General features: G+C 60.2%; 56 protein-coding genes. 27 read left to right on the top strand and 29 right to left on the bottom strand.

From position 1 onward, the window contains the following. Positions 1–178 precede the first annotated feature (178 nt). The 3 genes from parC to H7A86_RS20765 form a co-directional block, all read right to left on the bottom strand. Positions 179–499, bottom strand: a complete 321-nt coding sequence (gene parC, locus H7A86_RS20775; protein ID WP_033481941.1) for a ParC family partition-associated protein — start codon at positions 497–499, stop codon at positions 179–181. A gap of 116 nt (positions 500–615) precedes the next feature. Beyond that, a complete protein-coding gene (locus H7A86_RS20770; protein WP_119132497.1) occupies positions 616–921 on the bottom strand; it encodes a type II toxin-antitoxin system RelE/ParE family toxin in 306 nt (101 codons plus the stop codon). 3 nt (positions 922–924) lie between these two features. Then, positions 925–1,392 (bottom strand): hypothetical protein, encoded by a 468-nt coding sequence (locus H7A86_RS20765; RefSeq protein WP_119132525.1) that lies wholly within the window; start codon positions 1,390–1,392, stop codon positions 925–927. A gap of 206 nt (positions 1,393–1,598) precedes the next feature. On the opposite strand from H7A86_RS20765, the gene H7A86_RS20760 reads away from it, so the two are divergent. Next, on the top strand, positions 1,599–1,919 hold the full coding sequence (locus H7A86_RS20760) for a hypothetical protein (RefSeq protein WP_005924088.1): 321 nt from the start codon (positions 1,599–1,601) through the stop codon (positions 1,917–1,919). Positions 1,920–1,976: 57 nt separating this feature from the next. Beyond that, the gene (locus tag H7A86_RS20755; protein ID WP_046935928.1) at positions 1,977–2,312 is read left to right on the top strand and encodes a hypothetical protein; all 336 of its coding nucleotides are present in this window, start codon (positions 1,977–1,979) and stop codon (positions 2,310–2,312) included. 245 nt (positions 2,313–2,557) lie between these two features. Here the strand turns inward: H7A86_RS20755 and H7A86_RS20750 are convergent, their stop codons facing one another. The 4 genes from H7A86_RS20750 to H7A86_RS20735 all read right to left on the bottom strand — a co-directional run bounded on the left by H7A86_RS20750 (position 2,558) and on the right by H7A86_RS20735 (position 4,688). Continuing rightward, positions 2,558–3,208 carry a recombinase family protein gene (locus H7A86_RS20750; protein WP_119132498.1) on the bottom strand — a complete coding sequence of 217 codons (651 nt, stop codon included), beginning with the start codon at positions 3,206–3,208 and terminating at the stop codon, positions 2,558–2,560. Between the two features lie 545 nt (positions 3,209–3,753). Beyond that, complete coding sequence (locus H7A86_RS20745; protein ID WP_119132499.1) at positions 3,754–4,062, bottom strand: TrbM/KikA/MpfK family conjugal transfer protein; 309 nt, start codon at positions 4,060–4,062, stop codon at positions 3,754–3,756. A gap of 12 nt (positions 4,063–4,074) precedes the next feature. Beyond that, on the bottom strand, positions 4,075–4,440 hold the full coding sequence (locus H7A86_RS20740) for a hypothetical protein (protein ID WP_147421370.1): 366 nt from the start codon (positions 4,438–4,440) through the stop codon (positions 4,075–4,077). Between the two features lie 2 nt (positions 4,441–4,442). After that, a complete protein-coding gene (locus H7A86_RS20735; RefSeq protein ID WP_220453017.1) occupies positions 4,443–4,688 on the bottom strand; it encodes an H-NS histone family protein in 246 nt (81 codons plus the stop codon). A 72-nt stretch (positions 4,689–4,760) separates the two neighbouring features. Between H7A86_RS20735 and H7A86_RS21305 the strand changes: the two genes are divergently transcribed. The 15 genes from H7A86_RS21305 (at position 4,761) to H7A86_RS20665 (ending at position 16,879) form a co-directional block, all read left to right on the top strand. Next, a complete protein-coding gene (locus H7A86_RS21305) occupies positions 4,761–5,579 on the top strand; it encodes a lytic transglycosylase domain-containing protein (protein ID WP_119132501.1) in 819 nt (272 codons plus the stop codon). A gap of 240 nt (positions 5,580–5,819) precedes the next feature. Continuing rightward, positions 5,820–6,110: a TrbC/VirB2 family protein gene (locus tag H7A86_RS20725; RefSeq protein ID WP_119132502.1), complete on the top strand. Its 291-nt coding sequence runs from the start codon at positions 5,820–5,822 to the stop codon at positions 6,108–6,110. Positions 6,111–6,131: 21 nt separating this feature from the next. After that, positions 6,132–6,449: a VirB3 family type IV secretion system protein gene (locus tag H7A86_RS20720; protein WP_119132503.1), complete on the top strand. Its 318-nt coding sequence runs from the start codon at positions 6,132–6,134 to the stop codon at positions 6,447–6,449. A gap of 216 nt (positions 6,450–6,665) precedes the next feature. Beyond that, positions 6,666–9,071, top strand: coding sequence for a VirB4 family type IV secretion/conjugal transfer ATPase (locus tag H7A86_RS20715; RefSeq protein WP_338063651.1), 2,406 nt, complete (start codon positions 6,666–6,668; stop codon positions 9,069–9,071). A gap of 91 nt (positions 9,072–9,162) precedes the next feature. Continuing rightward, positions 9,163–9,870, top strand: coding sequence for a TrbJ/VirB5 family protein (locus tag H7A86_RS20710; protein WP_119132505.1), 708 nt, complete (start codon positions 9,163–9,165; stop codon positions 9,868–9,870). Positions 9,871–9,874: 4 nt separating this feature from the next. Then, positions 9,875–10,234, top strand: coding sequence for an EexN family lipoprotein (locus H7A86_RS20705; RefSeq protein WP_119132506.1), 360 nt, complete (start codon positions 9,875–9,877; stop codon positions 10,232–10,234). A 40-nt stretch (positions 10,235–10,274) separates the two neighbouring features. Continuing rightward, positions 10,275–11,330 (top strand): TrbL/VirB6 family protein, encoded by a 1,056-nt coding sequence (locus H7A86_RS20700; protein ID WP_119132507.1) that lies wholly within the window; start codon positions 10,275–10,277, stop codon positions 11,328–11,330. 101 nt (positions 11,331–11,431) lie between these two features. Next, the gene (locus H7A86_RS21300; protein ID WP_425509764.1) at positions 11,432–11,617 is read left to right on the top strand and encodes a TrwH protein; all 186 of its coding nucleotides are present in this window, start codon (positions 11,432–11,434) and stop codon (positions 11,615–11,617) included. A gap of 2 nt (positions 11,618–11,619) precedes the next feature. Next, on the top strand, positions 11,620–12,402 hold the full coding sequence (locus tag H7A86_RS20695) for a VirB8 family type IV secretion system protein (RefSeq protein ID WP_119132508.1): 783 nt from the start codon (positions 11,620–11,622) through the stop codon (positions 12,400–12,402). 1 nt (position 12,403) lies between these two features. Further along, positions 12,404–13,303, top strand: a complete 900-nt coding sequence (locus H7A86_RS20690; protein ID WP_119132509.1) for a TrbG/VirB9 family P-type conjugative transfer protein — start codon at positions 12,404–12,406, stop codon at positions 13,301–13,303. Next, positions 13,300–14,436, top strand: coding sequence for a type IV secretion system protein VirB10 (gene virB10, locus H7A86_RS20685; RefSeq protein ID WP_119132510.1), 1,137 nt, complete (start codon positions 13,300–13,302; stop codon positions 14,434–14,436). Before H7A86_RS20690 ends, virB10 begins: the two co-directional genes overlap by 4 nt. After that, positions 14,426–15,451 carry a P-type DNA transfer ATPase VirB11 gene (gene virB11 / locus H7A86_RS20680; protein ID WP_119132511.1) on the top strand — a complete coding sequence of 342 codons (1,026 nt, stop codon included), beginning with the start codon at positions 14,426–14,428 and terminating at the stop codon, positions 15,449–15,451. The genes virB10 and virB11 overlap by 11 nt, the downstream gene beginning before the upstream one ends. Further along, the gene (locus tag H7A86_RS20675) at positions 15,414–15,989 is read left to right on the top strand and encodes a phospholipase D family nuclease (protein ID WP_119132512.1); all 576 of its coding nucleotides are present in this window, start codon (positions 15,414–15,416) and stop codon (positions 15,987–15,989) included. Before virB11 ends, H7A86_RS20675 begins: the two co-directional genes overlap by 38 nt. A gap of 49 nt (positions 15,990–16,038) precedes the next feature. Then, the gene (locus tag H7A86_RS20670) at positions 16,039–16,356 is read left to right on the top strand and encodes a hypothetical protein (RefSeq protein ID WP_119132513.1); all 318 of its coding nucleotides are present in this window, start codon (positions 16,039–16,041) and stop codon (positions 16,354–16,356) included. A 304-nt stretch (positions 16,357–16,660) separates the two neighbouring features. Then, the gene (locus tag H7A86_RS20665; protein ID WP_147421371.1) at positions 16,661–16,879 is read left to right on the top strand and encodes a hypothetical protein; all 219 of its coding nucleotides are present in this window, start codon (positions 16,661–16,663) and stop codon (positions 16,877–16,879) included. Here H7A86_RS20665 and mobF read toward each other — a convergent pair. The 3 genes from mobF to H7A86_RS20650 are packed head-to-tail and all read right to left on the bottom strand — an operon-like array spanning position 16,876 to position 21,632. Then, positions 16,876–19,746, bottom strand: a complete 2,871-nt coding sequence (gene mobF, locus H7A86_RS20660) for a MobF family relaxase (RefSeq protein WP_119132515.1) — start codon at positions 19,744–19,746, stop codon at positions 16,876–16,878. The two genes, H7A86_RS20665 and mobF, sit on opposite strands and share 4 nt — an antisense overlap. After that, the gene (locus H7A86_RS20655) at positions 19,743–21,290 is read right to left on the bottom strand and encodes a type IV secretion system DNA-binding domain-containing protein (protein WP_119132516.1); all 1,548 of its coding nucleotides are present in this window, start codon (positions 21,288–21,290) and stop codon (positions 19,743–19,745) included. The genes mobF and H7A86_RS20655 overlap by 4 nt, the downstream gene beginning before the upstream one ends. Positions 21,291–21,293: 3 nt before the next feature. After that, entirely contained in the window at positions 21,294–21,632 is a 339-nt protein-coding gene (locus tag H7A86_RS20650) for a plasmid mobilization protein (protein ID WP_074059028.1), read from the bottom strand. Positions 21,633–22,016: 384 nt separating this feature from the next. On the opposite strand from H7A86_RS20650, the gene H7A86_RS20645 reads away from it, so the two are divergent. The 3 genes from H7A86_RS20645 to H7A86_RS20635 are packed head-to-tail and all read left to right on the top strand — an operon-like array spanning position 22,017 to position 23,563. Continuing rightward, complete coding sequence (locus H7A86_RS20645; RefSeq protein WP_119132517.1) at positions 22,017–22,463, top strand: hypothetical protein; 447 nt, start codon at positions 22,017–22,019, stop codon at positions 22,461–22,463. Positions 22,464–22,472: 9 nt separating this feature from the next. Beyond that, positions 22,473–23,168, top strand: coding sequence for a StbB family protein (gene stbB / locus H7A86_RS20640; protein WP_042841497.1), 696 nt, complete (start codon positions 22,473–22,475; stop codon positions 23,166–23,168). 47 nt (positions 23,169–23,215) lie between these two features. Continuing rightward, positions 23,216–23,563 (top strand): hypothetical protein, encoded by a 348-nt coding sequence (locus tag H7A86_RS20635; RefSeq protein ID WP_104564636.1) that lies wholly within the window; start codon positions 23,216–23,218, stop codon positions 23,561–23,563. Positions 23,564–23,607: 44 nt separating this feature from the next. Here H7A86_RS20635 and H7A86_RS20630 read toward each other — a convergent pair whose 3' ends face one another. The 12 genes from H7A86_RS20630 to H7A86_RS20575 form a co-directional block, all read right to left on the bottom strand. Beyond that, positions 23,608–23,922: a hypothetical protein gene (locus tag H7A86_RS20630; RefSeq protein ID WP_104564637.1), complete on the bottom strand. Its 315-nt coding sequence runs from the start codon at positions 23,920–23,922 to the stop codon at positions 23,608–23,610. 60 nt (positions 23,923–23,982) lie between these two features. Continuing rightward, positions 23,983–24,417 (bottom strand): antirestriction protein, encoded by a 435-nt coding sequence (locus tag H7A86_RS20625; protein ID WP_180708186.1) that lies wholly within the window; start codon positions 24,415–24,417, stop codon positions 23,983–23,985. 14 nt (positions 24,418–24,431) lie between these two features. Then, positions 24,432–24,881: a hypothetical protein gene (locus H7A86_RS20620; protein WP_147421372.1), complete on the bottom strand. Its 450-nt coding sequence runs from the start codon at positions 24,879–24,881 to the stop codon at positions 24,432–24,434. A gap of 713 nt (positions 24,882–25,594) precedes the next feature. Beyond that, on the bottom strand, positions 25,595–25,963 hold the full coding sequence (locus H7A86_RS20615; RefSeq protein WP_232099358.1) for a hypothetical protein: 369 nt from the start codon (positions 25,961–25,963) through the stop codon (positions 25,595–25,597). A gap of 75 nt (positions 25,964–26,038) precedes the next feature. Next, positions 26,039–26,968 (bottom strand): Fic/DOC family protein, encoded by a 930-nt coding sequence (locus H7A86_RS20610; protein ID WP_119132521.1) that lies wholly within the window; start codon positions 26,966–26,968, stop codon positions 26,039–26,041. A 2-nt stretch (positions 26,969–26,970) separates the two neighbouring features. Beyond that, a complete protein-coding gene (locus tag H7A86_RS20605) occupies positions 26,971–27,378 on the bottom strand; it encodes a hypothetical protein (RefSeq protein ID WP_119132522.1) in 408 nt (135 codons plus the stop codon). Between the two features lie 20 nt (positions 27,379–27,398). Beyond that, complete coding sequence (locus tag H7A86_RS20600) at positions 27,399–27,587, bottom strand: antitoxin VbhA family protein (RefSeq protein ID WP_104564664.1); 189 nt, start codon at positions 27,585–27,587, stop codon at positions 27,399–27,401. Beyond that, complete coding sequence (locus H7A86_RS20595; protein WP_074059037.1) at positions 27,580–27,891, bottom strand: TrfB-related DNA-binding protein; 312 nt, start codon at positions 27,889–27,891, stop codon at positions 27,580–27,582. Before H7A86_RS20595 ends, H7A86_RS20600 begins: the two co-directional genes overlap by 8 nt. A 124-nt stretch (positions 27,892–28,015) precedes the next feature. Next, positions 28,016–28,258, bottom strand: a complete 243-nt coding sequence (locus H7A86_RS20590; protein WP_039582826.1) for a hypothetical protein — start codon at positions 28,256–28,258, stop codon at positions 28,016–28,018. Positions 28,259–28,262: 4 nt separating this feature from the next. Then, positions 28,263–28,484, bottom strand: a complete 222-nt coding sequence (locus tag H7A86_RS20585; RefSeq protein ID WP_119132523.1) for a DUF2688 domain-containing protein — start codon at positions 28,482–28,484, stop codon at positions 28,263–28,265. Further along, on the bottom strand, positions 28,481–29,104 hold the full coding sequence (locus H7A86_RS20580) for a hypothetical protein (RefSeq protein WP_119132524.1): 624 nt from the start codon (positions 29,102–29,104) through the stop codon (positions 28,481–28,483). The genes H7A86_RS20585 and H7A86_RS20580 overlap by 4 nt, the downstream gene beginning before the upstream one ends. 52 nt (positions 29,105–29,156) lie before the next feature. Beyond that, a complete protein-coding gene (locus tag H7A86_RS20575; RefSeq protein ID WP_042841407.1) occupies positions 29,157–29,981 on the bottom strand; it encodes a DUF932 domain-containing protein in 825 nt (274 codons plus the stop codon). Between the two features lie 1,444 nt (positions 29,982–31,425). Between H7A86_RS20575 and H7A86_RS20570 the strand changes: the two genes are divergently transcribed. Continuing rightward, complete coding sequence (locus tag H7A86_RS20570) at positions 31,426–31,638, top strand: hypothetical protein (RefSeq protein WP_147421364.1); 213 nt, start codon at positions 31,426–31,428, stop codon at positions 31,636–31,638. Positions 31,639–31,747: 109 nt separating this feature from the next. On the opposite strand, the gene H7A86_RS20565 is transcribed toward H7A86_RS20570, so the two are convergent. Genes H7A86_RS20565 through H7A86_RS20555 form a run of 3 tightly spaced genes read right to left on the bottom strand, consistent with a single transcriptional unit; the run spans position 31,748 to position 34,923 of the window. Beyond that, a complete protein-coding gene (locus H7A86_RS20565) occupies positions 31,748–32,569 on the bottom strand; it encodes an N-6 DNA methylase (protein WP_119132482.1) in 822 nt (273 codons plus the stop codon). Further along, positions 32,559–32,816, bottom strand: a complete 258-nt coding sequence (locus H7A86_RS20560; RefSeq protein WP_147421365.1) for a hypothetical protein — start codon at positions 32,814–32,816, stop codon at positions 32,559–32,561. Before H7A86_RS20560 ends, H7A86_RS20565 begins: the two co-directional genes overlap by 11 nt. A gap of 58 nt (positions 32,817–32,874) precedes the next feature. Next, the gene (locus tag H7A86_RS20555) at positions 32,875–34,923 is read right to left on the bottom strand and encodes a ParB/RepB/Spo0J family partition protein (protein WP_119132480.1); all 2,049 of its coding nucleotides are present in this window, start codon (positions 34,921–34,923) and stop codon (positions 32,875–32,877) included. Positions 34,924–36,120: 1,197 nt separating this feature from the next. On the opposite strand from H7A86_RS20555, the gene H7A86_RS20550 reads away from it, so the two are divergent. The 6 genes from H7A86_RS20550 (at position 36,121) to H7A86_RS20525 (ending at position 41,476) form a co-directional block, all read left to right on the top strand. Then, positions 36,121–37,335, top strand: coding sequence for a S1 family peptidase (locus H7A86_RS20550; protein WP_180708185.1), 1,215 nt, complete (start codon positions 36,121–36,123; stop codon positions 37,333–37,335). 108 nt (positions 37,336–37,443) lie between these two features. Further along, entirely contained in the window at positions 37,444–37,911 is a 468-nt protein-coding gene (locus tag H7A86_RS20545; protein WP_147421367.1) for a hypothetical protein, read from the top strand. 189 nt (positions 37,912–38,100) lie between these two features. Continuing rightward, entirely contained in the window at positions 38,101–39,066 is a 966-nt protein-coding gene (locus H7A86_RS20540; protein WP_147421368.1) for a hypothetical protein, read from the top strand. An 11-nt stretch (positions 39,067–39,077) separates the two neighbouring features. After that, on the top strand, positions 39,078–40,175 hold the full coding sequence (locus H7A86_RS20535; RefSeq protein ID WP_147421369.1) for a thioredoxin domain-containing protein: 1,098 nt from the start codon (positions 39,078–39,080) through the stop codon (positions 40,173–40,175). A 73-nt stretch (positions 40,176–40,248) separates the two neighbouring features. Next, the gene (locus H7A86_RS20530; protein WP_180708184.1) at positions 40,249–40,767 is read left to right on the top strand and encodes a DarT ssDNA thymidine ADP-ribosyltransferase family protein; all 519 of its coding nucleotides are present in this window, start codon (positions 40,249–40,251) and stop codon (positions 40,765–40,767) included. Beyond that, positions 40,760–41,476, top strand: a complete 717-nt coding sequence (locus H7A86_RS20525; RefSeq protein ID WP_119132491.1) for a DarT1-associated NADAR antitoxin family protein — start codon at positions 40,760–40,762, stop codon at positions 41,474–41,476. The genes H7A86_RS20530 and H7A86_RS20525 overlap by 8 nt, the downstream gene beginning before the upstream one ends. Positions 41,477–41,678: 202 nt before the next feature. On the opposite strand, the gene H7A86_RS20520 is transcribed toward H7A86_RS20525, so the two are convergent. The 4 genes from H7A86_RS20520 to H7A86_RS20505 all read right to left on the bottom strand — a co-directional run bounded on the left by H7A86_RS20520 (position 41,679) and on the right by H7A86_RS20505 (position 45,241). Then, positions 41,679–42,248, bottom strand: coding sequence for a restriction endonuclease (locus H7A86_RS20520; RefSeq protein ID WP_119132493.1), 570 nt, complete (start codon positions 42,246–42,248; stop codon positions 41,679–41,681). Positions 42,249–42,260: 12 nt separating this feature from the next. Next, positions 42,261–42,902 (bottom strand): DNA-binding protein, encoded by a 642-nt coding sequence (locus tag H7A86_RS20515; protein WP_119132494.1) that lies wholly within the window; start codon positions 42,900–42,902, stop codon positions 42,261–42,263. Between the two features lie 310 nt (positions 42,903–43,212). Then, positions 43,213–43,485, bottom strand: coding sequence for a hypothetical protein (locus H7A86_RS20510; RefSeq protein WP_180708187.1), 273 nt, complete (start codon positions 43,483–43,485; stop codon positions 43,213–43,215). A 262-nt stretch (positions 43,486–43,747) separates the two neighbouring features. Beyond that, the gene (locus H7A86_RS20505) at positions 43,748–45,241 is read right to left on the bottom strand and encodes a replication protein (RefSeq protein WP_119132496.1); all 1,494 of its coding nucleotides are present in this window, start codon (positions 45,239–45,241) and stop codon (positions 43,748–43,750) included.

Here is a 45,241-nt window from a genome sequence, read left to right as displayed (position 1 = left end):
ACCTCTCCGATCGGTGCACGAATTTCGCGCACACGCCCTTGCTTTCCGGAGAGGGGAGCCTTACAATACGAGGTACCAAACGCTCGTATCGGTTAGGGTTCTTCCTTCCGAAATGATTTGGCCAAAGCCCCGCGCCAACGGGGCTTTCGCTTTTTTAGCGTTCTCGATCCAACGCCAATCAGATCGAGGCAGCTGCGATTAAACCTTCACAGTTATGTCCTCTGTGCTTCATCCACTTCGGTTGAGTGCGCGGTGTCCAGCCCACTGTATTCGCAGCGAATTTCGAGATACCACGCTCCAGCAACAACGCAGCAGCGCCGTCGAAGCTTTGGAAGTACCTGACGCCCCGGTTGCGAGCCAGGCCAACCACACGCCTGTCCTCGCCAAGATCGACGATCACCACCAGACCTTCTCCGTCCTCGGCCGCACGAATTTCCGCGCCGCGCACTAGGTGGGCGTCGGCGGCTTCCTGCAGGGCTTTAGGCTCGATAGCGATCACGGGCGAATCTCTACATTGCTGAATCTGAGCCGGATCATGCCCCATGCGACGGGTCCGTGCAAGTTATTCAATTTCTCGCAAGGCCGCAGGTGGCGCTGCAGTCGGTGCCTTTCCCCTCACGGTATCTGCTGCGCGGCATGCTTCACGCGCAGGATTTCAACGACGCCGGCGCTGGCCAGCACGCGGTAAAGAACGATGTAATTCTGATGCACGACTAGCTCGCGCACGCCTGCAGGCATGCCAGGTCGACCAGGCCGACCGAGCTCCGGGTACTGCTCAAGCACAACAGTTTTGTCGTAGATCTCGGCCGCGAATTCGTAAGCACGCCCAGGATTGTCCTGGGCGATGTAGTCGATTACGGCGTCTAAATCCTCAAGCGCGAACTGCGTCCATTCGACAGCATGGGCAATTTTCTTGCCCATGCGTCAGGTACGCTTCTTGGGCGACGCCTGCACGCTAGGCTGACCCAGCGTGGCCATCTTGCGATTGAGACGTTCCCGCACGTCCGCCTGCGATACACGCGGCCGGTTATCGTCGATTGCCGCTTGCGTCTCCTTCGCGAGCCAGTCGGTGTATGCAGCAGCCTGATGGGCCTTCCGCATGTGCTCGGCGCGGCCGCGATTGCCGGCGCTCTCATCCTTGCTATCAGGATTCCAATCGGCTGCATCGAAAGTGCCGCTCGTGATGCCAATGTCGCGCAGCACGTTGAATGCAGAGGCCGGGTTGCCGAAACGGCGCGGCTCCACGCTGCGGGCCTTGGCCAAGACCGCCTGTGCACCGCTGCGAGTGGCAATCTGGACCAGGAAGGCACCGCCCGAGCCTTTCAAGGTGACGCCGGCGACGCCGCCGGCAACATTGGCAGCGCGCAGCTGCTCGATCGTCATGCTCTGCATGATGCGCTCCTCGTGCACGTTTATCATCTAGAAGCACTGTGCACGTTTTCTAGGAGGCATGCAAACGTTTATCTAAGATCCCGCAATCACCGCTTGGTCGGTCTTGCCAATCCTCGCTCTGAAGTCGCGCTCGGCTTGCACAAGTCCCTGCGCCTCGGCTCACAATGCGAGCGTCCGGGCAATAGGCCTATGTCAGAGAGGCATCAATGAGCGAAATTTTGCTGCGAATTGTTGAGGGAGCCAGCGTCGCGCTCTACCGGCACGACGCAAGCAGCGGCGCCGAACTACTGCCGTCGCGCAGAGATCTATTCGATTACGAAGGAGGATACGCCTGGGGCTACGGTGGCACTGGCCCACTAAACCTTAGCCATGCCATTGCCGGCAGGATCTTCCTCAACGATATCAAGGATGCCAGTGAGCTCAGCCGCCGCGCCAGAATTATCCTTGACAAGGTGATCATCCAGCTCGATGGCGATACCGAGCACGACATCTCTCTCGCATCAATCAAGGAGCTGTTCTGTGACTGAAAGCGGGCAGCCTGCGGCCCTCCCGCCATAGGGGCCAACCACCTCAAGGACTTTCATATGCCAATTGGAACCGTCGCCCATAGCCACTTGCCTTACTGCCTTCAAAAGACGAAAGATGGAAAATGGCTTGCGCTAAATCGTAACTACAAGCCGCTTGGCACAGTAGGCAAAGATGAGTGGTTCGACTACGACAGCCATCCGTCGAGACAGTCGATACCTGCAGCTACGATCAGCGCGTTGAAGCGTCGCGCCAGCAGCATCATTGAAGATAAGCCGGACGATCCCGGGCTTTTCTTCTTCTATGACGATCGAACGATGCCAACGGATGGTGCCGCAAACTGGAAGCGTTATTGCGAGACACTTCTGATTTGGGCCAATGCGAGCGCTAAGTAAGAGCGTCGACAGGGAGCTGCCTACACCATCTGAGCGACACTAGCCATTGATGTCCAGGCCAACGCCGCTGGCGACGCATCGCTGATCAGGGGTGTAGGGGCAGAGCCCCTACGGATAACGCCTCACCGGCGCCGGCATCGTCGTGGCCCTAGTCCAACCTGGCCTACCGGTGAGTTCACGGCGGACCCTGCGCCATCCCCAACTGGCGATCCTGCCTTACTTCTCGGCAAGTCCTGCTGCAGCAGTCAACTCCCGTGTCCTTGCGCGCAGTGAGCGGCCCACACACGCTTGACGGTAGTGACGCTCGCGCCTGCCAGGCGTGCAGTGTTGGCGATGGTCTCTCCACGGCCGCGCAATGCGACGATGCGAGCATGTACGGCCGCATCGGCCGGGCGGCCACGGTACTTGTCTCTGGCCTTCGCCAGTTCAATGCCCTGCCGCTGACGCTCGCGGCGGTCCTCGTAGTCGTCGCGAGCGATCTGCAGGGCGATGCGCAACAACATGTCCTGCATAGATTCGAGCACGACCTTTGCCACACCTTTCGCCTCGGCCGCCACTTCGGAGAAATCGACGACGCCCGGAACGGCGAGGCGCGCACCCTTCGCGCGGATAGACGCCACCAGGCGCTCGGCTTCGACTAGTGGCAAGCGGCTGATCCGATCGATCTTCTCTGCAATGACCACTTCGCCCGATTGCAGATCCTCGATCATGCGCAGCAACTCAGGGCGATCGGCGCGCGCACCAGAAGCCTTCTCCCGATAGACGCCGGCGACGTAGAAGCCGGCGGCCTTGGCCTCTTGGACGATCGCGGCCTGTCGAGTGAGGTCCTGGCCATCAGTGCTGACGCGCTGGTAAATCCGAGCAACCTTGAAGGGTTCTGCAGGAGAGCGCGCCATCAAATGCCACTCGCCAGACCGGCGAAGGTAGGAATCACGTCGGACATGGCGGCCTCCGTTGTGGACTTTTTGGGTATACCTAAACGTACCATTAATTTTAGGGATGGTCCAATATTTTTTTGTGGACTTAAACGGACCACCTAAAATGGGCCAGCCTAAATGGACCATTCAATGTTTGAGCGGGGAAAAAAAGGCCCCGCCGAAGCGGGGCAAAAAGCGCGGGGCAGGCGCCATCAGTTCGTGCGATGGGGCAACCATTCGAGGGGCGTCCGTTGGCCGTCTTTGTAGACCATCGTGCCGGTCCCACAGATTCGTCCTGCCACGACAGCGCCTTCGCTGTAGGGTTGCCCATTGAGATAGCAGGCGGGCGGCGGGGGCGTCTCGGGCTTGCCTTTACGTTCCAAGTCGGCGACCTGGCTGGTGAGCTGGGTTACATCAAGGCGCAGCTGCGTCACCTCTGGATCCCGGGCTGGCTGAAGAGCGCAGCCCGCAAGTTGTGCCATACAAAGAACAGCCATCAACCGTGCTGCATTCATAAATCTCCCTTATCGACGTGTGCCGCCGAACGCTGAAATGATTGTGTCGATCTGTGACTGGTTTTGCTCGGCACCTGGACATTGCTCCAAGAAGCTCTTGCGTGCATCGCTGGTCGCGTTCTTACGGAAGCTGCCACGCTTGAACACGTTGATGCCGAAAAAATCACTGACCGCGTTGTCGCAGCCTCCGGATGTTCCACCCGAGACGGCCATGCCGGCCATACACATCAAAGACTGACACGGGTCTTTTGCTTGGGCGACGGACATGCTTGATGCACCAGAGAACACAAGGACAGAAAACAGCAGGGTGCGTTTCATGGCTTGCTCCTTTTAGTGATGATGAAACCGACTTAGGGCGCCGGTCAGGCCCTGGATCGTTGCATGGATCAAGAACAGCACCAGCGCGATCGCCCCGATGGCCAAGACGATCTTCGCCTCGTGCTGTGGGCTGACCGCAGCGACCACGCAGCTCCCGATCAACGCCACGATCGACAGCTGGGCGGCCCATCGTACAGGTCGCCGCAACAATGCAAGTATTGCTAACATTGCGCCTGCGACCAAATCAGATGCTGTTCGTCCGATGAAGCGCAGCAGTCGCTTCCCGGTTACAGTCGTGCTCGTTGCGGTGCCTGTCGGCCCAGGCCCTGGCGCTGGCCTACGTCGGCGATGCTGATCAAGCTTGACGATGTTTCCCATGGTCACTCCTCAACAGGAATTTCAAATTCCGACAGGTCGCGTCCGCTTTGCAAATAGTCCCTCAACCAGTCAGGCCGCTTCCCTCTGCCAACCCAGGTATTGAAGGGATTGTTGGGGTCACGATAGCGCGGCTTGCCCCGTGGGGCCTTTTCCGCATCCAGGGGCACGAACTCCAAACCAGCACGTTTGTGCTGGTTCCCCTTGCCCTCTTTTTTGGGGTATCCATCCCCTCCCGCTTCACTTGACACGAGAATTTTCCTTTATACTATCTACATTAGTCATTGAAATTGCAATTCCGAAGACAAACGGGGTGCTGTTGTATGACCAACATTCAAAGCAGGCTCATCCTTCTCGCCGTAGCGATCCTCACTATGTCAGCGGGTTCGGCTGCTGCGTCAGGGCAAACCACGGCACCATTGTCCGGTTCCGTGCTTGCTCTCGCTAGGCAGTGTGCAACTGACGTTCATCCCCTGACGATGGCATATCTCGTGGCTGTCGAATCCTCAAACAATCGGTTCGCAATCGGCGTCAATCGAGGCTACCGGCTACCACGCCAACCAGCCTCTTTCGAAGAAGCGGCCGCAACAGTCCGTTGGCTGGAGGAGCGAAATTACAACTTCGATGTCGGCTGGGGCCAAGTGAACTCGAGCAACTTCAAGTCGCTAGGGGTCACTGGCGAAGGATTGCTCGACGGTTGCACGAATTTGCGGGCGTCGGCACAGGTGCTTTCAAATTGCTACAGAACTGCGGCTAGGGATGCTGGCGCCGGCCAGCAAGCGCTACAGCGCGCCCTGAGTTGCTACAACACTGGCTCTCAGACGCGCGGGTTCGGAAACGGCTATGTCGGCCGACTGTTGGCGACAGCAACCCGACTGCAGGTACCTGCATTACAAGGCAAGCCCGCAAGCCAGCGCTCCAATAGCTCAGCTGCAGCTGAGCTTCCAGATGAGGCCGAGACCGCAGAGCGGCCGGCCAAAAAAACAGAAGGAACTCCGGACGCGTTTGCCCAAGAAGCTGGTGGCGCATTCGCGGACTCCGCTCAGGGCGCTTTGCACCCACCGTCGCAACAAGACCCACAGGAGACCCAAGATGCGGGTGTTTCTAATTCTTCAACGCCAGCTGGAGGATCTATTCAATAAAAACGCAGTGACCAAGACGTCGATTCAACGAATGGAATCAAAACAGTGGATTCCGCTGTTTGAGGTGATCGGAACAAACGGCTCTTTCACATGCTCACTTCGACTTCAAGCGTCAGAAAACGTCCGGACGTGGGCCAATCTGACCCTGCTAGCCGAATGGCTGCGAGAGCGGTTCGGAGTCGAAAGCTGCGATCTCCTCCTGAGTGATAGTTCCCCCCCATTTTCGGAGAAAACAGATCCATGAGCATACTTACGAAGTCCATCAAGCCCGCTGCAGCCTTTAGCTTTCTCACGATGCTGTCGACGGCGGCACAAGCACAAGGTGTCGATACCGGTTCATCATCGATGGGTGCCATTCAGACATGGCTGATGACGTGGATCCCAATCGCAGCAACTGTCCTCATCATCATCTGCGCTCTCGCCTGGATCGGCCACATCCTGCGCGCCGACTGGGCAATTCGTGTCGTTATCGGATTGATCGTGATCGGCTCGTCTTCCTACTTGGTGGGCTTGTTCGGCCTAGGCTCCTAATCTCAAGAGCGAGGCACTGCGATGGCTACCGGGCATAGCGGCCGATTTCCCCTGTTCAAAGGCGCGACGCGTCTTCCAACGTTTGTAGGCGTACCGCGCACCGTATTCCTCGCAACGTTCATGACCTGCGCGACCCTCTTCCTGACGATCCACATGTGGGCCGTGGCGCTATTTGGTCTTGCTTGGTTCGTCGAGTTCTGCGTCGCCAAACACGATGACCGGATATTTCGCGTCATCTCATTGGCGATCAAGACCAAGGGTTTCAATCTGATCAATTCGCCATTCACCAAGAAATGGGGAGGCTCCAGCTACTCCCCCGTTGACTATGAGGGTCGCTAAATGGCTGTAGAAGCGAGGGATATCAAAAACGACAAGTCACTACAGTTCCGAAAGGAACCGTCAGCAACGAAGTACATCCCGTACTCCTATCACGTAACCGACCACGTGATCAGCACGGCGGCTGGAGAGTACCTAAGCGTCTTCAAGGTTCGGGGCAGGACGCACAGTTGCGCCTCGAACGCCGACCTTGTGAACTGGCATCGCGATCTAAACCAGATGCTCAAGTCGATCGGCAATGAGCATGTAAAGTTCTGGACTCACTTGCATCATCGCCGGGTCCACAACTATCCGAAGTCAGATTTCCCCAGCAGCTTTGCACGCATGTTCGATGAGAACTACGGCCAGTCATTCGCCAATGTCCCGCTGATGGTCAACGACCTATATCTGACCGTACTTTACAACCCGGTGGGCGACACCACACAGAAGCTGCTGGCCAAATTCGAGCGTCCGACCGCGGACGACCTGCGCGAACTACAGGCTGATGCGCTTGCATCCCTAGAAGAAATTACCGACCAGCTCATGGGCTCAATGCGCCCCTATGGCATCGAGCGCCTGGGCATCTACTACCGCGACGAACACGGAGCGATTGTTGGCCAGGACGATCCCGATCTAACCGACGTGGACGACACCGACGATGGAGACTTGCTTGCCGACGTCGGGGTCGAACCGATCAAGACAGAAGTGCCCGAAGCGAAGCACCAATATGCGTTTTCGACCGCCTTGGAGTGGTTGGGGTTTCTGGTCAACGGTACTTGGGAGCCTGTCCCGGTCTGCAGAGATCGCATCCGCACATACCTGATGCACACTCGTCCGATCAGCTCGTTCTGGGGTGACGTGCTGCAGCTGCGGAATAGTGACCGGGTGTTCTATACAGCCGGTATCGAGGTGAGGGACTACGACGAGAGCACAGAACCCGGGCAGCTCAACACGCTTATGGAAGCCGATTTCGAGTTCGTGATGACACAGAGCTTCTGCTGCATGTCGATGCAGGCAGCCCGCACCTTCCTGACGAACCAGCAAAAGTCGATGCTGGAAACGCGCGATCCGAGCCAGACACAGATTCAGGGCATCACGGCGGCGCGCGATGACGTGGTGTCACGTCGTTTCATCATGGGATGGCACCACGCTACGGTGCACGTCTACGGGGATTCAGCCAAAGAGGTCCAGCAAAGTGCCCGCAAGGCGCGCGTGCTTATGAACCAATGCGCCTTGGTGACATCTCCTGTGGGCTTGGCTTCGGAAGCGGCTTACTACGCGATGCTGCCCGGCAACCAGGCGTTCATCCCGCGACCAGCACCGATCAACAGCTGGAATTTCATTTGCTTTGCATCCTTCCACAATTTCATGACCGGCAAGCCGAAGGGCAACCCGTGGGGTGATCCCGTCATGCTGTTCAAGACGGTGGCAGGTACACCGCTTTTCTTCAACTTCCATATGACTCCAGAGGACGAAGACTCAACCGGAAAGCGCCCGCCGGGTAGCACCCTCGTTCTTGGCCGCATTGGCTCCGGCAAGACCACCGTATTGGATGCGTTATTGACGGAGGCCACAAAATTCAGGCCGCGCATGTTCATCTGGGACAAAGACCAGGGCATGTATCCGATGGTGAAATCCTTGGGCGGTCGCTACACCACCTTGCGCGAGAGCGAGCCATCTGGCTTTCAGCCGCTGCAGATGCAGCCCAGCAAGCGAAACATCGCCTTCGTCAAGCGCTTGATCCGGGTGCTTGCCGAAACCTCCTTAGGCGGTGCAATCGACCACGGCGACCTTGAGGCCGCTTCAGCGGCCGTTGAGGCCGTCATGGGTGTGGACAGCTTGATTCCGATGGAGCTGCGCAACATGACCACATTGGTGCAACAGCTGCCCAACCCTTACCAGACCGGTACAGCGGATCGACCAACGTTAGCGGCGCTGCTCAAACCTTGGACGCGCGATGGCGAGCATGGTTGGTTGTTTGATAACGATCATGATCTTGTGGATGTGACGACACACGACATCAACGCGTTCGACATCACCGAATTCATCGTCGGCAAGGATCAGCCGCAGCCGCCGGCGCGCACGCCGATGCTGTTGTATTTGCTATACCGGGTGCGGGAGTCCATCGACGGAACGCGCCGCTGCATCCAGGTCTTCGACGAATTTGCCCAGTATCTGGATGACCCGACGATGGATCTGGAGGTCAAGCGCGGCGTCAAAACGGACCGCAAGAAAGACTGCCTCTACATCTTCTCAACACAGGAGCCGAACGACGCGTTGGAAAGCCGGATTGGCAAGACGATCATGCAGGCCGTTGTAACGAAGATCTTGCTCGAGAACCCGGATGCTGACCCAGACGATTACATCAAGGGCCTGAAGCTGACGCCATCGGAGTACCAGGCGCTTGTAACGATCCCGGAAAATTCACGGCAGTTCTTGGTCAAGCAGGGATCGCAATCGACGCTTGCACAGATGAAGCTGGTGGGCATGGATCGCGAAATCAGCGTGCTTTCCGGCACGCCAGATAACGCAGAACGGCTGCGCCGCATCATCGAAAAAGAGGGAACGGACGATCCGGATATCTGGCTTCCGAAATACTGGGATGCCGTGCTGGGGGCCAAGGCTTTGGCAGCGAAGCGCGAATGATGTGTTCAAGCCTGGTTGCCCGATTGGCTCCAGGCTCTCTCGTCTCTGCCCTGAGCGGAGACATTCACGACAGCAGCACAGGAGAAGCAACATGAAAATGCAGCTACTGGCGGGCGCCTTGGCCGTCGCTTTGACCACTCCCGCAGCCTACGCTCAAGTCATCGTAGAAGACCCGGGCGTGCTGGCCAACACAATCCAACAGATCAGCTACATGACACAGCAGCTGGCTGAAGCGAAATCCCAAGTCGAACAACTCAGACAGCAATATGCCGCGTTGACCGGCAATTCCGGCATGGGCGCCCTGATGCCCAATAGCGCCAGCACGTTGCGTGAGAACCTGCCAGAAGACTGGACCAAGGTCTATTCCGACGCGATGAACAGCTCATCCAGCATCACCGGTTCGGCTCAGCAGCTGCTTGGCCAGTTCGATAGCCAAATCTCGAACATGGGTCGCGGCGACGCGCTGACTTTCATCCGCAAGCAGATGCGGGAGAAGGGTGCCTACGACCGCGTGATGGCAGAAAATGCCTATAACAACCAGATGCGGGAGTTGCAGGACATTGAGGCGTTGACGCGCCAAATCGATCGCACCACATCGATGAAGCAGATTGCCGACCTGCAAGCCCGTATCCAAACATCAAACGGCGCGATCCAAGGCGAGCAAGCCAAGCTGCAGCTCATGAGCATGCTCCAGCAATCCCAAGACCGCATCCTCCAGTCGCAGCAAGAAAAGGCTGTTCGTCGCTACACCATCGGCGAGGAAGGCGAGTCTTTCACTGCGCCTCGCCTGAGCAACTAATCTCATGAACAGAGCACTCCTTCTGGTGATCCTGCTGCCCCTTGCCGCTTGCCAGCAATCTGACCGCACGAAGTCTTGGTACCTAGAGCACACGGCGGAGCGCGAAGCACGAGTGGTGGAATGTAAAGACGATGCGGCCCTGGCAGCTACGGCCGATTGCCAGAACGCCTTGGCCGCAAAGGCGCAAGCGGAAACTTTCGGGACCGGTTCGCAGCGGTCTATCGATGTGACGCCCGATCGCGCGAGGAACACGTCGGCAGGCGAGCGAAGTTCGCCTGCCGAAATGAACCCCGACTACAGCATTGACGTCACCCCAAAGCGGCCGCGCCCCTCCAACGGCGAGGCCGAAGGCAAAACGCAATAACGAGCAGCTCGCTACTTCCCCGCTGGGCAGGTGATTGACTATGGCATTCGACGCGACAACCCAGATTTTCGACTACATGGACCGGGTGACCAACGAATTCGTTGCGTCGAACCTACAGACGATCATTACGACCGTGACACCGATTGTTGCCCTGGGCCTCGTCATGTCCCTTTTGGTCGAAGGGGTCTTCATCATGGCGCGGCCCAATGGTGAACCGCTTAGTCATCTGGTTCAGAAGTTCGTTTCTTGGGCAATCATCATCAGCGTTGCCAGCGCCGGCGGTTGGTATCAGACCGACCTGGCCAACGTTGCCATGCGTACTCCCGATGAATTTGCCAGCGTTCTCATGGTCGACGGTCAGCAAGCAGGTCAACAAAACGAGATTGCCGGTGTCATCGACAGGGCACTCGATCGGGGACTGACCGCATCGCAACGGGCGTTCGACAATGCGAGCGTTTGGACCGGGCCTGGTCTGGCTAGCTTTGCTCTGGCTGTAACAGTGCTTTTGTGCACGGTCTTGATGTGCGGGCTCGGAGCTGGCTTCATCCTCATGGCTAAGTTCCTCCTCGGCATCACGGTTTGTTTCGGACCGATCTTTATTTTTTGCCTCCTGTTCCAGAGCACCCGCAGCCTCTTCACCCAGTGGGTCGGCACGATCATCAATTACGGCTTGGTGACGATCTTGCTATCGGCGGTCTTCGGTCTGTTCATGGCCTTCTATGAAAAAGCGATTGAAGCTGCATCAGCGGTCAATCCAGATGCCCCCCTGCTTGTTCCTATCGTCACCTGCGGCCTGATCACCGTCGTGACCTGGTTCGTCCTGAAGCAGGTTCCGGATATGGCAGCACGTTGGGGTAATGGGATATCCGCGGGTATCCAAGGTTGGCGCGGGGGCAGCGGCTCTGCCAGTGGCGGGGGCGGGGGCGGGGGCAGCAACGCCGCAACAGCTGCCGGAGCAACAATAGGAACAGCCACTGGAGGACCGGTGGGAACGGCTGCCGGTGCAGCTGCAGGTTCGGCCGCAGATGCAGTTGGGAACGAAGCTGGGCAAATGGGCGGAGCGATGACGGGCATGGCCCGCGGATCACGCCGCTGACTTCGTTTCCACCCCTATGGAAGAGGGTCCATATGTCATCGAAATTGCGATTTTGATGATATATTTTAGGTCCACCCCGTGAGTACAGGAGAAATTTCGTGATGCATTCTCGGTTAGCGGTAGCAGCAACTCTTGTCGTGATGAGCGGTCTGGTCGGGGGCTGCAGCACAGCTCCGAAACCACCGCCGGAGCCAAATATGTCGAAGCTCATTCCAGTCAATAAGACGGTGCCAAGTGAGCTATCAAACCCCGCGTCTTCATCGGAAGCTGTCAAAGGGGGGCGCTGACCATGGGCAGACTGAGCGGTAAAAAAGAAGCGCCTGACCAGGGGGGAGCCAATGGCTCTCACGACAGGAAGGGAACAGCTGTAACGCGTGACAAGATCGACCAGTACCGCGAGGAGCGCCGTGGTTTGGAAGTCGATATTCTCGATGAAATTCTTCTGTCGCGGAAAAGGGCTTGGCAGATTGCCGCTGGTGCATGCGTACTGACACTGGCGTCGTATGGCTTGAGTGGGTTCCTCGTCTATCGCTACAGCCAACCGCTCCCCCAGCACATTCTGCAGCGGGACGCGAAAACGGGTGCGGTTGAGTCGCTGTCGCTGACGCAAGATGCCAAGACCTATGACGAAGTCACAGACTCCTACTGGGTGTCGCAGTTCATCCAACACTACGAAAGCTACGACTTTAATTCAGCCCAGCTGGACTACGACGCAGTAGGGCTAATGGCGTCGCCAGCCGTGGCCGAGCAATACGTGGCGCGCTACAAGTGGGGCACTTCCGATGCCATCGACAAGCGGCTGGGCGACAGCGAAAACGTCCGTGTCCATATCAATTCAGTGATTCTGAACACCCAAGATGCCGAAACAGGCATTGCGACGGTTCGCTTCACAACGACTAGAAAAGTGCGCCAGCGGCCGAACGCTGAGGCGCCTGAATATTGGATCGCGGTCGTTTCCTACAAGTACGAAAAGTCGCTGATGACATCCAGTCAGCGGAACATCAATCCTCTTGGTTTGCGCATCATGAGCTACCGCGTGAACCCGGAAGCAGCCAACAACGTGGGAGGGTGAGATGGATCGCAAAGCATTGTGCATCACCCTGTTGGCCGCCACCCTTGCCGGCCCTGTCGCCGCTGTCGAAACTCCGCGCAGCTCGCCTTACGACTACCGCATCAAGTCCGTCGTCTATAACCCGCAAGACACGGTGATCGTGGATGCGGTGGTTGGGCTGGCTACGCACATCACCGTCTCGCCGGGTGAGCGTTACGTCACGCATGTCTTTGGCGACAGTGACGCCTGGTCCTTCGCCCATGTGGAAAACCACTTCTTCATCAAACCAAAAGAAGCCCACGGCGACACCAATCTGACCATCGTTACCGACAAGCGGACCTATCACATCCTGCTGCGATACATCGGCGACTATCAAGCGCGCGGCGAAAATGGCCGGCAGGAAACCCGCTTCATTCGTACGCCGTGGTCGATGCGGCAAGCGACGTTGGAACTGACCTTCACCTACCCCTTCGAAGAGGCGCAAAAGGCGAACACAGCGCGCCAACAGGCACGTGTGCAATCGGCACTTGCTGCTCCGGAGTTTGCGCCTGGTCGTCGGAATTTCAGTTATCAAATGTCCGATGAGCCGTCCGCTCGCTCAATTGCGCCCATCAATGTGTGGGACGACTATCGTTTTACCTACTTCAAATTCCCGGCCAATGCAGAACTGCCAACCATCTTTGTCATCGGCGCGGATGGGAAGGAAAGCACAGTGAACGTGCGGACGATCGGGCGTGAGCGGAACATCATCCAAGCGCAAATGGTCGCCCGTGAGTGGCGCATTCGGTACGGCAAGAAGATGGTGATCGGCCTGGTCAATAGCGGGTTCGATCCTAATCAAGGAGCCAATACGAGCGGAACGGCCGCACCCAATGTGGAGCGCGTTGAAAAGGTGGAGAGCAAAGACGGAGGTGCATTATGAGCCGCGACGTCAATGTGGACGAAGCCCTGCAGGGCGGATTTGATGATGGCCGAGGCGGTTTCAATCGGGGGCCGAAGAAAAGCATCCCAGGCATTCGCGCCTTCATTGCTTTCATGTGTTTTCTTGCTTTGGCTGCGGTGGGCTGGATCGTCTATACGCAAATCAAACGCGGCTCTAATCCTGCCGATGATCGCAAGGAGACAACCCAGCGAGCGAACACGCTGCCAACCTATACGATCACCGATGCGCCGGCCCGGCCAGTCACGCAGCCGCAGCCTGATGGAACAGCCATTACGCCAACGCCGGCAGGCTCTGTTGCTCCAGCCCGTCGAGGGCAAGCCCAGAAGGAACTCACGCCGGAAGAACAGGCTACCTTGCGTCGTTTGAAGGGCGATCTTGCCGGCGGTGCAGCGGGCCGTGCAGCTCCCAGTGCCACTGCCGAGCAAGGCGCAAGCACCGGCGATCGCGCGCGACCCAGCGAAGATTCGACGGCGCTTGCCAGCCGATTGACACCTGCAAGGATCGACAGCGCCCGCGCTCGCCGACTGTCGAACCCAAGCCTGACGGTTCCTGCAGGGCAGATGATCGCATGCGGGACCAAGACGGAGCTCGATACCACGCAGGCTGGCATGGTGTCGTGCCAAGTGTCGCGCGATGTGTACTCGGCCGATGGAAGCGTTCGTCTGATAGACAAGGGGGCACATGTCGACGGTCAGATCACCTCGGGCATCAAGGCTGGCCAGAAGCGCGTCTTTGTTCTTTGGACGCGTGTTCGCAATCCGGACAACGTGCTGGTGTCCCTCGACAGCCCCGGTACGAATGCACTTGGCAGCACAGGCATTCCAGGGCAGGTCGATACACATTTCTGGGAACGGTTTGGCGGCGCGATGTTCATTTCCGTGTTTACCGATGTCGGCGACGCCCTGGTCAATGCCGCCAGCAATGCATCGACCAACGTCAACCTCGACAGCACGTCAAACACATCCGACCAGCTCGCACGCGAAGCTCTAGAGGCAACGATCAACATTCCACCGACCCTCTATGCTCAACAGGGCGAGGCAGTATCGATCTACGTGGCACGAGACCTGGATTTCAGCGACGTTTACGATCTGCGGCTTGGCTATGGTCGCTGAGGTTCCCGGATCGAAGCGCACGATCGACCGTGATGCATCGGTATGGCTGACGCTGGGTCCGCTCAAGACGTACCTCGATGACCCGGAGGTTTTCGAGGTGCGCGTCAACAGGTTTGGCCAGGTTGTCTGCGATACCGCACGTGGGCGGGTCTTCCATGACAGGCCGGAAGTGACGGCGGGCTATCTGGAAAGACTGACCAATACGCTGTTGAACTACAACGGCTTGGGTCGCATGCCGATCAACAATGTGCTTCTGCCCGATGGATCGCGCGGCATCATTTGCTGGCCGCCTGCCGTCTTGGAGGGAACCGTCCTGATTGCGATCCGTAAGCATCTGGCGGTGAATAAGTCGCTCGAAGATCTCAGGGAGGAAGGGAGGTTCAATGGCTGGAAGCTGCGATCCCAAGCGGATGTGACCAGGCTGGAAGCTTTCGAGGAAGAGCTTCTGCAGCTTCTTGCCGCCGGCGACCTCGTATCCTTTTTCCGCTTGGCTGTACGCAGCAAACGCAACATTGCCGTCTCGGGCAAAACCGGCTCCGGCAAGTCCACCTTTACCAGAACGCTGCTCATGGAGGTGCCTGCCGAAGAGCGGGTTTTATTGATGGAAGACGTGCACGAAGTCGCATCCGATCGGCAGCATGAAATCGGGTACATGATGTATGGCTCCCAAGAGGGCCGCGTATCCGTGTCCGAATGCCTCAAAGCCTGCATGCGGCTGTCGCCCGACAGAATTTTCATGACCGAGCTGCGCGACGACGCGGCATGGGATTACCTGGCTGGCGCCAACACTGGCCATCCAGGTGGCATCTTCTCTACCCATGCCGACAACGCCGTTACCACACCGAGCCGCATCGCCACGCTGGTCAAGGCATCGGAGGTCGGCCGGCTCCTCGACTACGAAGTCATCATGAAGACGATTCACACGACGCTAGACGTGATCGTCTACATGGAAAACCGACAGATCATCGAAGTGCTCTATGACCCTCATTTCAAGAAACAACAACTGGCCGGCTGAGCGCCAATCTTATGTTTGCCGGTTCGTGCTGGTCGTCCTGCTGGCCCTGCAAGTGGCACCTGCGGCAGCAGCCGAAGCATCCGCGCAGGTCGGATTCTCGCCAGAGGGCACCGGTCAAAGCCTTGTCCTAGATGTGATCAAGACCGCGCGCAGTGAATTGCGGGTCATGGCCTATTCGTTCACAGCACCCGATATCGCGCAGGCCTTGATTGCCGCCAAGAAGCGCGGCGTCGACGTGCGGGTAGTGGTCGACGCCGACCAGAGCCGGCAAAGAAGCCAGGTTGCGGCGCTTAACACCTTGGCGCTCGCCGGCGTTTCGGTGCGGCTCAACGGTCGCTACCAGATCATGCACGACAAGGTGATCGTTGCCGATCGCAGGACCGTCCAGACGGGATCGTTCAATTACACGCGATCTGCCGAAAAAGCCAACAGCGAGAATGTCATCGTGCTCTGGGACGTGCCCGGCTACGCCGGCGAATTCCTGCAGCACTGGCAATCGCGATGGGACCAGGCTGCACCCTATCAACCTCCGTATTGACGAAGCATCCAAAGCGCACAGCTCGAGCAGCAATAATTGGAGATGCAACATGGCACCGAACGTTCCTGATCCTAGAGATGACCTGGCCCGCGAACATGGCCAGGTCATCGCCGTATCTGAGGTGGACGGCACGACCGCCTATAGCGTCCTGCAATCGGGCCATGTCGGACCCGCCGCAATGCGGTACAAGGGCTCCTCCGGCGTACATTGGGCAGTTTTTCCGTCGGCCGACGAGGCTGTCGCGGCTGCTCGCATGGCGAACCGTTACGATGTTGGTGGTTTTCATAGTGTGACGGTGCTGCCGCACGAAGATGCTCCCGACGACGCAGAACACTTCGACTCTGCTGAAGACTGGCTCATGAGCTGAGCTTCCCTTGTGGGAAACACCGTTTAAAACGCGCTGAGCGCTTGTCTGCAGCCCACGGCCGGGTACCCCCGCCGTGGGCTGCCTGCTTCCGGGCGGCAGAGCGCCCCACGGAGACTGTATTGGCTTATCATTCGCCCGCGCCGGCACAATCCGGCGCCGGGCGTGAGACCCCGACACGAAACGCAGCCTATGGCGGCTGTGCGCGGGCAGGCGTAAGTCTGACCGGCTGTTTCGTGTCCGGGTCTCACCCCGCGCGCAGTTGCCACCCTGCGCACGACGTGGTGGCACCCGCAAGGACTACGCCATGTCTGTCGATGCCCATTCTGAAAATGTGGATGCGATCGATCGCATCCACGATATCGCCCACCGCGCCGGCTCTCTCATCACGCTCCTAATCGCGTTTTACTGCCAAACCAAGCGAGACAGTGAGCTGTCCGATAGCGCCCTAGTCGGAGTCATGACCCAACTGCAGGACGATCTGGTGCGAATCGAGGCACTGGCGAAGGCCGCCGACTCCAGCTAACGGCCGACGCCTATTTGGTGGTCGCTTGGACCAGAACGCGTCTTCAGCGTCCGATCGACTGCGTGTCCAGCAAGCTTTTTTATTTCGAGCGCGGCCGTCTTGAGACTGTCACGGCTAATGGCCTTGGCCAACTTGCCGGAGTCGTCGGTGTAGATGATCGCCTCGTTGCGTGCCCGCGAGACGCCGACGTAGTAGACATCCTTAGTGGTGGTGCGTGATTTCGTTTCGATATTGATCAACACCGTGCCGCAGGTTAGTCCCTGCGAGCTATGGACGGTGGAGGCATAGGCTAGACCGACGAACATCGGCGTCCTTGCGTCGAATATGATCCGGCGGCCGTCCTGTCCCTCCAGCTCGATCTCCTGCTTGCCGACGCGATGAACGACGAAACGATCACCGTTAGCAAGATCGAGGTCGGCATTGTTGCGGGTGACCTTCACCTGGTCGCCCACCGCCAATTCCGTGTTCTCCACGCTGTAAACACTGAGCTTGGGGCAACGTATCGGTGAGAACTGGATCTGCTGGCCAGCCTCGTCGCGCACCGTCAGGCGATTGCCCGGGCCAGTGTCGATCACCGTGTAGTATTCGCCGCGCTGCAGCCCATTGGCGTAGCTTCGCTCTGGCACGATCACGCTACCTTTCTCGTAGTAGCGACTGTGCTGACGCTCGGCTTGGGTCGTGTCCAGGCGATTGAGTAACTTGTACTCCTCCCCCTGCCCTTTCATGCCTAGAGCTTCCCGAACACCTTCATTCAGCGCCTTCCGGCTGTCATTAGTGCCCGTGATGATGAGGGTTTGATCGCGTTCGTGCTTGGGCAGCTCGGCGTAGTGCTTGACGATCCTGCTGTAGCGCAGATCCGATTCCTTCTCCGTCAGGACTTGGCGGATATTAGCCACGGATTTTGTTGACTGTCCCTCGGCAGCCAATTTGACGGCTTCCAAAAGTTGGGGATCTTGTTGCCGGCGAATCTCGACCAGGCGTGCAGTCTCCATGCCGGCTTTCTGCAGCTGGTCGAATGGTTTGCCAGCCTCGATCGCCTTGGTTTGGGCAATGTCGCCAAGAAAGACGGCGCGGGCGCCGTGCGCTTCGATCGTTCGCATGATTTCGAGCATCTGACGCGCTGGAATAACGCCCGCTTCGTCAACGAAGACAACGCTGTTTGCATCGATCTTCTTGTCCTTAGCGCGCAGGAATGCTTGCACCGTGCTGCTTTCCAGGCCGGCCTCTTCCAGGGCCTTTTTCTGCGACCCGTAGGGCGCCATAGTGATGACGTGAAAACCGTTGGCCTCGAGAAGATCTCTGGCGGCCTTGGTCATGTGGGTCTTGCCAGTGCCGGCATATCCCTGGACGCCTATGAAGCGGTTTGTGCTTTCCACAATGTGCTGCACTGCGCGGCGCTGCTCGTCGTTCAGCGATTTGTCGGCCAGGAAAGAAAGCGAGATTTCGGGCGAAATCCGGCTTTGCATCACGCCACGATTGCGTTGTTCCGTCTGCAGGATGTCCCGTTCTCGCTTCTGCGCGATGTGGGTCGTGAAGCGCGGCTCCTGTTTCTCAAGACGCCCGCTACGCACCCCCATGTCGACCAGCCGGATTGCCTCGGCTCTCGACTTGCCATTGGCTTCCAGGGTGGCGACCCACTCTTGGCGAGAGAGCGCCGGCCGGTCTTCTGCGCCGCCTTTCTTCTTGTCGGCGGGATTCATGGAGACATAGACAGGCAGATCACGAATGAGATGCCCGGACCGAGCAGCCCGATCAAGCGCGGCCCGAACGTCATCGGTCGTCAATCGCCCGAAACCGTGTGTCAACGCTACCTCCACGAGCTCGGACTGTTTCACGATGGCGTTGCGCTCTGTCAGCGATTTGATCGCGAACTGGACGGCCTTGTCGGCATGGTGCTCAAGTGGCTTTTCGATTTCCTTCGGTGGTAGCCGCTTGGCGCGATCGTCGACGCCATCCCGGCCGGCACCCTCCCACTGCCGACTGTGAAAGTCGATGGCCAGATCGCCGGCGCGCTTCTGCCATTCTTGCCGGACGGCCTCGCGGTCGACCTCGACCTTGCGCTGGCGGGTGGACAGCGCGGCCTGGTTCTTCTCGGCATGTGTGGCGGTGTCGCGGTTGAGGCCTTTGGCAGCCAAGGCCGCTTCGATCTGCTGGCTGCGGGCGCTGAACTCGCGGATCTGGTGTTCGGTGAAGTGCGCCAGGTCGAAGGTGCCGTTGCGATCGTAGCGAAGCGTGAAGCCGGCTTTTTCCAGCTCGCGGGCCAGCTCCGATTTGTAGACGTTGCCCAAGTGGCGCAGCGATTTGACGATGCCGTCGCTGGTGAGTGCGCGCCACTGGCCATCGGCCCGCTGGGTCAGATTCAGCACGACGGCATGGGTGTGCAGGTCAGGATCGAGCGCACGGGAGGTTTCGTGGCGAAACTTCGCTACCACCAGTTTTCCTGTATGTTCGACGCTGGTTTTTTTGTTGTTCGTCGACCTGGCCATCGCCAAATGTTCGGCCTCGCGCACAGCCGCGGCGACGGCACGCTCATGTGCCTCGACGATACGGCGGTCCCCGTGGACCAAAGCCTGCAGGGATACACCCTTTGGGGCGCTGAACGTCAGGTCGTAGGCCAGTCGCTCCTTGCGGGCAGCTTCGGCGGTCGGGGGAATGCGACGCGTGCGAGTGTGCTCATCGATGCGGCCATCCAGGAGCTCGCCGAACCGTTTGCGGTCGACTTCACCCTCCAGCCCGAGGGCGGCCGCTCCCTCGCCCTGCCATTGCATCGCCGTGCCGTCCTTGGCGTAGTAGTCATCGGCGCCGTCGGCATAGTAGGACACGACTTTGCCGACCGACTGGCGCGTGATGACGGTGATATCGATCATGAGAACACCCGGTCAGTGCGCAGGATCCCCGGCACGGGTTCGGCGCGTGTGTAGGTGACCGGCTCCGTCTTGTACTTGGCCACCGGCAGATTGCCTGGAAAGGCAAGAAAGCCCTCGAGGTTGGGCAAGGCCATGATCTCGGCGACCGATACGACCCGCTCGGTCTTGACCTCCTCATTCTCGCTGCGCGTGCCCATCTGTCCCCAGCGCCGGCTGGTGCCCTGCTTGCGTCGCATGACTTCGTGCTCGCCGAGCGCCTTGGATAGCCGGTCTGCGGTCTTTTCGCCCATGCGTCCGACAGCCATCGCCACGGTGGTGCGGTGGTTGCTAAGCAAGGTCTCGGCCAGCTCGTCGCCGTAGATCCGGACCAGCTGCGTATAGGACTGGTAGCCCGTGACGACGCTGAGGCCTTTCTTGCGCCCCTTCGTCAAGGCATCACCGAGCGTGGGCAACCGATCGAGCGATTCCAGCTCGTCAAGGAACGTCCAGATGCGTCGGCTGTGATCTACCGGCATTCCCAGGACCGACGTAAAAATCGTATCTACCCAGCACGAGATCATGGGATGCAGCGCCTCGCGCATGTTCTCGTCCCAGGTGATGAACAGGTTGCCGCCATTGGGGTCGGCGAGCCAATCGCGCAGGGAGAACGGACCGTCGGGCATTTTCAGATGAGGCGACAGCTTATTGGACAGGACGAACCGAACGCTGCTGGTCGCGCGCGTGTTGCCGGTGAACAGGGCTTGGGCAGCCGTCCCCTTCACGAAGGCCTCCAGCTCCTCAACGGGACGCTGGTTGGTCCAACCGAACACGTCTCGCATGGTCGGCTGGCGGCTGGTGTTGAACAGCTTGCGGGCGACCTCGCGAAACAGCATGCGGCCATAGTCGTTCCATTCCTCCGACTCGCTGCTGTCGGACGGCTGGATGATCGACTTGGCATAGCGCTCGAAGTCGTAGTCGTCCTGCATCTCGTTGAAGAAGTTCCACCCCTCGGTGCGACTGTCGTAGGGGTTGAGGATCTTGTCTTTTCCAGGCCGGTAGAACGCGGATAAGAACTCTCCGTCAGGGTCGGTGACGACCATACGGTCGCCGCGCTGCAGGAGGCCGAACATCATTTCTTTGAAGATGGTCGACTTGCCGGTACCGGTCGCCCCGCCGATCGAGAAATGGGTGTTCTCGGCATCAACAGGAACCGGAACGGCCGCGATTGTGATCTGCGGCAGCTTACGGTCGGTGGTTTCACGGGCCAGATGTTTTGCGCTGGTCAGCTTGGTACCGCGATAGAACTTGTCGAAGTGCGCGCCGGCGAAGACTGTTCGGTTGAGACGCACGATCAGCACGGCGATCACGATACCCAAGACGACCCCAACCAGCAGGGCGCTCCATAACGGCCACAACTCGAACGTGTTTTTGAACAAGTAGGACAGGCGTTGCCGCACGTCTTGGGGAGTGAAGCCGTAGACAGCTTTGGCGGTGATGAACCAGGCCGCGGCCGGGGTGAAAAGCAAGGCTGCAAATACGGCTTGGGCCTTCTGCTTGTCGTCCATCTCTTATCCTCGATTGACTGAATCGGAACTCCACACTTCCAAACCAAGGCGCTCCACCTCGGCCTGCGCTTGGCGCTGGGTATCGGGTTTGACGGTGAGCCGCATCATCAGCAGTAGCTCGGCCAGAATGGCGAGCTCTGCCCGGCTCATACCGCCTGCGCCTGTGCCGTCACCTACGCCATGCTCGAGGCGATCGGCGATTACCTGCAGGAGTTCGCGGCTGTCGTCAGCGCCCAAAAGTCGCGCTTTTGAGTAGTCGGTGACATTGACGCCAGCATTGCTAGCTCGCTGCTCTATCTCGATCTTCTCGCGTTCGCTGCATCGAAAGGTAATGGACGCCACAATTCCCGCCTTCGTTTTACGGTTGTCTTACACCGGAACCTAGCAAAATCAGGGAAAAATTCAAGATTCGTAAGACGAGTGTCTTACGTTTTTTGCTTGCTGACTTGAAAAACCGTAGGTTTTTCAATGCTTTAGCAGCGCGAAGCGTTGCGTATGGTGTATAGCCATCGGTTAAGGGGAAGGCACCGGAAATGCTGATATCTGAACGCGTTAAGGGACGCCAGGGACCCAAAAAGCGTCCGAACGCTGCCTAGTACGCAAAGCGTGCTAGGCCAAAGGACACGAATCGGACAGAGTGCGGACGGTTATAGCCTGAGCGTGGTTGACAATGGGAACGATGTAGGACAAAGTTAGGACACTTTGCAAGGTCAACAACGGAGGGTGATGGATGTGGATGTCAATAAGCTGAAACAGTCGATCACTGAACTCACTGGCGGCACAAAAGCAGCAAAGCTGCGCCGTGTGATGCCAGAGATCGAGGAGAAGCTAGACCAGGGCGTCCGACACGAGGAAATCGTCGCGGCGCTGCATGCGGGTGGGCTAGACGTCACGTTGGAAACCTTCCGCAAGACCCTCTACAGGTATCGCGCGCAACGGGCGGGCGGAACCAAGGAGACCCCTCCAAAGGCGGTCAGGGCCACCACGGCGGACGGCAATCCGCTGGCTCGGACGAATGCGCCCACGGAGGATTTAACGGCCGACGACGCGGCAGACGATGCCCCGACATCAACGAGCTTTGACGACGCGCTCGACCGTCGCAAGCGCGACCAGGTGGGGGAGTCATACCTGACGCGCCGGAAGCCAATCATCGGCAAGAAACGCACTACCTAGGAGCGAATAATGAAGATTGCAGTGATCAATTTTTCCGGCAACACCGGCAAGTCCACAGTGTCAAAGCACCTGCTGTATCCCCGTCTCAAGGACGCGGAATACATCGCGGTGGAGTCGATCAACGCTGACGAAGGCGAAGGCGATAGCGTGCGCGGCAAGCAATTCGGTGCCCTGCAGGAGCAGCTGCTGGTGATCGACTCGGCCGTCATCGATGTTGGCTCGTCCAACGTCGAGGATTTCGTCAAGCTCATGCGCCAGTACCGTGGGTCGCATGAAGATATGGACCTGTTTGTAATTCCGGCCGTCAAGGAAGCAAAGCAGATCAAGGACACGATCGCCACGATCCAGGCCCTGGCCGCGATGGGCGTGCCGGCGAAGAAGATCCGCGTGGTATTCAACAAGCTAGAGGCGGACGATACGGTCGAAGACGCCTTCTATCCCTTGATCGCGTTCCATCAGGACACGAAGTCCTTCACCCTGCGCCCTGCGGCGGCAATCCAGTATTCCGAGCTGTTCCAGCGTCTGCGCGCCTTGAACGTGACGATCGGCGAACTCGTCTCTGACACAACGGACTACAAGGCCCTCCTGCGCGAGGCCAAGACGCCGGAAGACAAGCAGGCAATCGCGGCCAAGATTTCGGCCAAGCGCCTGGCGGCGTCAGCTCAGGAAAATCTGGATAGCGTGTTCGCTGTTTTGACCAAATAGCCAAGGGGGCATCAATGGCCGGACCGACTACACATCGGGAAGCCCTCATGGCGGAGCTGCTGGGGGATGTCCAAGGCATCCTAGATCGGGTCGAGGCCCTGCAGGCCGCCATCCCCAAGACCGTCAAAGAGGCAAAGACAGAGCTGCAGGCGGCCGTCAAAGAGGGCAACGTGCACATCAACGAAGCGTGCGTGCGGCTTTCCCGGGTCATTGATCAGCAGACCAAGGAGGCCGTCAAAGCCACACAAGCCGCCGCTGGTGAAGCTAGCTCGGCCGCACGGGAGCTACGATTGGCACGTGGACGATTGACCGCCCTGCTGACCGTGTTCGCCCTGGTGGGCGGAGGCGTTGGCGGAGCGGCGGTCTACCTGGCCATGCGGATGGCAGGCGGATAGCAAAAGGGGCGGCTTGGCCGCCCCTTTTTCGCTTTTGCGCAGGCTTACGTTACGAGTCCGAACCGTTCGGCTACGCTCGGCCCAGCTGGGGTAGAGGCTTCAGAGGCCATTGCGGTGACCATCTCGACACTCACGTCCTCGATCGCGTACCCCTCGGCCACGGCCCCCTCGTAGAGGCTGGCCAACGTCGGGAACTCTTCGAGACAGCAGCCGATCCATAACGCGTGATCTTCGCCCGCCGATGCTGGGAAGCCTTGGGCGAAATAGGTGCGAAGCATACGGTCATAACCGATGGTGCCCGCCGGGTCGGCGCGATGTTCATCGGCCAAGCTTCGGATGGTCGCGGTATATCTGCTCATTGTTGGATCCTCTTGAGGACACAGTGAAGGCAGGCAGTCCCCTGCCCTCCGCCAGAATTTTTACCCGATGTGTTCGATGACCTGGTAAAGCATGTGAGCTTCGTTGTGCATCGTCGCGAACGCGCCCAGATGATGGTAGCGCTCGATCATTCCATTTATGTCGGCCTGGTTGGCCAGAATCGTCGAATAATCGTTCAAGGCAAACATCGTCGCGACGATGCCCGCCGCGTCGGCGGACAACACGGCGAAAACGTCGCTCTTAGGAACTTTGAGGCATAGCGGCACACCCCATGACGGGGCCATGTAAAAGCCACCGTTCGACAACGAATAGAAGTGCCACTGGCAACCGCGAACAGCTGGAGAGAGAAAATCCAGCCACTTGTAAACCCTCCGTTCGCGGCTATGCCTGATTGAAAGATCTTTGCCGAAATGTGCTTCTAGAAATGAAGTGCGATCGATATCGGCAACACGCGTAGCAGCAATCTGCGGGGGCATCGTTTTCACCCCCATTACGAAAAACTCAGTGGCCGGCCTTGGGCCAGAGCGATCAGGTCGTCACGCGTCATCCATTCCGCCTTGGCCGGACCGGATATGGCTGTCATCGGCTCCGGCCCTACCGCCGGCTCTTCAGAACCGACTTCCTGCCCGAAGCCCGGAAAATCATCATCCGGCTCATCGGGCTCGTTAACCCACTCCGGGTAGCTCGGGCCGCCCTCTAGCTCATAGGGATAGGGCGGGCGGTCGTCGTCTTCCTCGAACTCGTCGTCTTCCTCGTTGCTGTCCCGATAACCGCAGTGAGCGCAAGACTCACGCCAGTACACATTGACCGCACCACCCTCAACAGCCTCCCAGTCACTCCGGTGCGCAGTGCGCTGGCACTTCGGGCACTCGATTTCGTAACCATCCTCATCCAACTCCATCCCACCCGGCTCGACGCAACCTCCGTAAACAATCGTCATGGTCATCTCCTGCAAGATTTGAGGAAGATCCCGACACGGTTGCCGCCGTAGCTCGGGATATCGGAAATAAATTGGATAAAAATACCCTTCCGATAGGACAAGAATAGGACAAATAAGAAGCGATGTCAATAGATGTCAATACTTGTTGTGTTGCATTCAGCCTCAGCTCCCTCCCCTCCCCGGCCCTCGACAAGGCAAACGGGGTGTAGGGGCAGCGCCCCTACGGATAACGCTCCACACGCGCTGGCAGTGCGTCGGCGCCATAGCCAGTGATGATCCTTGGTGTCACCGCATCACCGCGTCAGCCACCCACTGATAACCGCGTTTCGGCTTTTCGGTGGACGCCGCCAGGCGGCCGCCGTGAGGCTCACGCGGCCGTCCACGCCTGATCCACAGCCAGCGCGCAGCGCTGCCCGTCGCCGTCGGGGATAGCTCCACCTATCCCCAGGCGTCGGGGAAGCTGTGCGGTCAGGGGTGGGCGGGCCTGCCGATTGCAGGTCGTCCCCGTCTTGTCCACGGGGCGCGGCCCAAGGCCGGCTGCGCCGGGCGGTTCCGCCCGCCTGGCGCAGCACGCACGGTGGGCAAGAGGTGGGCGAGCTGCCCCGCCTCGCGCCGGCTCTGCCGGCGTGCGGCGGTCATGCACGCTGGCCAGCGCCAGCTGGCCGCCGATCGGGGCAATCCCCTGCCCCGTCGACGGCACCTAGTCGAGAAAATCAGTAGCTACGAAACGTGAGATAGGCGGCGACAAGGATGAACGCAATTGCGATGACCTTGCCGACTTGCAGGGCGAATAGCAGCTTGTTCTGAAGCTTGACATGCGCCTCGTTCGCTTCCGCCTTCTCGGCAGCTGTCGCAGGCTTCTTGGCGACTTCCGCCCTTTTGGCAAAGCGATATGCCGCGAGGCCGACGAAAATCATAAGCACGGCGACAGGCAGTGAGAGCGTCAGGAAGAGCTGATTTTCTAGAAACGCTGGGCCGGCGAAAAGCACGGCAAACACGAGCACGCCAATCCCCAAACCCGCCACAGCTGCCGCAGCGCGACGTAGGCTGCGCGTGCCGTCATACGTGGTTGTCTCCGTCATGTCCTGACCTCTATTTGTTGTGTTGGGATTGTCACTGTACGGGGGCGTGATCGCAGTTGCTGCGACTGCCCTGTTCTACCGACCGAAGTCTCGGCCGAAGTCGCTGCCCTTATCCGGGCTGGCTTTTTCCTTGGCTGGTCCGTCATGCGCCTTGGCAGGCATGACCAGCGCGACGTCACCTTGCGGATATCGAATCTCGACGGCCTGGCCGCGCTGGGCCTCAAGGTCGCCCACAACACGGTAGCGATTGTGCAAGACCAGTTCGCCCGGCAGGTCCGCGCGCTCTTGCACCACATAGCGCTCGGTCGCCCCCAGCACGCGCCCGGTGTAGGTCTGCCCGAGCTCGGCATAGCCAACGCTGGCGCCAGCGCCGGCGAGCGAGCGGCCAAGTTCCACCGCGCGTGCGTGGTCGCGATCGGTGAGGTTGTCGCGGATCAGCTGGGAAAGCCGGTCAGGTGTGCTGTGATAAGCCTCGATCGAGGCGCGGGTCATGTCGTCCCGGCTGACACGATCCCAGGCAATGGAATAGCCGGCGTCGCTGGCGAGCTGACCGATGAAAGCGCGCTGCGCGCGGCCGTTGCCTTCGCGGAATGGATGCAGGGCGTTGATTTCGCCGAGATAGTGCCCTGCCCGGCTGGCGAAGTCGTCGGCTCCTAGGCCTCGCAAGTTCTGTTCCCGGGCCAGCTGGCGAAACAGCTGCGCGCCGGCGCCCTCGATGTGTTCGGGCATGGCAAAGCGCGTTTCGCCCTTCTCAATAACGACGGACCGAATTTCCCCGGCCCAGGGATACACGTCACTGAACAGACTGCGGTGAATGCTGCGCAGGTGATCGAGGTCGTAGCGACCGATGGCCGGACCTTTTTCAAGTTCGTAGGCCCGCACCGATGCGAACGCAGCTTCGATGCGGTCCAGCTCGGGCTGCGTGCGCGCTCCTACTGAGTTGCGCATGATCCCGGTGTTGGGATCGACATAGGGATCCGAAGGGGTGTCGTATTTCGCTGCCATCGTCAATCGACCGTGCGATAGCAGTCGTGATAGTTGGTCGCCGGGCACACATACCGCCTGCCGGTCGCGCCCGTGCGCAGGTCCACGCGATCGCCCGACAGCATAGGGGCCACCCCGTTGACGACGAAGCGTCCCGTGTCAGTGGTAATGACCGATCGGGGCGAACTGCTGGTGCTGCCGGTTGCAAGAGCGATCCCACGCCCGGTCGCGCCAATTCCGCTGAAACTCCCCTCCGAACCCGGATCTACGGTGACCGTTTGTACGACGCCGGCCGGCGTCGTCTTGACGATGTGCGTAGACAATGGGGCGATGGCTGCCAGGCTGCCCGTGACAGCCATAAACCCGATAACGACGCCGCCGACTTTGGCGGCCTCTTTCCAATCGAAACGCTGAGCGGTAGCGGTGGACATAAGCCCTCCTAGTCGATCTTCTATTCGTTGCCAGCGACAAGGCGTCGGCGGATGCTCGCGATCACGTCTGCCGGCTCAAGCTCGCCGAGTGCCACCTGGTCGAGCTCTGCCCGGGTCTGGGCATCGACCTCAAGACCTTCGAGCCGCTGGGATGCGATCGCGTTGGCCACAGCGCGGCGGCGATCTTCGATTTCGTGTGCGTCAAGCATGATTTTTCTCCTGTGTGGTCGTGCGGGCTTCGGCTGCAAGGGCGCGCACTTGTTTGGCCAACTCCGGTGGCATCCACTCATCGACGCGTTCCCAGTCGGGCGGAAACTCGTTCGCAGCGGCCATGACCCGTTGAACCATCTGGCTGACGCGCTGGCGGCTGAGGCCATTTTCCTCGGCCGCTTCTGCCTGTGACTTTCCGTCGACAAGCACGCGTCGGGCGATCTGGACGGTGTCGACAGTAAGCCTTCCTAACCGTGGCTGGATGACTTCAAATTCCGCGGCGGTCATGGGCACTTTCTGCATTGCTGCGATATTCCTGCGTAATGGGGCGGGGGCGTGATGCCCCCGCCTGTCGGGTTTTGCGGTACTCCTAAACTCACACTTGCGTCAATATTTGTCAATATTTACAGCGGATCTATTGACGGCTCTATCGCTGCCGCAGACTCCACCCATCGACGCGACGACGTGCAGCCTCGGCGATTTCGCATTCCAGCTGGCGAAAGAAGGGTTTGCGCTGTTGGGTGCTGGTCACTGCAAACCCCGCTTCCAGGGCAACGCGTGCGGCGTCGTTGATGCGCAACCCTTTGAGCGTGGCGTAAGCACCGGCCAAATCGCCCCGGCGCGTCGCCTCGTTCAACTGCTGGGCCAACAGGGCAATTTGGTCCGGCATGGTTTCATTCCTCCTGCAGACGGCGGATGGCAGCGGCCAGATGCAACGCATCGATTTGCGCCTGCGCGATCTCGGCGCGTTCCTCTGCGGTCACGCATTCTGTGCAGATGCTGCCGAGCCGCTGTTTCAGATCGTCCAAACCGAGCGGGCTATGACGAAGGGTTCGCAATGGCGTACCGCAACGCCGGCACTGAGTTTCGATAACGTCGGTGATGATCTTGCTCATAACGCGGTCATGCTGTCGGTCGCGGCCTGTCGCAGCGTCGTGATTTTCTCGGCGAGGTTATCCGTCAGCTCCCCGGCTGCCCGCAGCTGATCTTCGAGCTGCTGCAGGCCTTGCAGGTAGCCTTCTACGAAATCCGGCACCTCTTCCCTGAAGTCAGGAATGGCCTCCATTTCCCGTCCGCTTTTCCGACCCGCACCTGTCGTTGAATCTTGCAGCGCTTCCCGCCAGGTCGCGTCGTCGTCGGGAATTTCTTCAGCCTCCGGCTCATAGGTGATGCCATGAGCCTGCGCCAACGTTTCCGCCTCCGCTGACCATTCGTCGAAATGGAGGTTCAGCAATTTGGCTTCACCCTCGAAATCGCGGCGCAACTCCTTGAACGGGTTATCGCGCTCGTCGCCGCGAATGCCGGCTGCTGCAGCTTCCGCGAGCGACGCGCTTACCGCATCCAAGCAATTTGCCTGCAACGCCACGATGGCGAATTGGCTATGGCGGGTTGCCAATTCGATGGCCTCCGCCGACTTCCACTGACGGGAAATACGTGCATGGCCTGCGCCGATGTAGCCGGCGAAACGTGCCTTGAAATCTTCGACAGCAGGCAGAGAAAGATTGCGTGTGTTCATGGCCGAAACTCCGTGAGGCTTGCCCCGGCCGTAGCCGGGGCAGGGTAGGGGATTAGTGGTGCAGTCGACGCATTTCTGCGGCTAGCACCCACAGCGCACGGTTGAGCTTAATGCTCTGGTCGATGCCGTTGACGGGGCGGGTGGTGGTGGGCCGACCCTTGGCGTTGCGACCGCGCAAGCCGCCGCGCACCATGTTTTCCTGCACGCGGTTGAACGTCGTCCACAGGTCCGGCTTGCGATCCTCCCAGCGCTTCGGGGTTAGCAGCTGCTGTTCGGTGATCGGGGCAGGGGCGGTGTCGTCGTCGTAGCGCAGTGCAAGGGCAGCACGCGCGAATGCGGTCTGCTCGCCTTCTGCCAGCGTCAGGCTCTGCATACCCTCGCGTTGCTCGTCGGCGGCCGCAAAGCTGTCCACCACCTGGTAGGCACCTTCGATGACCTGGCTGACGACATCGCCCTTGTGGGGCACACGGATGTCGCCGACCGTATCGCCGACGACCATGCCGTTCTGGCACACGAAGCGGAAAACCCCGGCTAGCATCTGGTAGGAAGAGCTGCCGTCATGGCTGTTGAGCAGGATGATTTCGTTCGCCTCGCCGGCCTGGATCTGGTTGGCGTGACGCATGCGGATCATGTGCTTGGTGTGCTCCCGCTTGTCGGGGTTGCGGGTGCGGGTCTGCACGACCATGAACGGCGAAAACCCTTCCTTGCGCAGCCCATCGAGCACGTCGATGGTTGGAATGTAGGTGTAGCGCTGCGAGCGGCTTTCGTGTGCCTCGTTGGCGAAGATCGAAGGCGCGAAGCGAGCGATTTCGTCATTGGTCAGCGGTTGGGCGGAGCGGATGCCGTGGGATTTACGGCCGAAACGACTGGCGAGCATGCTGTTTTCTCCTGCGAGTTGGTGGACCGTCCGGGGGGTGGTTGCCGCCACTGACCCCGGCCGGATCGGAAGAAAATAGGACTAATATCGCCTTCCGATAGGACAATAATAGGACAAAATGGTAGGCTTGTCAACACCTGTCAATAGATATTCTGTTTTCGTTCATTTACGCCGCAAGACAGATTCAGCGCACCGCTTCGCCCTTCGGGCCTGCTAGGTGGTGAGGGAGGGTTGCGGGCTTTTGCGCCGGCGCAGCCGGTGCGATTGGAGGCGACGGGCGCGCAGCGGCCGTCTCCTTCCTCTGGCCCTGGAGCGCAGGAAGATTCTCGGCGGGGGTCTGCTTGGCGGAGCCGGTCGGGCGCGGTAGGCCCGTCCTGCGCCGCGGCGTCGGCGCGAGCAAGGGGACCGTGGAATAAATGGGGGGACCCGCGCAGCGGGGGGAACCGTTTATGCCGCGAAAGCCCCTTGCTCGCATTAGCCGGCGACGTGGTGCAGGTTCAAGGGCTGATAGCGGCCGACCGGCTCCGCCGAGCCCCGACGATCGCGCGGAAGGGCCGGCAAGCCCCGTCAGGGGCGCGCAGGGGCGCCGGACGGCGACCCGGAGGGTGGAGGCCGCCAGGCGGCCGCCACAAGGCTCACGCGGCCGTCCACGCCTGATCCACAGCCAGCGCGCAGCGCTGCCCGTCGCCGTCGGGGATAGCTCCACCTATCCCCAGGCGTCGGGGAAGCTGTGCGGTCAGGGGTGGGCGGGCCTGCCGATTGCAGGTCGTCCTCGTCTTGTCCACGGGCGCGGCCCAAGGCCGGCTGCGCCGGGCGGTTCCGCCCGCCTGGCGCAGCACGCACGGTGGGCAAGAGGTGGACGAGCTGCCCCGCCTCGCGCCGGCTCTGCCGGCGTGCGGCGGTCATGCACGCTGGCCAGCGCTAGCTGGCCGCCGATCAGGGCAAGCGGAGCGCGCAGGCCGCGTGCGGCCGGAGGCGTGAGAGGCCCGCAGGGCCGTGGATGGAAGCCCGAATGGGGCGAGACACGCGCAGCGGGGCTCGATGCGAAGCACGACAGCCCGACCCGGAGCAGAGCGTAGGGGCACGCCATCACGCTCTAGCCCTTACGCATCGTTCCCTTTTCGTTCTTGCTGAGCTATAGGATGACGTGGCCGCCAATTACAACCGACCAAAACCCGTCGACCCAATCTGGTATCGCAGAAACTGCTATCTGCGAATGGCCTGCAATTGTGGCCGGCGAGTAGTTGTCCAGGTCGGAGAATTTGCCGACACGCACCAGGTACCGGCGAACTTGTTGTTGCACGACCTGGCGCAACGGCTGCGCTGCTCCAGCTGTGGCGGCCGACCTGCAGTCGACGTGACGCGCTATGCCAAGGGCAACTAGCCCAAGCGTTGGCCGGCCGCTTTGCTACTCTGGCCGGACACCCACCAGCAGGATCTGACGATGCATGTGACTGCACTGGAAGAAAGCTTGATTGTCCACGCCGAGACCTTGATCGGCGCGGCGTTTCCTAACGCGGAGAAACTGTGGATTTCGGCGGCTGCGCGCTGGCAGGTCTTGGGCGCGCGGGCCGGCCTCGGGGAACGCGAGCGGGGCTGCTGCGCGAACATGTTGGCCAGCATGGAGCATGCGCAGGGCAAGGCCCGCGCAGCCTGACGCAGCGCCGTTGGCAACCGCAAAAAAGCCCGCTTGGATCTGCCAAGCGGGCTGCAGGAAAGAAAGCCGCGCAGCTGCTGTATGCAGCAGTTGTGCGACCGTTAGCGGGCTAAAACAGCGTGAGTTGCCCAGTCGAGTGAGCGGGCCGCTGCTCGCGGCGGCCGCTCGATGGCGCGGCGTGCGCGGCAACGCCGCCGCCTTCCTCGCAGGTGGGAACAGCAATAGCCGGCGAGGCGGCAACCTCGCGACGTTCCCGCGCGGCAAGCCGCGCATTCCAGCCGCCCATGACGTGTGCGGGCGTGAACCAATGTTCGCGCTCCTCCAAGGTGAGCGCATTGCCGACGATGACGACAGCGGGGATGTGCAGCAGGGAAAACTGCACGTAGGCCATGTGCGCGGCACGCGCGTCAACGTCCACCGCCGTGACGTGCAGATGCCGTTGGTAGTTGATGCCGGCGTTCTGCATCGCCTCGGCGAGCGCGATGATGAGCGCGCCTGCACCGCAGGCGGGCTCGCAGGCCGTGACGAAGCCTTGGCGCTCGATGATCGCGCGGGCCTCGGCGCCGTCGCCGATCTGCATGCGGGCCATCATCCGGCACACCTCAAACGGTGTGAAAAACTGCCCTCGCGCAGTGTTGTGCAATTCCAGCGCGCCGAAGACCGCGCCGAGCACGTCGCAGGGTCCCGCCTCCAAGGCCATCGTCACTTCGGCGAGCACCTTGGGAAACGCGTCGATCACGTCACGGTCATAGCGTCTGACGATTTCGAGGTAACGGGCTTCGCGGGCCTCGCGTTGGGCAAAGTCCACTGCATTGCTAATAGCCAATGCCATGCAAGACATGCAGTCAGAAAAAACCGTGTAGAGGTCGTGCCGGTAACGGCACGCCTCCATCAGCTTGACGATGGCCTTGATGTGGGGATCACTGGCCATCGGTGCTGTCTCCGCAACGCGGCGCATTGGTAGGCAGGGGACCGAGCAAGTCGGGATCAAGGTCTTCCAGCTCGCCCAGCCCGAACGCGCGCAGCGCAAGGGCCAACACCGCATCAAGGGATTCCCACTCGACATGTTCGCCCTCGTTGAAGAGCATCGAACGAATAAAGATCCGGCACGTCTCGGCGGCGAGGGCCGGGTCGGGAGCTTGGGCGAGGGCGGCAAGAATAGGATTGGTCTGATTCATGGCGATCATCCGGCGAAGGGCAGGGATGGTGGCCGGGCGAGCCCGGCCACCTGTGCGATCACGCAGCGAGTGCCGCTGCGCTTTCGGCCTTGGCCTTGCGGCTCCTTGACTTCGGCGCGGCCTTCGGTGCGCTGGCCTTCGGCTTGGCCTGCTTCTTCGCGACGGGCGCAGCCTTCGGCTTAGGCGTGCGAATGCCCTTTGGCACCCAGCCCGAACCCGCAAGTCGCGTTTGAGCTTCGGCGGCGAGCTGGCCTTTCTTCTGCGCGAGCAACGCGGCCCGGTCGGCGTCGTTTTTGATCTGCTTGGCCTCGGCCAAAGCCTCGACCATCAGCCCCTTGGAAACCTTGCCGAGATAGTTGTCGGCGGTCGGCTCGAAATGTTCGGCCATGTCGAACTGCAGGGTTTCCAGCAGCTTTCCGGTGAGCCCCGCATGGTTGCTGTCAACGCTGACGGACATCGCAACGCCATAGGCGATCAAGCCATCCAGCTGCGCGGGTTCCATCACTGCCAGCGCATCCCACAGCTTGCCGTCCGTGGATGGCAGCCCCTTGATGGCTTCTTTGCATGCCGCAGCAAACGCGGCCGTTTTCGCCTTGCCTGCCTCGTCCGCGATCGGGTGATGCGTGCGGGTACCGTAGCCACCGGAAATTGCGAGGTCAGACGGAACGGTGTGCGGGGTGTAGCCGTGCGAGTCTTGACGGCGGATCTGCTTTACCGCCCAGCACGCCAACAGGAGTTTGGCGGCGTCCGGCCGCTGCGCGACAACCATCTGCACAGCGACATTGCGATGCCCCAGCAGCGAGCGGCGCAGTGCGTCGGACACAGCATCGCTTTTGCGGCCTGCCGGTTCGCTTTCGCGCCCGCCTTGGATCGATGACCCCTCACCCATAGCAGCGGCGATGGCCTTGCGGTCGGCGGCTTTCACCATGCCGCGCTCGATGCGCAGCCGCCCCGCGTCGCGGATTACCAGCGCCCCGGCGTGGGCGCGCACATCGTCCGGAACGACCATGTGCTTCGCTGCGATCTCCTCGATCTGGTCGGGGATTTCCTGCTGCAGGTCGTAAAGCGCGCCAAGCCGCTCGTTTTCCTCGTCGGTGTATTCCTCGGTGCCGGCCTCCAGGGCCTCGACCTCGGCATTCACCTTGTCGAGTTCAGCCTGCAATTCGTCCAGCTGGGCGCGGTCCTCGGCGGGCACCTCGCCCACAACCTCCGGCGCTCGCCCGAGCCGCTGAAAATCGGTGTAATCGAATGTGGGCCACACTTCGACCCAGCCCCAGCCCTCGGCGCGAACCGTCTCGGCTTCGGCTTCCAGCTTGTCGGCGACCAGCTTTTCCAGCAGCGCCACGTCGGTGATAAACCCACCATTGTCGTCATCGGTAAACAGGTCGCGGCGTACTACGCCACCAGCAGCCTCGAAGGCGGTAACGCCGCCGATGAAAGCGACGCGCTTGTCGGTAGACGCATCGACCTCCTGAGCAAGCACCGCGCGGCGAAGCTCGGCAGGGCTGCTGTTCCATGTGGAACCGCCGAGCCGATCCCAAACGGCCAGCTGCAAAGCGTGATCGTCTGTCGCGCACAGGGCAATCATCTGATCGGTGGACAAGACGCCAGCGCGGAATTTCTCGATCAGTTCCGGCGCGGCGGCTGCGAGCTTCAAGCGCCGCTCTACGACCAGCGGCGTCACGCCAAAGGCATCTGCGATGCGGTCGATGGTCCAGCCCTCGACGGTCAACAGCTGGAAAGCGTCGAACTCGTCAGCAGGCAGCATGTTTTCGCGCTGGATGTTCTCAGCAAGGCTGATGGCGGTCGCGTTGTCCTCGTCTACGACAGTCACGCGCACGGCCCAATCTGGATCGATCTTGCCGGTTTTGACCAGCAAATAGATGGCGTCATGTCGGCGCTGGCCGGCAGCTACACCGAACACGCCTTCGGCGACCGGGTGAACGATGAGGTTTTGCAACAGACCTTGAGTGAGGATCGAGGCCGCCAACGCTTCAATGCCCGCCTTGTATTCGGGGGTGTCGCGACCGGTGCGGCGCACGTTCTTGGGGGATTGAGTGAGCCGGTTGAACGGCACATGGGTTTCCATGAAATCGATGGTGGACATGCTGTTTTCTCCTGCGAGTTGGTGGACCGTCCGGGGGGTGGTTGCCGCCACTGACCCCGGCCGGATCGGAAGAAAATAGGACTAATATCGCCTTCCGATAGGACAATAATAGGACAAAATGGTAGGCTTGTCAACACCTGTCAATAGATATTCTGTTTTCGTTCATTTACGCCGCAAGACAGATTCAGCGCACCGCTTCGCCCTTCGGGCCTGCTAGGTGGTGAGGGAGGGTTGCGGGCTTTTGCGCCGGCGCAGCCGGTGCGATTGGAGGCGACGGGCGCGCAGCGGCCGTCTCCTTCCTCTGGCCCTGGAGCGCAGGAAGATTCTCGGCGGGGGTCTGCTTGGCGGAGCCGGTCGGGCGCGGTAGGCCCGTCCTGCGCCGCGGCGTCGGCGCGAGCAAGGGGACCGTGGAATAAATGGGGGGACCCGCGCAGCGGGGGGAACCGTTTATGCCGCGAAAGCCCCTTGCTCGCATTAGCCGGCGACGTGGTGCAGGTTCAAGGGCTGATAGCGGCCGACCGGCTCCGCCGAGCCCCGACGATCGCGCGGAAGGGCCGGCAAGCCCCGTCAGGGGCGCGCAGGGGCGCCGGACGGCGACCCGGAGGGTGGAGGCCGCCAGGCGGCCGCCACAAGGCTCACGCGGCCGTCCACGCCTGATCCACAGCCAGCGCGCAGCGCTGCCCGTCGCCGTCGGGGATAGCTCCACCTATCCCCAGGCGTCGGGGAAGCTGTGCGGTCAGGGGTGGGCGGGCCTGCCGATTGCAGGTCGTCCTCGTCTTGTCCACGGGCGCGGCCCAAGGCCGGCTGCGCCGGGCGGTTCCGCCCGCCTGGCGCAGCACGCACGGTGGGCAAGAGGTGGACGAGCTGCCCCGCCTCGCGCCGGCTCTGCCGGCGTGCGGCGGTCATGCACGCTGGCCAGCGCTAGCTGGCCGCCGATCAGGGCAAGCGGAGCGCGCAGGCCGCGTGCGGCCGGAGGCGTGAGAGGCCCGCAGGGCCGTGGATGGAAGCCCGAATGGGGCGAGACACGCGCAGCGGGGCTCGATGCGAAGCACGACAGCCCGACCCGGAGCAAAGCGCAGGGGCACGCCCATGATGAGCCCCCCTTTTCACGTCGCGATCACAACTCTTGCCAGACGCTTAACCAGCCACGGATGGCCCCGCCGCCAGACAGGAGTCGGGCTCTTCGGGAGGTACGTCATGTTGATAAAAGCGCTGCTTTCAACCGTATTTGTCGGCTCTATAGCTTTTGCCACCCCCGCATTTTCCAGTCCACACGTCACCACACTGACCGCTGATCAGGCGCGGTCGGTCGACGCCCAGCACCTCGCAAAGAGCATAGGGATCAGTTCCGCGGAAGCTGCAAGACGACTGACGCTGCAGGAGGCATCTGGTCCGCTGGGCCGTCAATTACGAAAGTCGTACGAAAGCCGCTTGGCTGGCATCTATCGAGAATGGACGCCATCACCACGGATCGTCATCCGCTTAAAAGGTCCTCAAGCGGAGCGAGCGCGATTTTTGACCTATGCCGGTGAGACGATTGAGGTAGTTTTCATCCCTGGGGCTTCTCATAGCCTGGCTGAGCTGGCCAAAGCTCGACAACAGCATGCAGCTGCTATCAAGGCCGCATTCCCGACTTTGCAGGCATCACAGATCGATGAGCGCACGGGGGAGCTTGTACTAGAGACCTTGGATAACGGCTCGCCTGAGCGAGCGGCGGCTCTAGCTTCCGAAATTGGCGTGCCTATTCGTGTCGAGAGTAACCAAGTCGTCCGCCAGCTCGCGCTGAGTGGGAGCGGCGCTCTCGATATCGGAACGGTTCAAAGTGCCTGCACAGGCGCATTTGTTGTCGTGCAGAACGGCACTTCAGACTATGGGCTAGTCACTGCCGGGCATTGCGGCGGTACAGACGCTAGCTATTTCACTCTTGATGCTGACACGATCCCGGTGTCGTTTGCGGGTAGATCCTGGGATGGGTCTCGAGATTTACAGTGGTACCGCGTGAGTGATGAAACCGAAATCACATCATCCTTTTACTCTGATGATGCAACAGAACGCAGTGTGTCTGGCGTGCGCTGGAAAGAAGACACTCTTGTTGGTGACAACCTCTGCTTTTACGGCCAACAGTCTGGCCAGCAATGCGGCGTGGTCGATAGTCTCGCCTACCAGCCCAATCTGCCAGCAGGATGCAACGGGCAAGTCTGCCAACCGAATTTCATTTCAGTAGCAGCAACAGCAGGCGGCCTGAGTTGCGTTGGAGGTGACAGTGGTGGTCCGGTTTTCCAGAACCAAAACGCATATGGTGTCCTCTCAGGTGGCGCTTTCAGCACGACCACTCAGGAATGCACGCGGTTCTTCTATACGGATATCAGTGAGCTCCAAGCGCTAGGAATCAGGGTCAACGTCCCGTTCTGACCCATCCGTATTTCGACACAAATCTATGCTCCCTCCGCAGGGAGCATATTTTTGATTGGGATGTCGATGAGGTCTGTAGCGATGTTCGTTTTTCTAGGATGTGCCGGCATGGCTCACGCCGAAGGCTGCATCACGAAGCCGATCGACATGAACATGCCTGGGGTCAATCGCGAGCTTGCGAAACGCATCCGAGCAGTCTTTCCAACACTGATCAATCCCATCATCACGAACGTCGCGCTGCTGGGTATTGGGCCTGCTGACTGTAACGCTCCGGACGTTGCGGAACGCAAGGTCCGCGTTGAAACCATGCTGCAGATGCCCGTCACCCTTTATCAAGACGATAGCGGTCGCGACTTTGACCTTATTCCTCTTGGACGCCGCGACCAGATCGATCTGCGCAAACGAATCCTCGCGATCTTCCCGACATTGACGACTCGGGGATTGCTTTTCGACCGGGATGTCGAAGTGCTGTACCTGGCTGATAGCGATCTTCATGCCAAAGACGTGGAAAGTCGTCAGATGCAGGTCGAAGCAATCGTCGGAAAGCCGGTTGTTCTGAGACTGGAAACAAGGTGAGAGATTCGGCACAGCGTGAAGCGCTGTCGTAAAAAGGCTGGACGGAACTTCGCGCCAATCTGCTGAAGCAGCTTCCTTTTCACATCAAATAGACAACTAATGGAGTACCTGAGGCGGGCGGGCGGGATCTGCCCCACATGTCGGGCAGTCTCCTGTGCCCCGCAGAGCAGTACAGAACAGGAGAGCGTCATGATAAAGACAGCACTGTTTTTCGGCTCCATTATCGCCCTAGGCGGCCTTTCGGGCGTAGCTGCAGTTGCCGGTCCAGCAGATTTGGCGAAAGCAGAGCAAACCAAGCAGCACACGTTCGCAACGAACGAGGTCCACGCGGCGTATGACGCGGCGAAACATTGGTCGATCGTCGACGTCAACGACCGTTTCATGATCAAGAGCAGTCCTGCAGCAGAAGGCGGCAAAGTGCAATTTGCGTTCCTGGACGGCGCGCGATCGCAGATCGGGACATGCGAGGCGGCGTCCAAGCTAAAACCCGGCGAACGAAGGACGACGTTCCTGCACGTGTCTTATTCCAAGCCCGACGCGGAGGGGAAACGACAGTTCGAGCTCCGCCGAACTCTGGATTTCAACGGGCATGACCAGGTGTATCGGTTCAAGGCGGGGGACGGGACGCTAGCAACGCTCGAGCCCGGCGTCAGGGTAGGCCTGGAGCATGGCGTCTTCGCCTACGAACAGACCACCGGGCCGATCGGCACATCCGGACAGACGCAGGCCGTGCGGGTGAGCTACCAGCTGAATGACAAGTACAGCGACATTGCCTCGTCGGTAGAGATGGACCGCAATCGTTGGGTGGTTTCAACCAGCCAGCCCAGCGCCGGGGCACCGCCGATCTACAGCGTCAACAGCACCGCCGTGCTCGCGCATGTGCCCGGCACGAAGGACTTGGCGCGCGATCGCGCGATCGTGGCGAATCCGATGCGAGGCAGCGGGATCGGCGTGGCCGCCGATGCGGTCGCATTGAAAGTCGCTGGGCAACAACCACCTAAAGGCGTGGAAGGGTTGCAGATGGGACCGGAAAAGCAGGTGGCGCTGTGCATTGCCGTCAGTTGCTCCTTCGACTTCCAATGCAACGGGCAGAGCCCCAGTTGCATTTGCCATGAGTTGAGCACCGGTCCGAATCTTGGGACCTGCGCAGTGTAGGACGTAGCGTGATGCCGCAACACGAAAAACAGACGAACTCCGTCATGACGGCAAGTCGACTTCTGCCCGGGGACCGGGCACCCACGTTGCGGTTCGCACGCGTTTTCAATGGCAGTCAGCCGATCGGGCAGGTGACGTTCGACCGGCTGACTGCTGTCATTTTGTGGAATGCGGGCTGTGCCAGTTGCCTGCCGGCGGTGGGCGAGGTCGCCACGATCGCCGCGGACTACGCGATGCCGGTCTACGGCGTCGCGGTGATGGTGCGGGACGTCGAGCGCACGGCGGAGGTGGCTCTGCAGGGCAATCCGCAAGCTGTCCTGGCGCTCGAGGAGCGTCCAAGCCATGCCGTCGGCCTCATGCGTGGAAGCGTTACCCGCAATTGGCTGGAAGCCAGCGGAATTCCGGGCGTCCCGGCGGCCTACCTCGTCGACAGGGCAGGGCGCATTGCCTGGATCGGCGACCCCGCTGAGATTACTGGCGTGCTGCCTGAGCTGGCCGCGGGATCTTGGGACGTTGCCGCCGCCCGCGAACGTTGGTGCGCAACGGCAAGTGATGAGGCGATCACGCAGCTGCGTCTGACACGCGACGTGATGGATACGCTGATCGCAGGCCAGATCCGATCGGCCCGCGAGCTGGTAGCCATAGGTGAACGGGACCTGCCATCACTGGCAAGCGACGCCGAGTTCGCGATTCTAAAGTTCCAAGCGCTAGCCGCCGTACCCGCCGAAGTCGACCAGGCTGTCGCCCATTACCGCGCGGCGGCCGCACGGTTTCCAGACGATCTACGGATGCAGACGATGCTAGCCGGCGCGGCAATCAAACAGCTACGCGACTGGGCAGAGGTTCTTGACCTGGTCGCAGACGCAATGGCCGCGATCAGCGATGGACCGGCGGCCGATGTTGCCGAGGCGCAGAGCCGCATTCTGTGCCGGCTGCTGGAAGCGGAAGCAGCAGCCCGGCTGGAACGGCCGGACCAGGCGAAAGTCGCTCTAGAGCGCGCGACCGTGATGGCCATGTCGGCGACATTGCCGGAGGCTGCGAGTGTGTGGGCGACAAAGGAGATCGAGCGTGTACGCGGGCTGCTCCCAGCATCAGTGATGCTGCCCTAAGCAAACAATTGCATGCGCAACCGTTTACACGCAACCTATGCTCGCGAATCAACGCGAGCAAATAGGTCAAGTCATGGATGCGAACGATCAGCTTAAGCAGATAACTTGGCTCTATCATTTTACTGACCGCCGAAATCTTCCCCTTATTCGAGAGCAAGGCGGTCTTCTGCCTTTGGCAGAATTACAGCGGCGCGGTGCCATCGTTCCTGCGCCTGGCGGGAATGAGTGGAGTCACGATGCAGATGCTCTAAAAGGGATGGGAAATTACGTGCACCTGTGCTTTCGCGAAAGCCATCCAATGGAATACATTGCGCGGCAGGATGGCAGGATTCAAAATACTATTTTTCTGCGAATTCATGCTTCCGTTTTGCAATTTCCCGGCGTTCGATTTACTAACGACGTATCCAATAAAGCCGGCGTTGAATCAATCCCTATAGCCGAGGCGGCACCTGTGATAGATTATCAGGTGCTTTATACCCGCACAGAATGGAAAGATCCGGCGATAAAGCTTCGCCTTGATCAGGCTGAAAAGTGCGAGGTACTGGTGCCAATGCTGATACCGCTCAACTTAATAGGAAATATAAATGGCTGAACGGCCTATCTTTGTTCCCTCGCTCGATGCCCCAGGGCTGGTCAAAGTAGTCAACTTTGATATCCCGTGGGCTTCAGGCTTTGCCGCCGTTCAAAAGCAGAAAAACATAAGCGCTCTCCATGCTGCAGCCAATTCTGCTGGCTTCTCACCTCTCCTTGAGATTTCGACCAAATCCCAAGAAAAGGCCGGGCAGCATTTGAGTGCTTTCCATTTGAAAGTGAGAAGCGAGTTAGGGGACATCCCTCTCGAAAACGCGTTTCAAGGCAGCAAGGTTTTTGAACACGGTGGGCCTTTTACCGACTTGCTCACTTCCGACCCGCGCAGTGCGAAGCGCGATCCACGGCTTCAAGAGTCTGGCCGCCTGATAGCGTTTGAATTTGAAGGAAACGAATTTCCCCTTCAGCCCACCACTGTGTTCTACGACTGGCTGTACCTGAACGCCATTTGGCCTCACCGCGAGTGGCTACGCGATCGTATTGACGGAAGTAAAAACCGCTATGCGGGTTTTACTGATATCGAGTTCAATCCGAATAAATCGATCAACTGCCAGGCCAAGTCTTGTGCTCTTTTCGTGTCGCTCATGCGGCTCGGCGAATTGGATGAGGCAATTGCCACGTCCGGTAGTTTCATAGCCATGATGAAAGAACGCTCGATCCGCAAGTCGAGTGCCGTACAACAACAACCCGGCCAGATGAATTTGATCGACTGAGGTTCAAACCACACGAAAGTAGGGCGGCTTCCGGCGCTGCCGCTCTCGGTCTAGTTCCTGCAACCGAGCCTGCGCGGAAACCTCACTCTCGGCAATTTCGACTAGCTGGCCATGCCGGCGCGAGCCTTTGCCGCCCCAGGATCGGATGACGGTATAGGTTCCGAAGAGGTCGAGGAACACGGCGGCCTCGTACCAGCGCGTGTCAGTTTCCCATCGTGCGGTGTGCATTGGCATTCTCCCGATCGAGACGGCCCGAGTTGAGAAAGTCCAGCAGCCGTTGGCCGCTGATGATGGTGAGGTGCGGATTGGCAGTGGCCAGCTCGCGGGCGCCGGCGCCGGTGCGGCCTGTGTGAATGAAGATCCCACGGCTTCCGCGGGCTTCCAGCAGCTCGGCGAACTCGAGGATATGAGCGCGGTTGATGTGCTTGCGGTAACGCTTGGCCTGCAGGAGATACCGCGTGCCGTAGAGGTACACCGCACCGTCGACGCCACCGTCCCCGGTGTAATGCGTATTTCGCTCGACGCGGTAGCCGCGCCGCTCGAAGGTCTCCAGCAGCAGTTCCTCGAATGTGAGGGGATCAATCTTTCGCAGGTAGGCCAGACGCTGCGGCATCAGCGGGATCGTGTTGATCTTGGCCAAGACCCGCCTCGCCTGATCCTGGCGGCGACGATGACGCCGCTCGCGTGCCTTCGGCCGCAGGGCGCTGGCAACGGCAAACGCAGCGAGGATCGCCAATGCAACGAAAAGGGCAAACAGTTGCGACCAGGACATGATGGCCTCCCGTCAGGCCTTCGAGCCGGCGACCCGGCTACCGATCGCTGCCGTTAGTTGAGCCAGCTGCGTTTCCAACGCCTCTACCTGGCCCTGCAAACGTGCGGCTTGCTCCAAAGCGATGCGTTCACTCTTGCGCGCCTCAATCGCCTCGCTGTCCTTGGCAGCCGCTTTCTCCGAAGCACGGTTGATCTCTTGGGCGGTGCGGATCTTGAACGCCTGGTGTTCTGCCGTGATCTGATCGCGCTCTACCTTCGCGGCCTCGCCATCGGCCACTTGTTGCCGCAAGAGCTCGGCTTCCTCGTTCAACTGGTCCGCGACTTCGAGGGATTCCCTTACCTGCTCCTGCAGAGCGGTGAATTCCTCGGCCAGCTTTTCCCGATCGCCGGCCAGGGCACGTTCGGCCGCAGTTCGAGCAACGGTCCAAATTTCCGCAGCCAGCACGCCGACAGCCTCAACAACATCCGGGGGCGGGGGCTCAACGACAGGCTGCGTCTTCTGCAGCTTTCGTTGCTTCCACTCGTTCATTGCGTCCTGGATGGTGGTGTAGCTGCCGCTGCCAAGCTTCTTGCGAACCGCGCTGAGGGTAGGTTTCACGCCATCGGCGTCGAGCTGGTCGGCAATTTTCCAGATTTGATCCTTGGTGATGGCCACGAAAAATCTCCGCTGTTGTAGTAGCGTGTATGATACTACATACTACAACATACAACAAGCATTTCACTTGGCATCGAGCAGGGTTGGCGCTATAATTCAGGCTAGCAATCCAACCACTCCTGCAGTTTGGTGGACATGCCGATGAAGCCCGAGACGTTGCCGCGTCTCGGGCTTTGCTTTGTCTAGGGGGTCGGGGTCGCCGGCATGCTGCAACCGGCAAGACAGATTCAGCGCATACAGCGGGTCGCGGCCGTCAGCCCTTGATTGCTCCACGTGGAGCCTGCCCCCTGAGCCACAAGGTAGCGATCATTCAAGATCGATCCGGATTGCCCTTGGCAAGATCCAGCTGCTTCACGGCAGATACGAAATCCAAACGCAGCAAGTACATGGCCAGGTCGATCGCACCGCCCCCACCTTTGTCAGCGCGTGTGTCAAACCATTTCGGTCCGGTGGCCAGCAGCTCCACCACGCCGTTACCGAGCGAAACGTACAAGCGCCTGGTGGCCTTGTCCTTCAACGGCTGAAAATCTGGATCTTGCTTCCAATAAAGCCCAAGAAGATCAAGCGCCGCAGGCACAGGCATGGTCTGCAGCTCGGCCAAGAGTTCCGGCGGAAACGACTTTCGCGGTCTCACTGAAGGATCCTTCTCGAAGCAGAAGCTCGGTTCCCTTCCCCCAGACCCCCAACCCTCTCCGGCCGCTCCGCGGCCTGCGCGCCCCGTGGACAACGCTGCGCGTTGACACACCGGGCTTGCGGGCTACTCGTGATATTTAAATCACGGGGGCTACTCCGGCCTGCGGCCGAGGCGGCCGGGAGCGCAAAAAACAACCCGAATACGCCAAAGATCATGCGCGCAAATCCCGGCCGCAGGGCTTCGCCATTAGTAATACGGACGGACCTTGAACATCGTGCTGAGCGCTATCAGCAGTGCCGGCAATACCGGCGCCAATGCTGGATTGGTCAGCTGTAATACGGACGGACCTTGAACGCTCTTGGGGGGCTTTCAGATAGCCCGCAACGGCGCCGACAGATACGTCCATACGCTGAGCAATCGCGCGAACAGATAAGCCTTCCGCCTTTAGCGCCTGAGCCTGCTTCCGCTTGGCCTGGGCCGCATCCAGGTAGGTTTCGCGGTCTACCGCGCCAGCTGCCCGCCGCTTGGCCTCGTGGCGCTTCCGATCGCGTTCCCTGGCCATGTCTGCACCAATGATGGTGCGCAGCTGCGCCTGCTCGTCAGAGGTGATCTGAAAGAGGTTGATGAGGGTGTCGTTTTTCGGGGTGTAGAGCGGGGCGAATTCTTTATCGCCCAATGTGACCTTTTCCCCGGCTTCGTAGGCTTTGGCCTTGCTGTAGAGCGTCATCAGCTCTTTGCTGCGGTAGTTCCATCCCGCGTCCAGCTCGCCGGCGAGCGCGGCGGCTTCGTGATACATCTGGCCACTGTGTGTTGCGCCCGATAGCAGCAGAAAATTCAGCCGCCAGAACAGGTGCTGCATCCGCTCACCCTCGCGCACCCCGCCGCGCAGCGTGGCCAGCGTGCGCAGATCCTCGAGGCGGTCCCAAGCAAGCTGCCGCCCGGAGAAGCCGCGCAGATTGTCCGACTTGCCGCCTGGCAGCAGCCTGAGCTGCTGGCGTTCGCGGCGATCGGCACGGTCCTGGCGTTGTTGCTCGATGGTCCATCTGGCTTTCGGCAGCAGTGCTTCTGCTAGGTACTCGAAGTTGTAGCGGATCGGATGGCCATCCTGGCCAGATTCGACGTGGACAACACGGCAGATGTTGCCGCTCTTGGTATTTACGGTGTCGACCAGGCGCAGCACACGCGAAGCATCCTTGGCTTGCGGATCTGCGCCAAGCGCGGCCAGTCGGTCGATTAGGTAACGCTGACAAGCGTTCCAGCGCGGCAGGGCCTGCCGTGGAATCGTCCCGTCCATCAGCCATTTCGCCTGCAGGCCTCGGCCGCTGTAAACGATGAGTGAGGGGGTTGGCAGGCCTTCCTCTGCGCAATGAAAGAGGACGGCCGCAGCCAGTTGCTCGGGCGTGCGTCCCGCTGCCCACGGCTGACGGTAAGTGTCGATATCGGCGAACAGGAGGCCGATGCGCAGCAGATTGACCACGCGCCGGTTGGGCCGCATGAACTCTGCCTGCGTCATCCAGGTGTCGCGGTCCTTGTCGATCAAGCCGAGCACTGCCGGCATGTCGGTCAGCCTATGGGACGACTGGCGCTTTTCACCGCGCTGGTCGACCAGCAGCGAGAAGAAGCCGGTTCGGCCAGCGTCGTGATAGGTCTGCGCCTCATCATCGATGCTGAATAGCGCGAGCTGCGCTTGTGTTTTCGTGCCCAT

Source organism: Xanthomonas euroxanthea, assembly GCF_903989455.1.
Taxonomy (GTDB): domain Bacteria; phylum Pseudomonadota; class Gammaproteobacteria; order Xanthomonadales; family Xanthomonadaceae; genus Xanthomonas; species Xanthomonas euroxanthea.
This window is presented reverse-complemented; position numbering and strand designations above follow the sequence as displayed.

What these genes read in the sequence shown, in the direction of transcription:
- H7A86_RS20770 (WP_119132497.1), bottom strand. Translation starts at nt 921, where the DNA reads ATGGGCAAGAAAATTGCCCATGCTGTCGAATGGACGCAGTTCGCGCTT.
- H7A86_RS20765 (WP_119132525.1), bottom strand. Translation starts at nt 1,392, where the DNA reads ATGCAGAGCATGACGATCGAGCAGCTGCGCGCTGCCAATGTTGCCGGC.
- H7A86_RS20760 (WP_005924088.1), top strand. Translation starts at nt 1,599, where the DNA reads ATGAGCGAAATTTTGCTGCGAATTGTTGAGGGAGCCAGCGTCGCGCTC.
- H7A86_RS20755 (WP_046935928.1), top strand. Translation starts at nt 1,977, where the DNA reads ATGCCAATTGGAACCGTCGCCCATAGCCACTTGCCTTACTGCCTTCAA.
- H7A86_RS20750 (WP_119132498.1), bottom strand. Translation starts at nt 3,208, where the DNA reads ATGGCGCGCTCTCCTGCAGAACCCTTCAAGGTTGCTCGGATTTACCAG.
- H7A86_RS20745 (WP_119132499.1), bottom strand. Translation starts at nt 4,062, where the DNA reads ATGAAACGCACCCTGCTGTTTTCTGTCCTTGTGTTCTCTGGTGCATCA.
- H7A86_RS20740 (WP_147421370.1), bottom strand. Translation starts at nt 4,440, where the DNA reads ATGGGAAACATCGTCAAGCTTGATCAGCATCGCCGACGTAGGCCAGCG.
- H7A86_RS21305 (WP_119132501.1), top strand. Translation starts at nt 4,761, where the DNA reads ATGACCAACATTCAAAGCAGGCTCATCCTTCTCGCCGTAGCGATCCTC.
- H7A86_RS20725 (WP_119132502.1), top strand. Translation starts at nt 5,820, where the DNA reads ATGAGCATACTTACGAAGTCCATCAAGCCCGCTGCAGCCTTTAGCTTT.
- H7A86_RS20720 (WP_119132503.1), top strand. Translation starts at nt 6,132, where the DNA reads ATGGCTACCGGGCATAGCGGCCGATTTCCCCTGTTCAAAGGCGCGACG.
- H7A86_RS20715 (WP_338063651.1), top strand. Translation starts at nt 6,666, where the DNA reads ATGCTCAAGTCGATCGGCAATGAGCATGTAAAGTTCTGGACTCACTTG.
- H7A86_RS20710 (WP_119132505.1), top strand. Translation starts at nt 9,163, where the DNA reads ATGAAAATGCAGCTACTGGCGGGCGCCTTGGCCGTCGCTTTGACCACT.
- H7A86_RS20705 (WP_119132506.1), top strand. Translation starts at nt 9,875, where the DNA reads ATGAACAGAGCACTCCTTCTGGTGATCCTGCTGCCCCTTGCCGCTTGC.
- H7A86_RS20700 (WP_119132507.1), top strand. Translation starts at nt 10,275, where the DNA reads ATGGCATTCGACGCGACAACCCAGATTTTCGACTACATGGACCGGGTG.
- H7A86_RS21300 (WP_425509764.1), top strand. Translation starts at nt 11,432, where the DNA reads ATGCATTCTCGGTTAGCGGTAGCAGCAACTCTTGTCGTGATGAGCGGT.
- H7A86_RS20695 (WP_119132508.1), top strand. Translation starts at nt 11,620, where the DNA reads ATGGGCAGACTGAGCGGTAAAAAAGAAGCGCCTGACCAGGGGGGAGCC.
- H7A86_RS20690 (WP_119132509.1), top strand. Translation starts at nt 12,404, where the DNA reads ATGGATCGCAAAGCATTGTGCATCACCCTGTTGGCCGCCACCCTTGCC.
- virB10 (WP_119132510.1), top strand. Translation starts at nt 13,300, where the DNA reads ATGAGCCGCGACGTCAATGTGGACGAAGCCCTGCAGGGCGGATTTGAT.
- virB11 (WP_119132511.1), top strand. Translation starts at nt 14,426, where the DNA reads ATGGTCGCTGAGGTTCCCGGATCGAAGCGCACGATCGACCGTGATGCA.
- H7A86_RS20675 (WP_119132512.1), top strand. Translation starts at nt 15,414, where the DNA reads ATGACCCTCATTTCAAGAAACAACAACTGGCCGGCTGAGCGCCAATCT.
- H7A86_RS20670 (WP_119132513.1), top strand. Translation starts at nt 16,039, where the DNA reads ATGGCACCGAACGTTCCTGATCCTAGAGATGACCTGGCCCGCGAACAT.
- H7A86_RS20665 (WP_147421371.1), top strand. Translation starts at nt 16,661, where the DNA reads ATGTCTGTCGATGCCCATTCTGAAAATGTGGATGCGATCGATCGCATC.
- mobF (WP_119132515.1), bottom strand. Translation starts at nt 19,746, where the DNA reads ATGATCGATATCACCGTCATCACGCGCCAGTCGGTCGGCAAAGTCGTG.
- H7A86_RS20655 (WP_119132516.1), bottom strand. Translation starts at nt 21,290, where the DNA reads ATGGACGACAAGCAGAAGGCCCAAGCCGTATTTGCAGCCTTGCTTTTC.
- H7A86_RS20645 (WP_119132517.1), top strand. Translation starts at nt 22,017, where the DNA reads ATGGATGTGGATGTCAATAAGCTGAAACAGTCGATCACTGAACTCACT.
- stbB (WP_042841497.1), top strand. Translation starts at nt 22,473, where the DNA reads ATGAAGATTGCAGTGATCAATTTTTCCGGCAACACCGGCAAGTCCACA.
- H7A86_RS20635 (WP_104564636.1), top strand. Translation starts at nt 23,216, where the DNA reads ATGGCGGAGCTGCTGGGGGATGTCCAAGGCATCCTAGATCGGGTCGAG.
- H7A86_RS20630 (WP_104564637.1), bottom strand. Translation starts at nt 23,922, where the DNA reads ATGAGCAGATATACCGCGACCATCCGAAGCTTGGCCGATGAACATCGC.
- H7A86_RS20625 (WP_180708186.1), bottom strand. Translation starts at nt 24,417, where the DNA reads ATGCCCCCGCAGATTGCTGCTACGCGTGTTGCCGATATCGATCGCACT.
- H7A86_RS20620 (WP_147421372.1), bottom strand. Translation starts at nt 24,881, where the DNA reads ATGACGATTGTTTACGGAGGTTGCGTCGAGCCGGGTGGGATGGAGTTG.
- H7A86_RS20615 (WP_232099358.1), bottom strand. Translation starts at nt 25,963, where the DNA reads ATGACGGAGACAACCACGTATGACGGCACGCGCAGCCTACGTCGCGCT.
- H7A86_RS20610 (WP_119132521.1), bottom strand. Translation starts at nt 26,968, where the DNA reads ATGGCAGCGAAATACGACACCCCTTCGGATCCCTATGTCGATCCCAAC.
- H7A86_RS20605 (WP_119132522.1), bottom strand. Translation starts at nt 27,378, where the DNA reads ATGTCCACCGCTACCGCTCAGCGTTTCGATTGGAAAGAGGCCGCCAAA.
- H7A86_RS20600 (WP_104564664.1), bottom strand. Translation starts at nt 27,587, where the DNA reads ATGCTTGACGCACACGAAATCGAAGATCGCCGCCGCGCTGTGGCCAAC.
- H7A86_RS20595 (WP_074059037.1), bottom strand. Translation starts at nt 27,891, where the DNA reads ATGCAGAAAGTGCCCATGACCGCCGCGGAATTTGAAGTCATCCAGCCA.
- H7A86_RS20590 (WP_039582826.1), bottom strand. Translation starts at nt 28,258, where the DNA reads ATGCCGGACCAAATTGCCCTGTTGGCCCAGCAGTTGAACGAGGCGACG.
- H7A86_RS20585 (WP_119132523.1), bottom strand. Translation starts at nt 28,484, where the DNA reads ATGAGCAAGATCATCACCGACGTTATCGAAACTCAGTGCCGGCGTTGC.
- H7A86_RS20580 (WP_119132524.1), bottom strand. Translation starts at nt 29,104, where the DNA reads ATGAACACACGCAATCTTTCTCTGCCTGCTGTCGAAGATTTCAAGGCA.
- H7A86_RS20575 (WP_042841407.1), bottom strand. Translation starts at nt 29,981, where the DNA reads ATGCTCGCCAGTCGTTTCGGCCGTAAATCCCACGGCATCCGCTCCGCC.
- H7A86_RS20570 (WP_147421364.1), top strand. Translation starts at nt 31,426, where the DNA reads ATGCATGTGACTGCACTGGAAGAAAGCTTGATTGTCCACGCCGAGACC.
- H7A86_RS20565 (WP_119132482.1), bottom strand. Translation starts at nt 32,569, where the DNA reads ATGGCCAGTGATCCCCACATCAAGGCCATCGTCAAGCTGATGGAGGCG.
- H7A86_RS20560 (WP_147421365.1), bottom strand. Translation starts at nt 32,816, where the DNA reads ATGAATCAGACCAATCCTATTCTTGCCGCCCTCGCCCAAGCTCCCGAC.
- H7A86_RS20555 (WP_119132480.1), bottom strand. Translation starts at nt 34,923, where the DNA reads ATGTCCACCATCGATTTCATGGAAACCCATGTGCCGTTCAACCGGCTC.
- H7A86_RS20550 (WP_180708185.1), top strand. Translation starts at nt 36,121, where the DNA reads ATGTTGATAAAAGCGCTGCTTTCAACCGTATTTGTCGGCTCTATAGCT.
- H7A86_RS20545 (WP_147421367.1), top strand. Translation starts at nt 37,444, where the DNA reads ATGGCTCACGCCGAAGGCTGCATCACGAAGCCGATCGACATGAACATG.
- H7A86_RS20540 (WP_147421368.1), top strand. Translation starts at nt 38,101, where the DNA reads ATGATAAAGACAGCACTGTTTTTCGGCTCCATTATCGCCCTAGGCGGC.
- H7A86_RS20535 (WP_147421369.1), top strand. Translation starts at nt 39,078, where the DNA reads ATGCCGCAACACGAAAAACAGACGAACTCCGTCATGACGGCAAGTCGA.
- H7A86_RS20530 (WP_180708184.1), top strand. Translation starts at nt 40,249, where the DNA reads ATGGATGCGAACGATCAGCTTAAGCAGATAACTTGGCTCTATCATTTT.
- H7A86_RS20525 (WP_119132491.1), top strand. Translation starts at nt 40,760, where the DNA reads ATGGCTGAACGGCCTATCTTTGTTCCCTCGCTCGATGCCCCAGGGCTG.
- H7A86_RS20520 (WP_119132493.1), bottom strand. Translation starts at nt 42,248, where the DNA reads ATGTCCTGGTCGCAACTGTTTGCCCTTTTCGTTGCATTGGCGATCCTC.
- H7A86_RS20510 (WP_180708187.1), bottom strand. Translation starts at nt 43,485, where the DNA reads ATGCCTGTGCCTGCGGCGCTTGATCTTCTTGGGCTTTATTGGAAGCAA.
- H7A86_RS20505 (WP_119132496.1), bottom strand. Translation starts at nt 45,241, where the DNA reads ATGGGCACGAAAACACAAGCGCAGCTCGCGCTATTCAGCATCGATGAT.